Genomic DNA, 56,531 nt, shown 5'->3' with positions numbered 1-56,531 from the left:
GAATCCCACCGCAGGTGGTTTTCGCCCAGAAGCTGTTGCACGTGCTTGGGGGCCGAACCGCCGGCACCGGTTTCAAACAATCCGCCGCCCTGCATCAGCTTGACGATCGAGAGCATCTTGGCCGAGGTCGCCAGTTCCAGGATCGGGAACAGGTCGGTGAGGTAGTCGCGCAGCACGTTGCCGGTGATGGCAATCGTGTTCTCGCCCTTGGTGATGGTCTCAAGGCTGGCGCGGGTTGCGTCACGCGGGGTCATGATTTCGAACTTGTCGGCCACGCCTTTGGCTTCGAGGATCGGCTTGACCATGGCGATAAGCTCGGCGTCATGGGCGCGGGCCGCATCGAGCCAGAAGATCGAGCGATAACCGGTCGCCTTTTGACGGGCAATCGCCAGATTCACCCAGTCCTCGATCGGGGCCTTGCGCGCCGAGGCAGAGCGCCAGATGTCGCCCGCTTCGACGCTGTGCTGATGCAGCACTGTGCCGTCACCAAGCACCATTTTCACAGTGCCATTCGCCGGGATTTCAAAGGTGGTCGGGTGGCTGCCGTATTCCTCGGCCTTTTGCGCCATCAGGCCGATGTTCTGCACTGTGCCGGCGGTCGCCGGGTTGAGCTTGCCATTGGCTTTGAAGAACTTGATCGCCTCGTCGTAAACCGGTGCGTAGCTGTTGTCGGGGATGACACAGACCGCGTCATGTTCCTTGTTGTCCGGGCCCCAGCCCTTGCCACCGGCGCGGATCAGCGCGGGCATCGAGGCATCGACGATCACGTCGGAGGGGACATGCAGGTTGGTGATGCCACGGTCGCTGTCGACCATATACATCGGCGGGCGCGCGGCCATGGTCTCGTCAATCGCGGCCATGATGTCGGCGTTGTTCTTTACCCGCTCAAGCAGATCGCCAAGGCCCGAATTGGTCGAGACACCAAGGGCGTCCATCTCGGCGCCGAATTTCTCGAACACCGGCGCAAGGAACTGTTTGACCGCATGGCCAAAGATGATCGGGTCAGAGACCTTCATCATCGTCGCCTTGAGGTGCATCGAAAACAACACGCCCTCGGCCTTGGTTTTTTCGATTTCCTCGGCAAGGAAGGCGTCAAGCGCCGCAGCGCTCATGTAGGTCGCATCGACCACGGTGCCGGCGGGATAGCTCAGCCCGTCCTTCAGAACGGTTTCGCCATCGGCGGTTTCCAGCACGATCTTGGCCTTGGCGGCATCGGCAAGGGTGGCGGATTTCTCGTTCGAGAAAAAGTCGCCGCCGTCCATCGCCGCGACGCGGGTTTTGCTGTCGGCGCTCCACTCGCCCATGCGGTGCGGGTTTTTCTGGGCAAAGCTCTTGACGGCAGCGGCGGCGCGACGATCAGAGTTTCCTTCGCGCAGCACCGGGTTCACGGCCGAGCCCTTGATCGTGTCATAACGCGCGCGCACGTCTTTTTCAGCGTCGGTTTCGGGCTCCGAAGGATAATCGGGGATGTCATAGCCCTGCGCCTGAAGCTCGCTCACGGCGGCCAAAAGCTGCGGCACCGAGGCCGAGATATTCGGCAGCTTGATCACATTCGCCTCGGGCGTCTTGACCAGCTCACCCAGCTCGGCAAGGTCGTCTGAAACGCGCTGATCGGCGCTCAGCTTGTCGGGGAAGGTCGACAGGATGCGACCGGCAAGCGAGATGTCCTTGGTGCCAACGGTGATATCGGCGGCGGCGGCAAAGCGCTGGATGATTGGCAAAAGAGAAGCACTCGCAAGCTCGGGGGCTTCGTCAACCTTGGTGTAAATGATATCGGGAACAGTTTTATTGACCATCGGGCATACCTCTCGATCAGGTTAAGAAATGTGCCGTGGGTCTGGCGCAGGGGCGGAGCAGACACGCGTGGCACGGAATCGTTTGCTTGGGCGGGTCATAGCGCAAATCGGTGGCGCATGAAAGACGGTATGCGACAGTATACAAAAATAAATTACATCAAACTGCCAGAGCCACCTGCTGTTTGAGCCGCGACATCAGGGCATAGCCCAAAAGCACCGCGATCAGAACGCCGATATGCGAGGGCAGCGGCGTGCCCTGAAACAGCTGTCCGATGGGAATGGCGAGGCTGACGCTGCCGATGGTGGCCAGGGCGCCGACCACGCTTGCGGCGGTGCCCGCAATCGCGCCCATCGGGGCAAGCGCAAGCGCGTTGAGATTGCCAAGCGTCAGGCCGGCCTGAAAGAAAACGCTGGTCTGCCAGATCACGAAAACGGCGAATTGCGCCTGCGGCGGCAGGCCGGTCATCCAGAGCGCAATCGCCAGAACCGACAGGATGATCTGCGCGCCAAGGGCAAAGCCGATCATCCGCTCCATCCCCAGGCGCATGATCAGGCGGGCATTGAGAAAGCTGCCGCTTCCGGCGACAAGCGCCATCACGAAGAACCAGCGCGGAAAGCTCTCGGCGCGGTCAAAGGTCAGCTCGAAAATCGGCTGAACCATGCTGAGCGAGGTGAACAGCGTGGTCATGCAGAGCGTCTGCACCAAAATGGCAAGCCGGGTCACCGGATTGGCCAGCACCTCTTTTATCGCCGCCGCAATCGGGCGCGCTTGAAACGGGCGGCGGCGCTCTGGCGGCAAAGGCTCGTTCAGGCGCAGCGCCATCCACAGCGTCAGAATGCCGGCAAAAACCACGAATGCGCCAAAAACCCCGCGCCAGCCTGCAAGCGCAATGATACCCGCCCCAAGCAGCGGCGCCATTGCCGGGGTCATGGCAAAGATCGTCATCACGAAGGACATCAGCCGCGCCATTTCGCGGCCCGAGTATGTATCGCGGATGATCGCCACCGAGATGATGCGAAACGCAGCCGCCCCGAGGCCCTGCAAGACCCGCGCCGCCAGAAGAGTGCTCAGGCTTGGCGCGATTATCCCCAAGAGCGCGCCTGCGACATAGATCACTGCGCCGATCAGGATGATGCGTTTGCGCCCGAATGAATCTGACAGCGGCCCGGCGATGAAGGTCCCGACGCCAAGCCCCATCAGAAAGCTGGTGATGATAAGCTGTGCGCGGTTGGGGGCCTCGGGCGTCAGCGCCTCGGCGATATGGGGCAGGCCGGGCAGCATGGCGTCGATGGAAAACGCCACCGTCGCCACCATCATCGCCATCATGGCGATGAATTCGGCCTGTGACATCGGGCGCGAGGCGGGAAGTTGGGCGGGCATTGGCTGTCCTTTGGCGTCTCTTGCGCGGCGGCTTGGCACGCATGGCAAAGGCGCAACAGTTGGCCGCCGGGCCGTGCGATGCCCGGTTTGCGGGGCGTTATCGCGGAGGCGTATCCTGATTGGCCGAGGCGGGCTCTTCCTCGGGATTTTCGGGCTGCTGGCTTGGCTTGTGATGGTGCCCGAGACGCGCAATCAGCCATTCGGTGTGCTCTTCGCGCTTTTTTACCGCGAAAGAGCCGAATTGCTGAATGATGACGGCGAAAATTCCCAGGCCGATCATGATAAAGACCGTCGTGCCGATCTTGCCGAGGGCGGTGGCGGGCACAAGGTTGCCATAGCCGACGGTGGAAAGGGTCACGACCGTAAAGAAGTAGCTGTCAAGCCAGCTCCAGCCCTCGACCGCATGAAAAAACGCCGTGCCGCCCGTGATGATCAGCGCAAGCATCGCCAGAAGGGTGAGGGCTTTGGCGCGTTGCATCGCAGCTTATCCTTCGGCCTTCGTGCCAAGTTCGTCGATCACCTTGATCCACAGATCGGCGGGCTGACAGCCGGGCACGGCATGCTGGCCGGCAACGATGAAGGTCGGAACACCGGTGATCCCCATGGCGCGGAACTGTTTGTCGCGATTGGCGATATCCTCGCGGTCTGCCTCGCTCTGCAACAGCCGCAGGATCATCGCTCCATCCATCGACAGGCTATCGGCCAAATCGGCCAGAACCTCGTGGTCGCCGATATCGCGGCCCTCTTCAAAATAGGCCCGGAAGAGCGCCATCGCCATGTCGTTCTGCACGTCCTCGATGCCCGCCCAATGGATCAGGCGATGCGCGTCAAGCGTGTTGGGGGTGCGTTTGATGCCGGCAAAATCAATCTTGAGACCGACCGCCTCGGCGCGCTCGACCACAGGGGCATAGGCGCGGATCGCGCCCTCTTTGCCGCCGAATTTATGCTCAAGATACTCGCGCCGGTCCATGCCCGCGGCGGGCATCTCGGGGTTGAGTTGGAAGGGGTGCCAGGCGATTTCGAAACCATGACCGGGGCGCTCTGCAAGGGCCTGATCAAGAAGGGTTTTCCCGATGTAGCACCAGGGACAGATCGGATCGGAGATGATATCAAGCTTGACCATTCATAGCCTCGTATATGGGCCGCAATGCGCGACGCAGGAGTTTGCCATTGGCCCCGGTCGGCAGGGCGGGCACGTGAAAATATCCACGCGGGCGTTTATAGGCGGCCAGTTCTGCCATGGCGAACTGATCCAGTGTTTCGGGCGGCAAGGGTTCGGGGCCAGTATAGAAGGCCATGATCAGGCGTGCATCCTGTTTTACCTCGATGTCGGTCACGGCGCATTGGGTGACGCCGGGGTGCTGGTTCAGCGCCGCCTCGACCTCAAGCGGCGAGACGCGAAACCCGCCGGCGTTCATCATGTCATCGGCGCGCCCGAGATAGGTGATCTGGCCTTCGCTGTCCATCGCGCCCTGATCGCCGGTCACGAACCAATCGCCGCGAAATTTCTCTGCCGTCGCCTCGGGGGCGTTGAGATAGCCAAGCATGAGGCCCGGATCGTCGCGATGCACGGCGATGGTGCCCTCATGGCCAAGCGGTACCGGGCCATCCGCCCCGAGGATCGCGACACGGCGGCCGTTTTGAGGGCGCCCAAGGCTGTCGTCGGTGACCGGATGCGAGGGGCTTGAGGAAATGAAGGTCGAGCATTCGGACATGCCATAGGCTTCGTAAATCTCGGTACCGGTGGCCTTGGTCCAATGCGTGCGGATCGTGTGCGAGAGTTTTTCACCGGCCGACAATCCATGGCGCAGATCGGGCAGGTCAAACCTCTGGTCTGGCTTTAAGAGTTTTCGGTAAACCCCCGGTGCAGCTGCGAAAATCGTCGCCTTATGCTGCGCAAGCAGGCCCGGCAATTGCTCTGGCCTGATCTCTGGTGCGGGGATAAGCGCGGTGGCGCCAATGGTCCAGGGATCCATCAGCCCGGTGCCAAGCGTATAGGTCCAGTTGAACGCGCCCGCATGGCAAAGGCGGTCGGTGTCGCGCAAGCCGTACCAGCCCTCAAACATCATCTGACGCGCCCAGATCGCGCGATGCGCATGACACACCGCGCGCGGCACGCCCGAGGTTCCCGAGGTGTAGATGATATAGGCCAGGCGATCCGGGGCGCCCATGTCATAGGGGGCCGCAGGCAGATCGCGCATTGCCTCAAGGGTGGGCTGGTCGATGACCGTGACGTGGGTATCAGGGCAGGCAACCCCATGCGCGCGCAGGATGGCGGCGGGGGTCAGCGTGGTGATCATCCGCGCCACCTCGGGCGAGGTGAGCTGCGCCGAGGTGGGCACCGGCACAAGGCCCACGGCAATCGCCCCAAGATAGGCGATCGGAAATTCCACCGTGTTATCAAGGCGCATCAACACCCGGTCGCCGGGCTTCAACCCGGTGCGGAGCAAACCCGTGCCGGTCCCGAGAACCGCCGATTTCAGGCGTGCGTAGCTCCATGAATCTGTGCTCTGATCCCCCAGAACCGCAAGTGCGACCTTCTCGGCACAAGCATCGGCCCGCCCCAGAACATGGGCGGCCAGATTGAACGGGCGGGGGCATGGGGCCTGCGGGCCCTGATCGAAAAGCGATGTCATGCGGGTGGCTTAGGCCGGGCGCGGCTTAGTTGCAAGTGGGGCGAGGCGTGGCTATAGAAATGCCCTATGAGTGACAAAGCCCTCCATGCGCTGATCAGTGTCAGCCGCGACGACGGTCAGAGCCCGGTGGCCGAGCCCCTGGATCTGGGTGGGCGCGTGCGCGAATTGCGCAAGGCGCGGGGCTGGACGCTTGAACAGGCGGCAAAACAGGCGGGGCTTGCCCGTTCGACCCTTTCCAAGATCGAAAACGGCCAGATGTCGCCGACCTATGAGGCGCTCAAGAAGCTGGCCCTCGGGCTTGAGATTTCGGTGCCGCAGCTCTTTACCCAACCACAGCGCGATCAGATCAACGGGCGCATGGCGGTGACACGCTCGGGCGAGGGCGCACAAAAGGCCACGGTGACCTATGAGCACGAGTTGCTTGCCGAGGTGCTCAGCCGCAAGCGGATGCTGCCGTACCGCGCCCAGATCAGGGCCCGCAGCATTGAGGAATTTGACGGCTGGGTGCGCCATGACGGCGAAGAGTTTCTCTATGTGCTGACCGGGATGATCCGGCTTTACACCGAGTTTTATGAACCCATCGAGATGCGCCGCGGCGACAGCGCCTATTACGACGCGACCATGGGCCATAACGTGGTGTCGGTCAGTACCGAAGATGCCACGATCCTTTGGGTCACCTCGCTGTCCTGACCCGCATTCAGGCCTGCTGCCAGACCTGCTTAAAAGACCATATTACGATGTGCAAATGACAAAGGGCAGGTTGCAACCTGCCCTTTGTCATTCGCGCGCGGTGGATGGCTTAGCCCTGAAGGTTGGTTTCAAGCCAATGTTCAAGCCAGTGGATATTGTAATTCCCGGTCTGAATGTCTTCTTCCTGCAATAACGCATGGAACAGCGGCACGGTGGTATCCACGCCATCCACGATCAGCTCGCCAAGTGCGCGCGCCAGACGGGTCAGCGCACTTGGGCGATCTTTGCCATGTACGATCAGCTTGGCAATCAGGCTGTCGTAATAGGGCGGGATCTTGTAGCCGTCGTAAAGTGCTGAATCCATCCGAACGCCAAGTCCGCCGGGGGCATGGAATTGCGTTATCGTGCCGGGACGGGGCGCAAAATCAGGAAGCTTTTCGGCGTTGATCCGCACCTCGATCGCGTGTCCATTGATTTGCAGATCGTCCTGGGTGAACGACATCGGCATACCTTCGGCGACGCGAATCTGTTCCTGGACAAGATCGACACCAAAGATCGCTTCGGTGACCGGATGCTCGACCTGAAGGCGCGTGTTCATCTCGATGAAAAAGAAATCGCCCTGTTCATAGAGAAACTCGATCGTGCCGGCACCGCGATAATTGATTCGCGCCACCGCATCGGCACAGGTCTTGCCGATGCGCGCGCGTTCTTCTTCGCTAATACAGGGGCCGGGGGCCTCTTCCAGAACCTTCTGGTGGCGCCGTTGCAGCGAACAATCCCGCTCGCCAAGATGCACGGCCTGGCCTTTGCCATCGCCAAACACCTGAATTTCGATATGACGCGGCGTGGTCAGGTATTTCTCGATATAGACCTCGTCGTTGCCAAAGGCCGCCTTGCTTTCAGAGCGCGCGGTCAGGAAGGCGCTTTCCATCTCAGAGGCATCGCGCGCCACCTTCATGCCGCGCCCGCCGCCGCCTGCGGTGGCCTTGATGATCACCGGATAGCCGATCTCTTCACCAAGCACCTGCGCCTCTTTCAGGGTTGCAACCCCACCGTCAGAGCCGGGCACGCAGGGCACGCCAAGCGCCTTCATCGTGTCCTTTGCGGTGATCTTGTCGCCCATGATGCGGATATGTTCGGCCGAGGGGCCGATGAAGGTCAGGTCATGATCCTCGACAATCTGAACGAAATTCGCGTTCTCGGACAAAAAGCCATAGCCGGGATGGATCGCCTGCGCGCCGGTCACCTCGCAGGCGGCGATGATCGCCGGGATCGACAGATAGCTTTCGCTGCTGGACGGCGGGCCGATGCAAACCGATTCGTCGGCCATGCGCACATGCATCGCGTCGGCATCGGCCGTGGAATGCACGGCGACGGTTTTAATGCCCATTTCGCGGGCGGCGCGGATGACGCGCAGGGCGATCTCGCCCCGGTTGGCCACAAGGATCTTGTCGAACATTGCCTGTGCCTTATTCGATGATCATGAGAGGCGCGCCATATTCGACCGCGGCACCATCTTCGATCAGGATACGTTTCACGGTGCCTGCGCGCGGCGCGGGAATGTGGTTCATTGTCTTCATCGCCTCGATGATCAGCAATGTATCGCCCTCCGACACCTGGGTGCCGACGCTGACAAAGGCCGGAACGCCGGGCTCTGCCTGGGTGTAAACGGTGCCAACCATGGGCGAGGTCACCGCGCCGGGGTGGCTGGCGGGATCTTCGGCCGGGGTACTGGCGGGCGCGGCGGCCGGGGCGGCGGCAGCGACGGGGGCGGCGGCCATGGGGGCGGCGGCCACTTGCGTGGTGACGATCTCGCCACGGCGGCTGACGCGTACGTTTAGGGTGTCGTCCTCGCCGTATTCACGCTTGACCGATAGCTCGGTCAGGTCGTTTTCATTCAGAAGTTCCGCCAAGGCCTTGATAAAGGCCACGTCCGATTCATGTGTTTTGTTTGACATCAGGTTCCTCGACCAAAAGCGATGGTGCCCAAAGCGGACCCATGGCATTCGTTTTCGCCGCTTATAGGCTAAGCTGAAGCCCGAGAAAAGCGGCCATTTGACCCTATATTTGGGCGGTTTGTGATCAGATTACGAGGGGTTTCCCGAAAATCGGCGCAAATGCGCCCGCTTCAGAGCGGCATGCCCGAAAGTTTTGCAACGAGTTCGGCAAGTTTGCGAGCCTGAAACTTTTCCAGAAGGCGGGCGCGGTAAACCTCGATCGTGCGATAGGACAGGCCAAGCTCAAGCCCGATTTCCTTGGAGGTGAGCCCCCGACAGGTCAGGATCGCCACTTCGCGCTCGCGCTGCGTGAGGGGCACGAGCGGGCGTTCCTCTGAGAGATCCGAGAATGACCAGACGCCGCGCTGAAACGGGGTGTCCGGGGTCACCGACTGACCGCGAACCCGGCACCAGAACAGCGTGCCATCGGCACGCTTCATCACCCGTTCATCGGCATACCGCTCGGTTTTGCGCATGATCGCAAGGCTGCGTTCCCCGATCCGGCGATAATCCTCGATCGAGGGGTAAAACCGCGCCAGCGGAACACCGGGATAGGTCTCTGGGGTGTCGCCGAAGATCGCGGCAAATTGCTGATTGCACTGCCGGATGATGCGATGCTCCAGCACCGCGAGCCCCACGGGGGCGTGATCGAAGGCAAGCTCTTTGATCTGCATGCCGCCTTTATGCCCCGCGCGTGGCAGCACTCCAAGGGAAATGCGTAGATATACGGAATTGATACCGGGCGCGCGGGATGCTTTGGTGGGCGCGCATGAAAGGGAGCTGTGCAGATGAATATCGGGGTCTGGCTGGAGCGCGCGGCGGCAAACGGACCGGGGCGGTCGGCGATCTATCTTGGGTGCGAGCAGGTTTTCGACTATGCCGGCTTTGACGCCGAAGCGCGCGCCGTGGCCGGCGGGCTTGTCGCGCGGGGCGTAAAGCCCGGTGACCGCGTGGCGATTTTCATGGTGAACAGCCCGGCCTATCTTCTGGCGCTTTATGGTGCGTGGTATGCTGGTGCCGCCGTCGTGCCGATCAATGCCAAGCTTCACAGCGCCGAGGCGGCCTGGATCATCCGGGATGCAGGCGCAGGGATCGTTCTGGCGACGGGTGAATTGGCACGAGACCTTGGCGATACTGGTGTGGTTGTCATTGATATTGCAGAGAGCGATGCATTGACCGGCGCGCCGGTCGCCGCCATCACCGCCCGCGCGCCCGATGATCTGGCCTGGCTGTTTTACACCTCCGGCACCACCGGGCGGCCAAAGGGCGTGATCATCACCCACCGGATGCTTGTGGCGATGTCGCTGGCCTATCTTGCCGATGTGGATTCGGTCAGCCCGGGGGATGCCACGCTTTACGCCGCCCCGATGAGCCACGGCGCGGGGCTTTACGCGATGGTGCATGTGCTGCGCGGGGCGCGCCATATCTGTCCGGTGTCGGGCGGGTTTGACGCGACCGAGATTCTTGAACTCGCGCGCCATCATGGCCGGGTGCATATGTTCGCCGCGCCGACGATGGTGAAACGCCTGACGGCGCATGCGCGCGCCAACGGCGCGACCGGAGACGGGCTGCGCAGCGTGATTTACGCAGGCGGGCCGATGTACCTTGCCGATATTATCGCAGCGGTCGATCACTTTGGCGATATCTTCATTCAGATCTACGGGCAGGGAGAATGCCCAATGGCGATCACGGCCCTGCCACGCGGTGAGGTCAGTGACCGAGACCACCCCCGCTGGCGCGCGCGCCTTGGCTCGGTCGGGCGGGCGCAATCGGTGGTCGAACTGCGGATCGGTGATGGCACGGGTCAAGAGGTTGCGCGCGGGAAGACGGGCGAGATCATGGTGCGTGGCGACCCCGTCATGCCCGGCTATTGGCAAAACCCCGAGGCCAGCGACAAGGCCTTTACCGAGGGGTGGCTTTTGACCGGTGACATGGGGGTGATGGACGAGGATGGCTATGTCACGCTTCAGGATCGCTCAAAGGATATGATCATTTCGGGCGGCAGCAACATTTATCCCCGCGAGGTGGAAGAGGCGCTCTTGAGTCATCCCGCTCTGTCCGAGGTTTCGGTTGTCGGCTGCCCCGATGCGGAGTGGGGCGAGGTGGTCATGGCCTTTGTCGTGACTGCGCCGGGCGCGGTGCTCGATGAGGCCGCTCTTGACGCGCATTGCCTGGCGCGGATTGCCCGGTTCAAACGGCCCAAACGCTATGTCTTGGTCCCTGAACTGCCCAAGAACAATTACGGCAAGGTTTTGAAAACAGAGCTGCGCGCGCGTCTGAACGATTAAGATTTTTCAACGAAAAATCTTGGCCATTTTCTTTGCAAAGAAAATGGGGCGTCTTGCGTCTCAGGGCCAAACGCCTTAGATGCGCCCCACGCGGTCGCAGCCTACCCGCTCAAAACAAGGGTTTAATATGGATACCATCGTCATCTGCTCGGGCGGGCTCGATTCCGTGTCGCTTGCGCATAAAGTTGCTGCTGAACATACTCTCAAGGGGCTTTTGTCCTTTGATTATGGCCAGCGTCATTCCAAGGAACTTGGCTTTGCCGCCGCCTGCGCGACGCGATTGGGCGTGGCCCATAGCATCGTCGACATCCGCGCAATCGGCGCGGCGCTTGGCGGCTCGGCCCTGACCGATGATATCGCCGTGCCCGACGGGCATTACGCCGAAGAGACGATGAAGGCCACGATTGTGCCCAACCGCAATGCGATCATGCTGAGCATCGGGTTTGGCATGGCGGCGGCGCAAAAGGTCGACGCGGTGGCAACGGCGGTGCATGGCGGGGATCATTTCATCTATCCCGATTGCCGCCCCGGCTTTATCGACGCGTTTCAGGCGATGCAGGATCGCGCGCTCGAGGGATATGCTGATATCCGCCTTTATACGCCCTATGTGACCGGATCAAAGGCCGATATCGTCACCGATGGCGCGGCGCATGGCACGCCGTTCGGCGAGACGTGGTCATGCTACAAGGGCGGTGCAAACCATTGCGGGCGCTGCGGCACCTGCGTCGAGCGGCGCGAGGCGTTTCATCTGGCCGGGGTGATCGACCCGACGCTTTATGACGATCCGGATTTCTGGTTGACGGCTCTGGCCGAGAGGGGCGCGTGATGTATCGGATCAGCAAGGAATTCCACTTTTCGGCCTCGCATCAACTCAAGGGCCTGCCCGAAGATCACCAATGTGCACGCCTGCACGGGCACAATTATATCGTCGTCATCGAGTTGGCGTCGACCGAGTTGAACGCGCATGGGTTTGTGCGCGACTACCTCGATCTGGCACCGCTCAAGCGCTATATCGACGACACGCTTGATCATCGGCACCTGAACGATATCCTTGGCGACGATGGCGTCACGGCAGAGCGGATGGCCAAGCACTTCTATGACTGGGCGCATGCCCGCTGGCCTGAGGTTTCGGCCGCAAAGGTGAGTGAGACGCCAAAGACCTGGGCGGAATTTCGTCCGTGAGCAGCGATAACACCATCCGCGTTTCCGAGATTTTCGGCCCCACCATTCAAGGCGAGGGTGCGCTGATCGGTGTGCCTACAGTTTTCGTGCGCACTGGCGGCTGTGATTATCGGTGCAGCTGGTGTGACAGCCTGCACGCGGTCGAATCCGAGTATCGCGACACCTGGAAACCGATGACGCCCGAGGCGGTGATGGCCGAGATCGAGGCGCTGTCCGGTGGCGCGCCGTTGATGGTCTCGCTTTCGGGCGGGAACCCGGCGATTCAGCCGCTTGGCGCGCTGATCAAGCTGGGGCAGGGCAAGGGGTATCGTTTTGCTCTTGAAACCCAAGGCTCGGTTGCGCGACGCTGGTTCAGCGATCTGGATATGCTTGTGCTCAGCCCGAAACCGCCCTCAAGCGGGATGGTTGTGGATTGGGATATCTTTGCGGATTGCGTCGCGGCCGCAAAGGGCGCGCCGAGCGTTCTCAAGATCGTGGTGTTCGATGAGATTGATTACCAATGGGCGTGCGACGTCGCGGGTCGTTATCCCGATCTGGCAGTCTATCTGCAACCGGGCAACCACACGCCACCGCCGCCAGATGACGATGCGGCCATGGTTGATCAGATAGGCATTGATGCGCGGATGCGTTGGCTGGTGGATCGGGTGATCGAGGACCGGTGGTTCACGGCAAAGGTGCTGCCGCAGCTGCACGTGATGCTTTGGGGCAATAAACGCGGCGTTTGACAGGAGAGGTCGGCATGAGCGACGAAACAATCTACAGCAGTCTCAAACAGTTGGGTGGCGCAACCGTTGTGCCGCAAAGCCCGGAAGAGGCCATCCTTGAACGGGTGAAGAACCCGCAAGGCGATGTGGCCTATAACGTGCGCTTCACCGCGCCCGAGTTCACCTCGCTTTGCCCCATGACCGGGCAGCCGGATTTCGCCCATCTGATGATTGATTACGTGCCGGGCGAGTGGCTGGTGGAAAGCAAATCGCTGAAGCTGTTTCTCAGCAGTTTTCGCAATCACGGTGCCTTTCATGAGGATTGCACCGTCAGCATCGCGCGCCGCCTGGTGGATTTCCTTGATCCGCAATGGCTTCGGATCGGCGGCTATTGGTATCCGCGCGGCGGCATCCCGATTGATGTGTTCTATCAGACCGGCCCGATGCCCGTAGGCGTCTGGGTTCCCGATCAGGGCGTGCCGCCTTATCGCGGGCGCGGCTAAGGCGGCATCAGGCCGTTTCTTCTTGCCTTAAATATCCCCGCCGGAGGCATCCGGCACCTGCCGAAACGCAAGGGCGGGCGCCGGAAAACTCGTCCGGCCCTTGCGTGCCAGCCTCGTAGGCAAGGCGGCAAGCCGCAGCACAACTTAGCAAGGCCGCGTCCGGTAGGTGCCGTCGCCAACCGCATAGGCGCATTGATTGGTGGCGGTGTTGCGGGCCACCAGCGTGCCTGCTGCGGCCCCGGCCAGAGCGGAGACGATTGTCCAGCTTGGGTTCGCGTCAAAGGCCGTGGCCAGCAAAAGCCCACCTGCCGCGCCAATCAAACCGCCGGTCACCTCGCGCTTGCTTGGGGGCGTGTCACAGGCCGACAGCGCCAGGGTCGCGGCACAGGCCAGGGTCAGGATGTAATGCTGCATGATCGTTCTCCGAATGAAAGCGCGGCAAAGGTCTCAGTGCCGCCTGGCCTGATCATGGCACAGGCGCGCAACATACCAGTTGGTACTGATCAAAGCGAACGACCAGTCACGCCGCCTGCTTAGACGATCACAACTGGCGGCTTGCGGCGTGCGCCCGACAGGGCGTTTCCGGCAATCGCCGCCAGCAAGACCGCGCCGCCGATCAGCGTGTTGATGCTCGCGGTCTCCCCCAGAACCAGCCAGACCCAGACCGGACCCAGAACCACTTCGGCCAGCGACAAGAGGGTCAGCTCGGCTGCGGGTACCGTCTTTGATCCGATGGTATAGAGGACAAGGCCAGCCCCGACCTGAAACACCCCCATGCCGAGCGCTATGCTGGTATCGGGCAGGGAGATCACCAACGGCAGCCCGAGCCAGAGACAGATGCCCCCCATGATCGCAATCGCGAACAGCCCCGAGATGAACACCGAGGGCATCATCTCGGTGTTCTTGCCCCAGCGAAGTGTGATGGTGAACACCGCGAAGCCAAGCGCCGAGCCAAGGGCTGCCAGATTGCCGCGCAGCGCCGCCCCCGAGGATTTGTCCCAGACCATGATGGCGATGCCGCCACTTGCCACGGCGATGGCGACCCATGTTTGCGGGCGCACCATCTCGCGCAGGATCACCCGGCCAAGCACCGCCGCCAAGAGCGGGGCACTGGCAAAAAGCATCATGGCATTGGCGACAGAGGTGCTTTGTACCGCGTAAATCCCGCCGGTATAGGCCGCCACAAGCGACAGCCCGCCAATCACGCCGCCCCAGCCGGAGGCGCGCGCAAGCGCCAGGGGGTCGCGCCCGGTGCGCAGGCGGATGACCACGTAGAGCAGCGCGCTCATGCTGAGCGAGCGATAAAGCAGGATCTGCCAGACAAGGGCGTCATCGATAAGGCGGATGCCAAGACCCACGGTGGACCACAACACGCCCGCGAAAAACACCAGCAGATAGCCGCGTAAATCGCGCTCTGGTGCAGGGGCTTGGGGGGCTGTCACCAGAGTCATCGGACGTCCTTGTTCTGTGTCAGGACGCGATGCGAGCCAGCTTTGGTTTCCTGGCTCGGGGATCGGTCCTTTGCAGGACAGGCTGGCGGTTTCGATAACGACAGTCTTGTCTGTTTGCGACCGCCCCAGCGAAAAAACCCGCAGGGCCAGGGCCTTGCGGGGGAACGCGCCTAACGGGGTGGCCGTGGTCTATTCGGCGTTGCGCAGGCCCGGCTCTGCATCCATGACCGATGCGGCAAGAGGGGGGGCTTCGGCCATGCGGCGTGCCCGGTCTTCGGGTGTGGAGCCGCGAAGCGGACCGTTATCAAGCGCGGTTGCGCGGGTTGTGGTGTCGGGTGGGTGAACGGAAAAAACCGCACCCGGCGTTATGGCATTCGAGGCCGAAAGCGGCTCGCTCGTGCGCGGCGCTGCCGTTATGGCCTGTATCGGTTCCGTCCTGCCTGGCGGTGTTGGGGCCAATGGTAGGATTGGCGATGAAATTGCGGTGAACATGAGTTACCTCGTCAAAGTTCGCCCCCGCATTGAATATTAAGCCGTTCTTCAGGAAACCAGAAAGGATTTTGATCTATCTGGTTAATGAAATCATAAGAGACCCCCCGCCCGGAGCGAACCGGACGAAGGCAAAAACGCGCGCAGGTTTGAAACGGGCTTAGCCCCGGTTCATCCGGTTTTCGATAAGATCGTCAACAACGGCGGGTTCGGCCAGTGTCGAGGTATCGCCCAGGGCGCCAAAATCATCCTCGGCGATCTTGCGCAGAATGCGGCGCATGATCTTGCCCGAACGGGTTTTCGGCAGGCCCGGCGCCCATTGGATCAGGTCGGGCTTGGCAATCGGGCCAATCTCGGCGCGGACCCATTTTTCAAGCTCTTTGCGAAGCTCCTCGGTCGGCTCGACGCCGTTCATCAGGGTGACATAGGCATAGATGCCCTGACCCTTGATGTCATGCGGATACCCAACCACGGCGGCCTCGGCGACCTGTGCGTGGGCCACAAGCGCGCTTTCGACTTCGGCGGTTCCCATCCGGTGGCCGGAAACGTTGATCACGTCATCAACCCGGCCAGTGATCCAGTAATAGCCATCGGCGTCGCGCCGACAGCCGTCACCGGTGAAGTAATAGCCTTTGTAATCCGAGAAATAGGTCTTCTCGAAGCGCTCGTGATCGCCGTAGACCGTGCGCATCTGGCCCGGCCAGCTGTCCTTGATGCAAAGCACGCCTTCGGCCTCGGTGTCGTGGATTTCAACGCCCGATGTCGGGTCAAGAATGACCGGCTGCACCCCGAAGAAGGGCAGGGTGCAAGAGCCGGGCTTGGTCGCGGTGGCGCCGGGCAGGGGGGTCATCAGGTGACCGCCGGTTTCGGTCTGCCACCAGGTGTCGACGATCGGGCATTTGCCCTTGCCGACAACGTCATTGTACCAGTTCCAGGCCTCGGGGTTGATCGGCTCGCCGACCGTGCCGAGCACCCTGAGATCCGACAGGTCGCAGCTTTCCACAAAGGAATTGCCCTGGCCCATCAGCGCCCGCAGGGCGGTGGGGGCGGTGTAGAACTGGTTGACCTTGTGTTTCTCGCAGACCTGCCAGAAGCGGCTGGCGTCGGGGTAGGTGGGCACGCCTTCGAACATGATCGTGGTCGCGCCATTGGCCAGCGGGCCATAGACGATATAGCTGTGGCCGGTGACCCAGCCGACATCGGCGGTACACCAGAACACATCGCCCTGGTGGTAATCAAACACCAGCTCCTGCGTCATCGAGGCATAGACAAGGTAGCCGCCCGAGGTGTGCACGACGCCCTTGGGCTGGCCGGTCGAGCCGGAGGTGTAGAGAATGAACAGCGGATCTTCGGCGTTCATTTCCTCGGGCGCGCAGTCGGTCGAGGCGGCGGCCATAAGCGCGGTGCAATCGTAATCGCGCTCGGTCCATGTGGTCTGACCGCCGGTGCGTTTGACCACAAGGTTCTTGACCCGGTCATCGCAATGCAAAAGCGCGGCATCGGCGTTGGATTTGAGCGCCGTCTTGCGCCCGCCGCGCGGGGCCTCGTCGGCGGTGATCACGACCTTGGCGTTCGACCCGTTGATGCGCGCGCCAAGAGCGTCGGGGCTAAAGCCTGCGAACACGATGGAATGGATGGCGCCGATGCGCGCACAGGCCAGCATGGCATAGGCCGCCTCGGGGATCATCGGCAGGTAAAGCACAACCCGGTCGCCGCGCGTGACGCCCAAATCCTTGAGGACATTGGCCATCCGGCAGGTGTTGTCGTGCAGTTCGCGGTAGGTGATGTGGAGCGCCTCTTCATCGGGGCTGTCAGGCTCCCAGATGATGGCGGTTTGATTGGCGCGGGTGGCAAGGTGGCGGTCGATGCAATTGGCCGCGACGTTCAGCGTGCCGTCAGAATACCAGTTGATCGACACCTTGCCGAGCTCAAAGCTGACATCCTTGACCTTCGTGAAGGGCTTGATCCAGTCGATGCGCGTGCCATGCTCGCCCCAGAACGCCGCAGGGTCGTTGATCGAGGCTGCATACATTTCGGTGTATTTCGCAGCGTCGATATGGGCGTTGGCCGCGAATTCGGCAGAGGGGGGATAGGTGGTATCGGACATGTCGGACCTTTTCGTTGAGGGCGATCATAAACGGATGCCCGCCCCCAACGATAAAGCGATATGGGGCGCGGGCGATCCGGGTCAGATCGCGAGATATTCAGAGCGCAGTTCTTCGTTTTCAAGAACCTCGGCAGCCGTGCCGTCAAAGACAATGCTGCCCGTGTCGAGAATGACAGCCCTGTCGGCAAGTTCAAGGGCGCGCACCGCGTTTTGTTCGACGATCACGGTGGTGATCCCCTGCTCCTTGATGATGCGCAGGGTCTTCTCGATCTCGTCGACGATGACCGGCGCAAGCCCTTCATAGGGTTCATCCAGCAACAGGACCTTGAGGTCACGCGCAAGCGCTCGGGCCACGGCGAGCATCTGTTGTTCGCCGCCCGAGAGGGTCACGCCCTCTTGCTTGCGACGTTCCGCGAGGCGCGGGAAGAGATCGTAAAGCCGCTCAAGCGACCAGCCGACCGGCGGGGCGATCTGCGCCAGTTGCAGGTTTTCCTCAACCGTCAGGCCGGGGATGATGCAGCGATCTTCGGGCACAAGGCCGATACCGACCGAAGCGGCCTGATGGCTCGACATGGTGTGAAGCGGCTGGTGATCGAGCCAGATTTCGCCCTTTGTCACCTGCGGGCTGTCCATCCGCGCGATCGAGCGCAGGGTGGTGGTTTTGCCGGCCCCGTTGCGGCCCAACAGCGCCAGAATTTCACCCTCGTGGACGTTGAAGGTGATGTTCTGGACGATATAGCTCTCGCCGTAATAGCTTTCCATGTTCCATACGGACAGGAAGGCGGGGGCGGTTTCGGCGTGGTTATGGCCCTTGGAAAAGTCGGGTTTGACGTTCATGGTCCCTGTCTCCTTCAGGCGTGTTCGCCAAGATACGCTTCGCGCACCTTGGGATGGCCCTTGATGTTTTCGGGCGTGTCTTCGACCAGCGGCGTGCCCTGCGCCAGAACGGTGATCCGCTCGGCCAGGCTGAATACCACATGCATATCGTGTTCGATGATCGCGATGGTGATGTCGCGCTCTTCCTTGATCTGTTTCAACAGGTCGATGGTGTTGTTGGTGTCGGCCCGTGCCATGCCGGCGGTCGGCTCGTCGAGCAACAACAGCTTGGGGCTCTGCGCCAGACACATGCCGATTTCCAGACGCCGCTTGTTGCCGCGCGACATCGAGGCCGAGTGATCATGGCGCGCATCGGCCATGTTCAGGCTTTCCAGCATATGCTCGGCCTGCTCGACGATTCCTTTTTCGTTGTCCGCGTTTTCAAAGGCATGCATCCGGAACACGCCGTCACGTTTGGCGAAAATCGGGATCATCATGTTTTCGAGCACGGTCAGATCACCAAAGATTTCCGGTGTCTGGAACACGCGGGAAATGCCCATCTGATTGATCTCGTAGGGTTTGCGCCCCAGAACCGACTGGCCATTGAACATGACGCTGCCGGTGTCGGGAATAAGCTTGCCGATGAGAACGTTCAGCAGGGTGGATTTGCCCGCGCCGTTCGGTCCGATGATCGCATGTACGGAGTTTTCCGCGACGCTCAGGTTCACATCCCCAAGCGCCTGGAGCCCGCCGAAGCGTTTGTTGACGTTTTTGACTTCAAGAATACCCATAACTCCGTCTCCTTATTCGGCGGGGGTGGATTGGGTCGATTTGTTGGCGTCGTCCCCGGATTTCTTGCGCCGGAACAGGCCTGCGATACGCTGCCCCCCCTCGACAAGACCACCGGGCAGAAAGATCACCACCAGCATGAACATGATGCCAAGCGTCAGGTGCCAGCCTTTGCCCACGAAGGGATAGACCAGCGTGATCACCAGATCCTCAAGCCCGTCGGGCATGAAACCAAACCAGGTGTGCAACACGCTTTCGTTGATCTTCGAGAAGATATTTTCGAAGTACTTGATGAAACCCGCGCCCAGAACCGGGCCGATCAATGTGCCGGCACCGCCAAGGATGGTCATCAGAACCACCTCGCCAGAGGCCGTCCACTGCATGCGCTCGGCGCCTGCAAGCGGGTCCATCGAGGCCAGAAGGCCACCGGCAAGACCGGCATACATGCCCGAGATCACGAAGGCCGCCAAAGTATAGGGGCGTGCGTTCAGGCCGGTATAGGTCATCCGGGTGTTGTTGGATTTGATCGCCCGAAGCATCATCCCGAACGGCGAGCGGAAGATGCGGATCGCCAGATAAAAGCTGATCAGCATCAGGATTGCGCAGAGGTAATAGCCGTTGTTGAACTGGAACGACCAGGGGCCAACGACCATTTCATAGGTGTCGCGCATGTCCAGACCGAAGAGGTTGGTCACCGGAATGCCACCGCTTTCGGTGCGGCTTACGCCAAGGATGCGCGGATCGTCGAGCGTCAGCTGCAAGCCGGTTTCGCCATTGGTGATCGGCGTCAGAACCGAATAGGCGAGGTTAAAGCTCATCTGGGCAAAGGCCAGCGTCAGGATCGAGAAGTAGATTCCCGAGCGACGCAGGCTGACATAGCCGATCACGACGGAAAACAGGCCCGCCACGATCACGCTCAGCACGATGGCCGGAAGCACGTTCATGCTCAGCAGCTTGAACATCCAGACCGCCGAATAGCTGCCGACACCCAGAAAGGCGGCATGACCGAACGAGAGATAGCCGGTCAGGCCGAAAAGGATGTTGAAGCCGATGGCGAAGATGCCGAAGATCACGAAACGCTGCATCAGGTCGGGATAACCCGCATTGAACTGTGCCAGTGAACTATCGGTCGGGAACGGGTTCAGGATGAAAGGTGCGCAGAGCGCAAGAAACGTGACGACCAACAGGAGAGACAGGTCTTTTTTGTTCAGTCCAAGCATGGATTAGTCCTCCATCACGCCCTTGCGACCCATCAGGCCACGCGGACGTGTGAGCAGAATGATAATAGCCACCAGGTAGATGATGATCTGGTCGATACCGGGAAGGATCGACTTGATCTCGTTCATCGAGGCAAAGCTTTCGAGAATGCCGAGCAGGAAGCCGGCCAGCACAGCGCCCGGAAGCGAGCCCATGCCACCGACAACCACGACCACGAAGCTCAGCACCAGAAAATCCATTCCCATGTGATAATTGGGCGAATTGATCGGCGCATACATGACCCCGGCGAGGCCGGCCACCGCCGCGGCGATGCCGAACATGATGGTAAAGCGCTTGTCGATATTGATGCCCAGAAGGCCCACGGTTTCGCGATCCGCCATGCCTGCACGCACAACCATCCCGAAGGTGGTGAACTGCAAAAAGGCAAAGACGGCACCGACGATGATGGCGGCAAAGGCGAAATACACAAGGCGCCAGTACGGGTAGATGATCGCGTTGGCGTCAAAGCCAAGCATCACCCCGAAATCAAAGCTGCCCTTGAACACATCCGGCGCGCCGGTGGGGATCGGGTTGGCGCCGTAGAAATATTTGATGATTTCCTGAAGCACGATGGCCAGACCAAAGGTCACAAGGATCTGGTCGGCATGCGGGCGCTTGTAGAAATGCTTGATCAGGCCACGTTCCATGATGAAACCGATTCCGATCATGATCGGGATCGAGAACAGGATCGCAAGTGGCACGGCCCAGTCGATAATCGACGCGCCCACCTCTGGTCCGAACCATGTCTCGACATAGGTCGTCTTGACCTTCATCGGGTTGCCAAGGAAGTCGGTCCTGGTCGGGTCGATTGTCTCGAAGCTGATGTTCAGGATGCGCTGGAGGGTGACCGCGCAGAAAGCACCGATCATGAAAAGCGCGCCATGCGCGAAGTTCACAACCCCGAGCGTGCCGAAGATCAGTGTCAGGCCAAGCGCGATAAGCGCATAAGCCGAGCCCTTGTCGAGCCCGTTTAGAATTTGGAGAATGATTGCGTCCATTGTTCCCACCCATGGGTTAGAGGCGATGGTGGTCTGTCCGAGTCTTTGCGGTCAGAACCGGCCGCGCGCGGTGTGCGCGCGACCGGAATGATCTGACAGATTACGCGCCGGGGTTACAGTTGCCCAGTGCGCCGCCTGCGAACATCGGGTGATCGGCAGGGTAGGTCACCTGTGCCGCCGGTGTCACTTCGACAACTTCGAGAAGGTCGAATTCGCTGGTCGGGTTTTCTTTCCCGCGCACAACCAGAACGTCTTTGAAGCACTGGTGATCGTCTGCGCGATAAAGCGTCTTGCCGTTGCCCAGACCGTCGAACTCAAAGCCTTCAAGGGCTTCGACAACGGCGCAGGGGTTGAAGCTACCGGCGCGCATGACGGCATCTGCATAAAGCAGGGTCTGGCAATAGACGGTATGCGCGGCCTGGCTCGGCGGGAAGCCGTATTTTTCACCGAAGGATTTGACGAACGCTTTCGAGGCGTCATCCTGCAGCGACCAGTGCCAGTTGGTCGAACCGTGAATACCTTTCACGTTTTCGCCGGCACCACGGGCCATCAGGCGCGAGTAGAGCGGAACAACGATTTCGAAGTTCTTGCCGTTGACTTGCTTTTCACGCAGGCCGAACTGAACCGCGTTGGTCAGCGAGTTCACCATGTTTCCGCCGTAGTGGTTCAGAACCAGAACGTCGGCGCCCGAGTTCAGAACCGGAGCGATATAGGACGAGAAGTCTGTCGCGGCGAGCGGTGTGCGCACTTTGTTGACAGTTTCCCAACCCATGGCCTCGGTTGCGGCCGCGATCGATTCTTCCTGCGTCCAGCCCCAGGTGTAGTCGGCGGTCAGGTGATAGGCCTTGCGGTCCGAACCGTAAAGCTTCTGAAGAACCGGCGCCAGAGCAGCGGCGGACATATAGGCGTTGAAGAAGTGACGGAAACCGTTGGCTTTTTTGTCTTTGCCGGTGGTGTCGTTCGAGTGGGTCAGACCCGCCATGAAGATCACGCCTGCCTCTTGGCACAGGCCCTGAACAGCCACGGCCACGCCCGAGGACGAACCGCCGGTGATCATGATCGCGCCGTCTTTTTCGATCATCGACTTGGCCGATGCGCGGGCTGCGTCCGATTTTGTCTGGGTGTCGCCGGTGACGAATTCGACCTTCTTGCCCAGGATGCCGCCGCCTTGCAGGACTTTGGAGCTGAAGGTGTTCATCATGCCGCCGTCGCCGCCACCGTTCAGGTGCTCGACAGCAAGCTGATAGGCGCGCAGTTCGTCGGCGCCCTCGTCGGCATAGGGGCCGGACTGGGGAACGTTGAAGCCGAGGGTCACGGTGCCGCCGGTCGGTTCGTTGGTGAAAGCCGAGGCGCTGGACGCCGTAAAGATCGTCGGCAGGGCAAGGCCGGCACCAGCAATGGCGCTGGTTTTCATCAGGCCCCGACGAGTCAGGTTCGAGTTGGACATAGATTCCTCCCATTGATAATTCTCGGGAAGGGCCTCCTCTTGCGCCTCCCCAAATTGCACAGCTGTGCTGCTTTAGTATGAGGCGTTGTAAGAAAATTACGCAACAACTGCTTTTGGCAGAATAATTAATTTGTAAATTAATAGACATTATCGACGGGGATGTTGTAAATAAAATTTCAAGTGCGGCATGAAGTCGTTTTAAACGCAGGGAAATTTTGATGCCGGAACGGCTGATGATCGGGACCCGGATCAGGGAGCGGCGGGTACTCGGTGGTATACGTCAATCTGATCTCGCGCGTCAGGCGGGCATATCGCCGTCTTACCTTAATCTGATTGAACACAACAGGCGCAGAATCGGTGGCAAAACCCTGCTCAAGCTGGCCGAAGTTCTCAATGTCGAGCCTGCGCTTTTGTCCGAAGGCGCCGAGGCGACCTTGATTGCGGGCCTGCGCGAAGCGGCGGGCGAGCAGGATGATATCGGCGCCGAAGTCAGCCGGATCGAAGAATTCGCGGGGCGGTTTCCGGGCTGGGCAAAGCTGCTGGCCGACCTCTATCGGCGCAACGAGTCGCTTGAGCGGACTATCGAGACCCTGACCGACCGGCTGGCGCATGACCCCTATCTTGCGGATTCCCTGCACGAGGTGATTTCGGCGGTGACGGCGATCCGGTCGACCTCGTCCATTCTGGTCGAGACCGAAGCGCTGGAGCCTGAATGGCAAAACCGCTTTCACCGCAATATCAACGAAGACAGCAGCCGCCTGACCGAGGGCGCACAATCGCTGGTGCGCTATCTTGAGGGTGCTCCGAATACCGATGCCGAACTTAAATCGCCACAGGATGAAATGCACGCCTTTCTGGCGGCGCGCGGGTTTCACCTGCCGGAGCTTGAGCGCGACATGGCCGGGCCACGCGATGTTACGCGCCTGATAGAAGGTGAGGGGGCGGAGCTGTCGAGCCCGGCGCAAAGCCTCGCGCGCGATGTCATGCTGCGGTATCTGGCCGATGCCCGCAGCCTGCCGCTTGAGCCGCTGCTTGGCTGGATCAAAAGCGTCGGCCTGCATCCCGATCGCCTGGCAGAGGCAAGCGGTGTTGATCTGGCCACGCTGTTCCGGCGGCTGGCGGCTTTGCCCGAAGACGCGGTCGGCCCGGTCGGGCTGGTGATCTGTGACGCCTCGGGCTCGCTCGTGTTTCGCAAGCCGCTCGAAGGCTTTGCCATGCCGCGGATTGCCGGGGCCTGTACGCTCTGGCCACTGTTTCAGGTGCTGGCACAGCCCCAGAGCCCGCTTCGGATGCGGCTTAAACAGGTTGGGCGCGGCACCGATACCGTCGAGGCGCTTGCCGTATCGGCCCCGGTGACCGCCCCGAGTTTTGATCGCCCCGCCCTGATGCAGGCGCATATGCTTTTGCTGCCCGACCGGCCCGAGGCAGCCACAGCGCCCCTGCGCGAGGTGGGGGTGAATTGTCGGATATGTTCGCTGGCCAGTTGCGCGGCGAGACGGGAACCGTCAATCATTTCAGACGGTTTTTGACAGGCTGGGTAAGTTTGGGGATAGTTGCGTGACGGTTCTGCCGTTATGACATCGGAGGGGAGGCCGGTTGCATGGGAAAAAAGGTTCTGCTGATCGAGGATGAGCCGAATATTATCGAGGCGGTCAGCTTTATCCTGTCGCGCGACGGTTGGGAGGTGAAAACCCATTCCAATGGCCATGACGCGATGGAGGTGGTGCGCCTGCGCGCGCCCGACCTGATCATCCTGGATGCGATGCTGCCGGGCAAGAGCGGCTTTGACATCCTGACGGAAATTCGCGGCGACGCGGCGCTTGGCAATACACCGGTCCTGATGCTGACCGCGCGGGGCCAGAGCAAGGATCGCGAGATGGCCGAACGCGCCGGTGTCAGCCAATATATGACCAAGCCGTTTTCCAATGCCGATGTTCTGGCGGCGGTGCGCGCGCTTGTAACCCCATGAGCCCCGAGCGCGGCCCGGTCTTTCTGGCGCGGCGCACCTATCGGCGCCGCCGTCTGGCCGACGCGGCTCGGCTTTTGCCGATTGTCGGCACGGTTTTGATCTGTATCCCGCTGTTGTGGCAGGGCGAGGGCGCATCGGGCAGCACCCGCACCACCATGGCGATGTTCTATATCTTTGGCCTCTGGATGATCCTGGCGACGATTGCCGGGATCATCTCGCGCCATCTGCGCGCCGCTGAGAACAAGGAACCGCCGCGCGGGGCAGGGAGCTAGGCCATGGCGATCCTGAACGTGCTTGCCCTGGTCTGTCTGGTTTACGTGGCGTTTCTCTTCGCCGTTGCCTTTGGTGCGGATCGTGCGGCGCGCCACGGGCGCGGCAAGTGGTTGCGCTCGCCCTATGTCTATACGCTGTCGCTGTCGATCTATTGCACCGCCTGGACATTTTACGGCGCGGTTGGCTTTGCCGCGCGCTCGGGCCTTGAATATGTGACGATCTATCTCGGGCCGACGCTTGTGATGATCGGCTGGTGGTGGACCCTGCGCAAGATGGTGCGGGTCGGGCGCAGCCAGCGGATCACCTCGATCGCCGACCTGATTTCGTCGCGCTATGGCAAGTCGAACCTTTTGGCGGTGTTCGTGACCATTCTCGCGGTGATCGGCGTCACGCCCTATATCGCGCTGCAATTGCAGTCGGTGACCCTGTCGTTCGCGGCCTTTTCCGAAACCGAACAGGCCGGTGCGGCCCTGCCGGACATGCAATCGACCGCGCTTTGGGTGGCCATGGGCCTTACGCTTTTCACGATCCTCTTCGGCACGCGCAACCTTGATGCCAACGAACGCCATCACGGCGTGGTCATGGCCATCGCGGTCGAGGCGGTGGTCAAGCTTTGCGCGCTTTTGGCGGTGGGTATTTTCGTGGTCTGGGGGCTGTCGGGCGGGGTGTCAGAGACACTTGCGCGCATCGACGCCTCAGAGATTGCCCGCTTCGAGGTGCCCGGAAGCCGCTGGATCGGGTTGACCATGCTGTCGGCGGCGGCGTTCCTGTGTCTGCCGCGGATGTTTCAGGTGATGGTGGTCGAGAACGAGGACGAGGACCACCTGCGCACTGCGGCCTGGGCGTTTCCGGCCTATCTCATGCTGATGAGCCTGTTCGTGGTGCCGATTGCGGCGGTCGGACTGGATATCATGCCAATCGGCGCCAACCCGGATTTGTTCGTGCTGACGCTGCCGCTCATGGCGGGGCAGGACGGGCTTGCGATCCTGTCGTTTCTGGGCGGGTTTTCCTCGGCGACCTCGATGGTCATCGTGGCGGCGATTGCCTTGTCGACGATGGTGTCAAACCACATGGTGATGCCGATCTGGCTTCATTTTACCGGTGGTTCGGCGATGATTTCGGGCGATGTGCGCCAGGTCGCGCTTTTGGCGCGCCGCCTGAGCATCGCGGGCGTGGTGTTCCTGGGATACCTCTATTTCCGGGTGACCGGCGGCGGCGCGGCGCTTGCGGCCATCGGATTGATTTCTTTCGCGGGCGTCGCCCAGTTTCTGCCGGCCCTCATGGGCGGCTTGTTCTGGCGCGGGGCAACGCGCACCGGGGCCTTGGCCGGGCTTGGGGTTGGCTTTGTGCTCTGGCAATACTGCCTGTTCCTGCCAAGTTTCGGTCCCTCGATGATCATGCCGCAGACGGTTCTGGATCACGGGCTTTTCGGGCTGAGCTGGCTTCGCCCACAGGCGCTTTTCGGGGCGCAGGACATGGACCCGCTGGTGCATGCGATCATGTGGTCGATGCTGCTGAACACCGGGGCCTTTGTCCTTGGCTCATTGCTGAGTTTCCCACAGCCGATCGAGCGCTTGCAGGGCGCGCAATTCGTTAATGTGTTTGATCATTCCTCGACCACTGGCGGCTGGTCCGGGGGCATGGCGCAGAGCGAAGACCTTTTGATCATGTCGCAACGGATCATGGGCGCGACTGAGGCGCAGGCGCTGTTTGCCACGGCCGCGCGCCGTCAGGGCCTGGCCGGTTATCTGCCCGAACCTTCGCCCGATTTCCTGCAAGAGCTCGAACGCGAGCTCTCTGGCTCGGTCGGGGCGGCCACGGCGCATGCGATGATTTCCCAGATCGTCGGCGGTGCGGCGGTTTCGGTCGAGGATCTGATGGCGGTGGCCGATGAAACCGCGCAGATCATGGAATATTCCAGCCAGCTCGAGGCGCAATCCCAGGAACTGGCCCGCACGGCGCGCCAATTGCGTCAGGCGAACGAGAAACTAACCCAGATTTCGGTACAAAAGGATGGCTTCCTGAGCCAGATCAGCCATGAATTGCGCACGCCGATGACCTCGATCCGGGCGTTTTCCGAGATTTTGCGCGATACCTCTGATCTGACGGCGGAAGAGAAAAGCAAGTATTCCTCGATCATCCATGACGAGGCGGTGCGCCTGACCCGGCTTTTGGACGATCTGCTTGATCTGAGCGTCCTGGAAAACGGCCAGGTGGTGCTGAATACGCAAACCGGATTGCTGAGCGACCTTCTGGATCGCGCCGAACGCGCCGCGGGCGTGCAGGTCGGCACGCTCAAGGTCGAACGGGATCGCGCGGCCGAGGCTTTTGAGCTGACCACCGATCTTGACCGGCTGGCGCAGGTCTTCATCAACCTGATCGCCAATGCGCGCAAATATTGCGATGGCGATCCGCCGGTTCTCAGCATCCGCACCCATGAGGTTGAGGGGCGTCTGGTGATTGATTTCACCGACAACGGGTCGGGGATTCCGTCGGAAAAGCAGGCGGTGATTTTCGAGAAATTCTCGCGCATTGGCGAGACCAAGGCCGGGGGCGCGGGGCTTGGGCTGGCGATCTGTCGCGAGATCATGACCCGGCTTGACGGCTCTGTCAGTTATCTGCCGGGTCAGAAGGGCGCGGCCTTTCGGGTCAGTCTTCCGCTGCCGCGCCGCATGGCCGCGCAATAAACTGCCAAACCTAAAGGAATTGGTAACCAAGCCCGCAGTAGTGTGACCGGGACAGCATAAGAGGTGGGCAGCGGCGGGCGGTATGGGATCGCAGGATCAACACTCAGTAATTCATCGCAAGGCACAGGCTGCCCGCGGTGGGTTTGATTCGCGGCTCATGTCGCCCGCCAGGGCGCTGCGGCTGTCGCTGGCGCGTACCGCCGACACGATGTTTGATCTCGCGCTGACGGTTGTCACGGTCGAGCAATTGCGCGTGCCGCTGAGCGATCTTGCCAAGGCGCTTGGCGAAGAGGGGCTTTTGTTGCTGCTTGAGGGCGAAAATGGCCCGCGCGGCGCGCTGTCGCTTGATCCACAGTTTCTGGCAGGGCTGATCGAGGTGCAGACCACAGGCGCCGTGCGTCAGGGCGCGGCACAGCCGAGGCCTGCAACGCGCACCGATGCGGCGATGGTGGCGCCGCTGATCAATGCCCTGCTGTCGGGGTTTGACGGACAGATGGCCGGCGGGGTTGAGGGCTATCAACCCCGCAAGTTCGAGTATGGCGACATGGTCGAGGATACGCGCAGCCTGTCGCTGGCGATGACGGCGCCGGACTACGACCTGTTTCGCATCACGGCAGATCTGGGGCCGGGGGCGAAAACCGGCTGCTTGAGCGTATTGTTGCCGGTGGCGCCGCCGAAAGCCGCAAAGCCGAGCGGCAAGAAGACCACCGCGACGGGCGCGCAACCGAGCATCCGGGATGTGGCGATCAACGCGCCGGTGGTGCTTGACGTGGCGCTTGCGCGCGTCAGCCTGCAACTCAAGGATATCTGGGCGTTCAAGCCGGGCATGCTTGTGCCGGTCTCGCCCGAATGCCTTGGCACGGCGCAGGTTCTTGGCACCACCGGGCATCTGGTGGCCGAGGCGCGGCTTGGCCAGATGAACGGCTGGCGGGCGGTGCGGCTTGTATCATCGGCGGCGGCGCCGTTGCCGGATCTTGCGCCGACAGAGCGCGCAGACGCGCCAGAGGTCACCCCACCGGCCAAACCCGCGCCGGCAATGACGGTGCGCAAGGTGGCGGATATCCCCGAGGCGGTGGAGCAACCCATTGCCAGCGACTTTGATTCCTACGGCGAGATGGGCGAAGAGGGCGATCTGATTCCATATGAAAGCTAGGGGCGTGCGCAGGCATGGCCATGGCCGCCATCAGCGCCGCATCCGATTGCTCGGATTGACCTGTATCAAAGTCCCATCTGCAGCACTGCCCTAATCTCTGGGCAGCATGGAGGATCGTCATGATCAACACACAGAAATATCGCGATGCGCTGATGGCTCGTCTTGGCGAACTCGACAAGCGTCTGCACGCCATCGAGAGCGAGCTTGATTCGCCAAAGTCCAAGGATTGGGATGAAATGGCGGCCGAGCGCGAGGATGACGAGGTGCTGGAGCATCTCGGCCAGAGCGGACAGGACGAAATTGCGCGGATTCGTGCCGCCCTTGGGCGGATACGGGACGGCAATTACGGCACCTGTACGGCCTGTGGCGAGCAGATTGCGCCCGAACGGCTTGATATTTTGCCCGAAACGCCGCTGTGCCGGACCTGTGCCGCGCAGCACGACTGATGCGCTGTCTTGTCCACGTCATGAGCGGATTTTATTTCTGTTCCGACTGAAAAATGCACGTTAAGGTAGATTACACCATCTGGGAGGATGACCATGACCAACACAACGCCCGAAATGGACCGCCTGAGTGCTCAGATTTCACAGGCCGACAGTCAAACCCGCTATCGCTATGAGCCACAGGTGCGCCGTGTCATCGAGCGCCTGAATGCCGAGGGCGAGGCCGTTCCTGCGGCAACAAAGCGTCTGCATGAGGAATTGCTTCGCGAGGCGATTGAGGCGCAATTCGACAACATGCCGGTCTGATCTTTCGGTTAACGCCGCCCTGCGCTTGCGTGTGCGTCAATTCCCCGTAGTAATTGATGCAGCAAACAGGTGTTTTGGGCGGGTATGATGTGACCGGACAAATTCAGAGTGAGCGCCGTGATGGGATGGCCGTCCTGCGGATGAACCGGCCCGTTGCCAATGCGCTTGCGCCGCAGTTGCGCGCCGATCTGTCAGCCGCCCTCTGCGAGGCCGCGCAGGAAGACGCCGTACGCGGCGTTGTGATCTGCGGGGCCGGGACGGGGTTTTCATCGGGTGTGGATCTTACGGAATATGACGGCCCGCTGGCCAGCCCCTGGGTCAGTGCGCTTTGCCGCGAGATCGAAGACTTTCCCAAACCTGTGGTCGCGGCCTTGCACGGCTCTGTTCTTGGGGCGGGGGTCGGGCTGGCGCTTGCGGCGCATGCCCGCGTGGCGCAGGCCACGACGCGGCTGGCGCTGCCGGAAATAAGCCTTGGCATGATCCCCGGCGCCGGGGTCACACAGCGCGCGCCGCGCCTTGTGGGCGCGCAGGTCGCGCTTGAACTGATGCTCTCGGGCAAGCCGGTTGCGGCCTCTGATCCGCGCCTTCGGTTGTTTTTTGACCAGATCACCCCGGATGATCCGCTGGCGACGGCGGTCACCCTGGCGCGCAAACTGGCCGATAGGGGCAGTTGGGTGCGCACCCGTGACCGCGAGCGCGGGCTAACCGATCCCGCCGCCTATCAGCGCGCGCTTGGCCTTGTGGCCGAACGCCTCGCCGGACAGGGCGGGGCCGGTGCCGATATCGTGCGCGCAGTCGAGGCGGCACAGCTGTTGCCGTTCGAGCAGGGGCTGGAGTTTGAACAGGCGTTGTTCGAGGATCGCCTGACGAGTGCCGAGGCGCGCGCGCAACGCCACATCTTTGCGGCAGAGCGGCGCGCGGCGATCATGCCGGAGCTGGCGCAGGGCACGGCACAGCCGCTCAACCGGATCGCGCTTGTGGGCGGCGACGCCGCAACCCTGGCCGATCTCGGGATGCTGTTTGTTGATGCAGGCAAAGATGTCCGGGTCACCGACGGTGATCTGGCATTGCGCCTCAAGCGGATTTTGGATGATGCGGTCGACAATGGTCGACTTGATGCCGCAGGGCGTGACGCCCGGATTGCTCGCCTCACCGAGGGCGCAACAGACGGCTGGGCGGACCTTGTGCTTGACGCACGCGGCAGGCGTGTGGCGGGTGCCCATCTGCCGACACCGCGCAAGGGCGGTGTGGGCGCGCGCGTTGACATCGGCGCGGGATTGGCCGGTGTGGGCCTCGGTTTGCGGATCTATCGCCCGGCCCATAGCCAGCGGCTTGTTGAAATCGCCGTCGAGACAGGAGCCGCGCCTGCCGCTGTTGCAAGCCTTGCGCGCATGTGTGCCGATATGGGCCGGGTCGCCGTGCGCGCCGCCCAACCGGCCGCCGGTGCGGGGCTGGGGCATGGCATGACGGCGGCGCTTTATCTTGCGGCGCTTGATCTGATGCGCGGCGGGTTGACGCCGCTGCGGGTGGATCAGGCCGCTCAGCGCCTTGGCTTGCGCGCGGGGCCGTTCCTGATGATGGATAGCGAGGGGCTGGCGCAGGTCGAGCAGCGATTGAAAGCGGCGGCAGGTGACATCGGGCTTGGCAATGGCTGGGCCGGGCCACTGGAAGAGCGGCTTGCCAAGGGCGCCAAGGGGCGCTTTGTCGGGCGTGGATTTTACGACTATCCCCCTGAAGGACCACGCCCTGCCAAGGGCCTGGCCGAGGCCGGTCGCGCCGTCAGCGAGGTGCTTGGCGACGTCGCGCCGCGTCACGCGCTTCATGCGGCGCTGATCAACGCTGCGGCCCGGATGCTGGCGGCACAAGCCGTTCAGCGGGCGTCGGATATCGATGTGCTCATGGTGCGCGGATACAACTATGATCGCGCGCGCGGCGGCCCGCTTATGCAAGCGGATCAGCGCAGCCTCATGGCGGTTCTGAAAGACATGAAAGCGCTTGCCGCGCGCTCCGCGCCGATCTGGGCGCCAGAGCCGATGATCCTTGATCTGGTCAAGAACGGTCAGGGGTTCTTTGGTCGTGCGGGCGCGGCCTAGCTTAGCAGGATTCCGATCACCACCATCATCAGCCCGATCACCGACAGGAACAGCGCCGCCGTGTTGATCGGCACCACCTTTTGCATGGTCGCGCGCATGGCTTCGTCGCTCAGCCCTGCCTTGCGCGCCTTCCAGACGGTCACAATGCACCAGATCAGCCCCACCAGGCCCGCCAGTGAAACCGCAGCTCCAAGCCAGATCAGAATTTCCATCGCGTGCTCCTTTATGGTGCGATCTTGATGCGCTGCGCCTAGTCGAAGTTGCGCCGTTGCGCAAGTCGGACAACCATGCAGAAGCATCTTGCAGAGCCGCGCGCGCGGCTATAGTCAGAAGGCCCAATTGACCGGAGACAGCCCATGAACGACATGAATTCCGACTCGACCTACCGCGTAACCGCAGACGAGTTGCGCCAGTTCATCGAGCGCTTCGAGCGGCTGGATGCCGAGAAAAAGGACATCGCCGAGCAGCAGAAAGAAGTGATGGCCGAGGCGAAATCGCGCGGCTATGACACCAAGGTTCTGCGCAAGGTGATTTCGTTGCGCAAGCGCGACAAGGACGATATTGCCGAAGAAGAAGCGGTGCTTGAGATGTACAAAGAAGCTTTGGGCATGTCGTGATCACCGCTTAGGAGTCGCGCCGTTCTTCCAGCTTGGCGCGATCCCAAAGTGCATCCATTTCCGCCAGATCAGACTGCGCCGGGGTTTTGCCCTGCTCGGACAAGAGCGCCTCTATCCGGCCAAAGCGGCGGGTGAATTTGGCATTTGCGCCACGCAGGGCGGTCTCGGGGCAGAGGTTCATATGCCTCGCAAGGTTGGCCATCACGAAGAGCAGGTCACCGAATTCTTCCTCGATCTTTTCCTGTGGCAGATCGGCCGCCGCCTCTTGCAGCTCGCCGACCTCTTCGGTGATCTTGTCGAGGACCTGACCAACCTCTGGCCAGTCAAACCCGACCCGCGCGGCGCGTTTCTGAAGCTTGACGGCGCGCAAAAGCGCAGGCAGGCCCTGGGCCACGCCGTCAAGCGTACCGGTCTGGGCCTGGGCCGCGCGCTCGACTGCCTTGATCGCCTCCCAGTCGCGGGTTTGCTGCTCGGCGGATTTATCGCGCGATTCGTCGCTAAACACATGCGGGTGACGCGCGACCATCTTGTCGGAAATCGCGTTGGCCACGTCATGGACATCAAACAATCCACTATCCTCGGCGATTTGCGCGTGAAAGATCACCTGCAACAGCAAATCCCCCAACTCGCCGCGCAATTCGCCCCATTCCTCGCGCTCGATCGCATCGGCGACCTCATAGGCCTCTTCGATGGTGTAGGGCGCGATACTGGCAAAATCCTGTTCGATATCCCAGGGACAGCCCGATGCGGGATCACGCAGCGCGCGCATGATGGCGATCAGCCGGGGCAACCCGCCGTTTGGATCGTGAATGAGGGTGTCATCGGCCATTGCGGTGCTCTCGTCTTTGGGGTTGAGTGGACCCTGACGCGTGAGCAAAAGGATGTCCAGAGATGGCCGTGATCAACCGCATCGCCGGCTTTGCCGACGACATGACCGCCTGGCGGCGCCATCTGCATGAAACCCCGGAGTTGGGTTTTGACTGTCACGAGACCGCGGGCTTTGTGGTCGAGCGGCTGCGCGCGTTTGGCATCACCCAGATCGAAGAGGGCATCGCCACGAGCGGAGTGGTGGCGGTGATCGAGGGCACGGGCGACGGCCCATGCATCGGCTTGCGCGCCGATATGGATGCCCTGCCGATCAACGAGACAACCGGCGCCGATTGGGCCTCGAAGCGGGCGGGCAAGATGCATGCCTGTGGCCATGACGGGCACACCACGATGTTGCTTGGGGCAGCCAGATACCTTGCCGAGACCCGCAATTTCGCGGGGCGTGTGGTGCTTATCTTTCAGCCCGCGGAAGAGGGGCCCGGCGGCGGGCAGGTGATGGTCGACGAGGGCATCATGGATCGCTACGCCATTGATCAGGTTTATGCTTTGCATACCCTGCCGGGGGTGGCGGCTGGCACGTTTGAAACCACGCCGGGGCCGATCATGGCGGCGGTGGATACGCTGCATATCGAGGTGATCGGAGAGGGCGGCCATGGCGCCATGCCGCATGAAACCCGCGATCCGGTGGTCGCCGCCGTCGGCATCGTGCAGGCGATCCAGACCATCGTAAGCCGCAACCGCAATCCGCTGGATGATCTGGTGATCTCGGTCACCCAGATACACACCGGCAGCGCAGATAACGTGATCCCCGAAACCGCCTATATCAACGCCACGATCCGCACCTTTACCGCCGAGGTGCAGCAGATGGTGCATCGTCGCCTGCGCGAGGTGGCCGAAGGGCAGGCGGCCTCTTACGGGGTGCGCGCCGAGGTCCGGATCGAGCTTGGCTATCCGGCAACCTATAATGACGCTGAGAAGACCCGCTTTGCCGCCCAAGTGGCGCGCGAGGTGGTGGGCGAGGCGTCGGTGATCGAGGATCGCCCGCGCGAAATGGGCGCCGAGGATTTTTCCTATATGCTGGAGGCGCGTCCCGGCTCCTATCTGTTTCTGGGTCAGGGAGAGGGCCCCGGCCTGCATCATCCCGGATTTGATTTCAATGATGCGGTCGCCCCGGTGGGCGCTTCGTTTTTCGCGCGCCTTGTAGAGCGTGCACAGCCGCTGGCAAAGACCGAATAAAAGGATGGTATGATGGCATTGGAAGATGCAAAAAAACAGGTGGATCAGGCGTTTACGCGGCAAAGCTTGCGTGGTTTGAGTTTTGAGAACACCTTTGGCGGGGCTACGTCTTTTGCCCGTCGCCGTTATACCAAGGACCTGAGCGGCGTCGATGTGGCGATCACCGGGGTGCCCTTTGATCAGGGCGTCACAAATCGCCCCGGCACGCGGCTTGGCCCGCGTGCGATCCGCGAGGCGAGTGCCCTGCAGGTGTTCGATCCGCCCTATGGCTGGGGCGGGTATGATCCGTTGAGCGCGCTCAATGTCGTGGATTACGGCGATCTGGCGTTTGATTATGCCAATGTGCCCGCCTTTCCCGGCGCCTTGACCGCTCATATCCGGGGCATTCTTGACGCCGGTGCGGCCAGCATTGCGATTGGTGGCGATCACTATATTTCTTTCCCTATTTTAAAGGCTTACGCTGAGAAGTTCGGGCCGTTGGCCCTGGTGCAGTTCGATGCCCATTCCGACACCTGGGTCGATGACGATATGGACCGCGTCGATCACGGCACGATGTTCTACAAGGCGGTCAAGCTCGGGCTGATTGACCCCAAACGCTCGGTTCAGGTGGGCATTCGGACCGAGAACCCCGATACCTTGGGCATAACCACGATTGACGCGCGCGAGGTCCATTCAGCGGGCCCCGAGAGGACATCAAGCAAAATCAAGGGAATAGTCGGCGAAGCTAATGTTTATATGACCTTCGATATCGACTGTCTTGACCCCGCCTTTGCGCCGGGTACGGGCACGCCGGTCTGGGGCGGGCTAAGTACGGCGCAGGCGGCGATCATCCTGCGCGATCTTGCGGGGATCAACCTCGTTGGTGGCGATGTGGTCGAGGTGTCACCGGCCTATGATACCACTGGTGCGACGGCGATTGCGGGCGCTCATGTGGCGATGGAGATGCTTTGCCTCTGGGGCTGGACCCGCCAGACATGAAAAAGGCGGCCACCTCTTATGAGGAGCCGCCTTGCAAACCTGTCATGGCCTGCGCGTAAAAGATCAGGCGTTGGCTTCGCGAATCTTGTCCGCCGCTGCCTTGTCATAGCTGACGCCGGATTTCTCGAACAACTGGTCGAGTTCGCCCGAAAGGGTCATTTCGGTGATGATGTCACAACCGCCGACGAATTCGCCTTTGACGTATAGCTGCGGCACGGTGGGCCAGTCGGAATAATCCTTGACGCCCTGACGGATTGCCTCGTCTGCGAGAACGTTCACATCGGCAAAATCGACGCCCATGAAGTTTAGAACACCGGCCACGCGCGATGAGAACCCGCATTGCGGCATGTCCTTGGTGCCTTTCATGTAAAGCACCACGTCATTGGCTTTTACGGTCTCTTCGATCTGGGTTTTTGCATCGGTCATTTGGAAAGGTCCTTGTCATCGGGCCGCTTCGGATAAAGCGGGAGAAAAGTGGTGCGCGCCTATTCCGGCGCCTTGGTGGTCAGGGCAAGCGCGTGAATCGCGCCGTTCGGCCCGTCCATCTTGCCCTTGAGGGCGGCATACACCGCGCGCTGTTGCTGAACGCGGTTCATTCCCCGAAAGCTTTCGTCAATCACTTCGGCTGAGAAATGCACCCCGTCATCGCCTTGTACGGTGATCTTGGCATCGGGAAGGGTCTGGCGGATCAGGGCTTCTAGGTCAGAGGCAAGTAGGGCCATGCGGGGGTCTCCTTTGGGCGGTTGCCACAGATGTAGAGCGCGCCATACCCAAGTGCAAGATGCGCGGGTGGCCTCATCGACCTGACAGGGCTTCTTCTGGCCAGAAATATCCCGGGGGAAAGGCGCGGGGCCTTGGGGGCAGCCCCCTCTGTCCTCCGGTCAGATTTCCTGCCCCTTTTTCAAAAGCTCGTCGATCAACTGGCGCTGCAAGGCGCCGCTGTCGCCGCCGCCAAACTGAAGCGCACCGCCGGAATAAAGCGTGCCATAGCTTTCGGCGAGGTTCACGACCTGCCCGAGGCCGGAAATGAATTCTTCTTTTTCAAGCGCCCGGAGAGGATGTATAAAAGCCGACCAGAGCACGTCCTTGGCGATGGCATAGCGCGCATCAAGGGCAGAGTCGAAATTGGCCTGAAGAACGCGGGTGATATCCTCCTGGCTCATCTCCTCGAGTTTGCGCACAGGTGAGATGGCACGCATCCGGTCGGCGGCCTCGTCGGTGATGATCATGACCTGTACATCGGCGATCGTCATCTGCCAGAAGCGCCCGTTTGTCTGGGCCTCGGGGTCAAGCGCGCGGATGATTTCATCAAGCCGGGCAAGCGTCATCGGCGCCTTGGCGGGAAGGTCGGCTTCGGGTTGCGGGGCGGTGTCTTGCGCGGCGGCAAGGGGCGCCGCAAGCGCGAGGGTTGCGGCCAGAAGAAATCGGATCATCGACAGTCCTTTCATGGGCACTGGCGAAGATTGTGCCATAGCGGGCGCGGGGCCGCTATGGCACTCAGCAAAACGTGATCAGGCGAAGGTCTCGCCGAATGCACCGCGATAGATCGCCGAAAGCTCGGCCAGCGGCGCGTCGCTCGCGCCAAATTTCACCGAGTCGCCGCCAAATTTGCCCACGGAGTGCACCGGCACATGGGCCTGTCCGGCGGCAATCATAAGCGCCTCGGCCTGATCGAAGTTACAGGCGATAAGGTAGCGCCCCTGATCCTCGCCAAAGAGCGTCGCCGTGTCGCCGCTGTCGAGATGAACGCCGACGCCCGCCGCCTCGGCCAGCTCGAAGGCGGCAAGGGCCAGGCCGCCATCCGAAAGGTCGGTGCAGGCCTTGATCAGCGTGTGATTGGCGCGGATGAAATCGCCGTGGCGTTTCTCGGCGGCAAGATCGACCGGGGGGGCGTCGCCCTCGACCCGGTTGAAGACCTCGGCCAGCAGGGCCGATTGGCCAAGGTGGCCGACCGTTTCGCCCAAGACAAGCGCCACATGGCCCTCGCGGACCTCGCCGGTGATCGCCAGATCGGCATTTGCAATAAGCCCCACCGCGCCAATCGTCGGTGTCGGCAGGATCGCGGCGCCGTCAGTCTCGTTGTAAAGCGAGACATTGCCCGACACGATCGGCATATCCAGCGCGCTACAGGCCTCGCCGATGCCTTTGAGGGCGCCGACGAACTGGCCCATGATCTCGGGTTTTTCGGGATTGCCGAAATTGAGGTTGTCGGTCGAGGCCAGCGGTGTGGCGCCAAGCGCGCTGAGGTTGCGATAGGCCTCGGCCACCGCCTGTTTGCCGCCCTCATAGGGGTTGGCGGCGACATAGCGCGGGGTCACGTCGCTGGTGAAGGCCAGGAGCTTGTCGGTGCCATGCACGCGGATCAACCCGCCGCCAAGGCCCGGCGCGCGGGCGGTATCGGCCATGACCATCGTGTCATATTGCTCGTACACCCATTCGCGCGAACAGTAGTTGACCGAGCCGATCAGCGCGCGCAGCCCGTCGATGGCGTCAATCTGGGGCACCGCGTCATCGTCAAGCGGCGTGGCGGGGGCGGTGGCGACCCAGGGGCGGTCATATTCCGGCGCGCTGCCGGCAAGCGTGGCCAGCGGAAGATCGGCCTTGACCTCATTACCCTGCATGATCAGGAAACGGTCTTCGGGGATGGTTTCGCCGACGATGGCGAAATCGAGGTCCCATTTGTCGAAGACGGCGCGCGCCTCTGCCTCAAGCTCGGGGCGCAGCACCATCAGCATGCGTTCCTGGCTTTCAGAGAGCATCATTTCATAGGCGGTCATGTTCTCTTCGCGCTGTGGCACGTGATCGAGTTGCAGCTTGACGCCAAGCCCGCCCTTGTCGCCCATTTCCACGGCCGAACAGGTCAGACCCGCCGCGCCCATATCCTGAATCGAGATCACCGCGCCGGTGGCCATCAGCTCAAGCGTGGCCTCCATCAGGCGCTTTTCGGTGAAGGGGTCACCCACCTGAACGGTGGGGCGCTTTTCCTCGATGCTTTCGTCGAATTCGGCGCTTGCCATGGTGGCGCCGCCAACCCCGTCGCGCCCGGTTTTGGCCCCGAGATAGACGACCGGCATTCCGACACCAGAGGCCGCCGAGTAGAAAATCTTGTCTGCATCCGCCAGACCGGCGGCAAAGGCATTCACAAGGCAATTGCCGTTATAGGCCGCGTCAAAGCGCACCTCGCCACCCGCGCAAGGCACGCCGAAACAGTTGCCATAACCGCCGACGCCTGCCACCACGCCATGCACAAGCTGGCGGGTCTTGTGATGCGCGACCTCGCCAAAGCTAAGTGAGTTCATCGAGGCGATGGGGCGCGCGCCCATGGTAAAGACATCGCGCAGGATGCCGCCCACGCCGGTCGCCGCGCCCTGGTATGGCTCGATATAGCTGGGGTGGTTGTGCGATTCCATTTTGAAGATCACCGCCTGACCGTCGCCGATATCAACGACGCCGGCGTTTTCGCCGGGGCCGCAGATCACTTGCGGGCCGGTGGTCGGCAGGGTGCGCAGCCATTTCTTGGAGGATTTATAGGAGCAATGTTCGTTCCACATCGCCGAAAAGATACCGAGTTCTGTGAACGACGGCTCGCGGCCGATAATCTCGAGAATGCGAGCGTATTCATCTGGTTTAAGACCATGGGCCTCGATCAGATCGGGCGTGATTGCCGGTTCCTGCATGTGACTGGAATCCCCTGAATGCTGTGGTTGCGCGTTTCTTTAAAGCAAGCACGAGGCCGGGGAAAGGGGGCGAAATGCCCTGATCCGCGGGCCGATGCGCCTGTGGCCGCCGTGGGAGCCTCCGGCGGGGATATTTGGAGCAAGAAGAAATCAGGGCCGGTGACATGCCGCCTTGACCTTAGGGGAATAATGCCGTTGCCTGCGGGAAAATGTCAGAGGAGCGATGCAGCATGGACCGTCTGGAAAATCCGTGGAGGGGCAGGGGCCTGCCCGAGGCCGTTTTGGCCGGGGCGCCGATGCCAAGTACCGATGCGGCGGCGGTTATCGGGCTTTTGGGGCGGTGCCCGGCCGCGGCCGAGACGCCGCTTGTCAAGCTGAGCGGGTTTGGGCCCGAGGTTTGGGCCAAGGACGAGCGCACCCGGATGGGGCTTGGCAGTTTCAAGGCGCTTGGGGCGGCCTATGTGATTGCCCACGGCGCCGCCGAAACCGGTGCTGATGACCTGACGCAGGCGTTGAGCGGGCAGGTTTATGTAACCGCAAGTGCCGGCAATCACGGGCTTTCCGTCGCCGCAGGGGCGAGGTTGTTCGGGGCGCAAGCGGTGATCTACCTCGCCGAGACCGTGCCGGAGGGCTTTGCCGAGCGTCTGCGCGCCAAGGGGGCCGAGGTGGTGCGCGAGGGCACGAATTATGAGGCCAGCATGGAGGGCGCCATGCGCGCCGCGACCGATAATGGCTGGACGCTTTTGTCGGACAGTTCATGGCCCGAGTATTTTGAAATCCCGCACCGTTTGATGGAAGGATACCTTGCCATGGCCGAAGAGGCCGCGCGTCAGATGCCCGCACCGCCGACGCATATTTTCCTTCAGGCCGGGGTTGGCGGGCTCGCCGGGGCGAGCGCGGCGTGGTTTCGCCATGTCTGGGACGACGGGCCCGAGATCATCGTCGTCGAGCCCGACCGCGCCCCCGCGCTTCAGGCCAGCATTCGCGCCGGGCAGCCGGTCGAGACCACCGGGGCGGTGTCGAACATGGGGCGGCTTGACTGCAAGGTGCCCTCGTTGATTGCACTTGCCGGGCTGGCGCGCGACGCCGATCTGTTCGTGACCATCACCGATGACGAGGCCGACGCGATTTTGCCGGAACTGGCCGCGCAGGGGGCGGCGAGCACGCAATCGGGCGCCGCCGGGATTGCGGCGATGAAGGCGATGGATTTGCCCGCCGATGCGCGGGTGTTGTGCATCATCAGCGAAGAGGCCGAGGGGTGAAGCGCGGCTTTGCGCGGGGCGAATACGCCGCGCGGCTGGCGCGCGCACAGGCGGCGATGGACCGGGCGGGCCTTGGCGCGATCCTTTTGACGACAGAGCCGGAAATCCGCTATTTCACCGGCTATCTCACGCGGTTCTGGGAAAGCCCGAGCCGCCCGTGGTTTCTTGTGGTGCCGCTCTCGGGCGCGCCGGTGGCGGTGATCCCGTCGATTGGCGCGGCCCTTATGGCGCAGACCTGGATCAGCGATATCCGCACCTGGCCCGCACCGCACCCCGAGGATGACGGTGTGTCGCTTTTGACAGAGACCCTGCGCGAGATCGGCGGCCCGGTGGGCGTGCCCTCGGGGCCGGAAAGCCATGTCCGCATGCCGCTGGCGGATTTCGACCGCGTCAAACGCGACAGCGGGCTTGAGTGGCGCGGCGATGCGGGGATCGTGGCGGCGCTCCGGGCGGTGAAATCAGAGGCCGAGATCGACAAGGTCGCGCATATTTGCGGGCTTGCGGGGCGTGCCTTTGACCGCGTGCATGAGATTGCCGCGCCCGGCGTGCCGCTCTCGCAGGTGTTTCGCGACTTTCAACGCCTGTTGCTGGAAGAGGGCGCCGATTGGGTGCCTTATCTTGCAGGCGGGGCTGGGCCGGAAGGCTATAGCGATGTGATCTCGCCGGCCTCGGAGCTGCCGCTGGCGGCGGGCGATGTTCTGATGTTGGATACCGGGGCGGTTTGGGACGGGTATTTTTGCGATTACGACCGCAATTTCGCGATTGGCCATGCCACCGAGGCGCAGAACCGCGCGCATCACCGGCTTATCGAGGCGACAGAGGCGGGGTTTGACGCGGCGCGTGCCGGGGCGCGGGCCAGCGATGTCTGGCGCGCCATGGCCGATATCGTCGGCGGCGGCGAACAGGCCGGGCGTCTGGGGCATGGGCTTGGCATGCAGCTGACCGAGGGGCTGTCGCTTACGGCGGGGGATCAGACGGTGCTTGAACCCGGCATGGTGATCACGCTTGAGCCGGGGGTTGATCTCGCGCCGGGGCGGATCATGGTGCATGAAGAGAATATCGTGATCACCGATGGCGCGCCGCGCAGGCTCTCGCCCTTTGCCGGGCGCGACATTGCGGTGATCTGACCTCGGCCCCCGGATGCCCGCGCAAGTGGCAACACGCCCCCACTTGCCCAAATTCTGTGCAGGCAAAAAAAAGGCCGAGCACTAAGCTCGGCCGAAGTCCAACAGGGAGGTATGATAGTGACCGGCCTTGCGGCTGTCACCGTCATGAAAGGCAATTAAGGGCGCGCTATCGCCCGATCAAGGGAAATAATGCCGCAGGTGCAGCATGCCCGCCATGCGGTCTGTGCATAGCTGGTGCAAGCTCTGCCAATTTAACTAGCTAAGAGCCTGTTCTTTCAACAGCTTACGGTAGGTGAATATCTCTTCCTGAACAAAGTCGCGAAAGGCGGCAATGCGTTTGGATTGGCGCAATTCTTCTGGATAGGCGAGGAAAACCGGCACTTCGACCGATTGCACCTCTGGCAGGACACGCACCAGATCGGGAAAATCGCGCGTCAGGTAATCGGGCAGAACGCCGATTCCGAGATTGTGCAGAACCCCCTGAAGCACGCCGAAATAGTTGTTCACCGTCAGGATCGACTGAATGTCATTGGTCATCAGTTCGTTCACAAGCATCGCCCCGGCGCCGACCTGCGCCGAGCGCGGGTTCTGACAGATCAGGCGGTGGGCATGCAGATCCTCGATCACCTCGGGGATGCCGTGGGTTTCAAGGTAACCGGGGGTCGCATAAAGGCACATGTGCACGCTCATCAGGCGCTTGCGGATCAGGTCGGCCTGGCTTGGCTCTTTCATGCGGATGGCGACATCGGCCTCGCGCATCGGCAGGTCAAGCACGCGCTCTTCCAGCATCAGGTCGATCTTGAGGTCAGGGTATTTCTCGTAAAGCTTGGCAAGACGCGGCGCGAGCCATAGCGTGCCGAACCCGGTCGTGGTGGTGACGCGCAATTCGCCGAACACCTCTTCCTCGCTGTCGCGGATGCGGGCGGTGGCGGCGTCAAGCCGTTTGAGCATGGCGCGCGTGGCGTCAAACAGCAATTCGCCCTGTTCAGTGAGAATCAGCCCGCGTGCATGGCGGTGAAACAGGGTCGCATTGAGCGACTCTTCCAGCGCGCGAATCTGGCGGCTGACGGCGGATTGCGACAGGTGAAGCTGATCGCCGGCATGCGTCAGGCTTCCGACGTCGGCCACCGCATGAAAGATTCTAAGCTTGTCCCAATCCATTACACTAACTTTCTGAGGATACGCGCGCCCGTTACGCAATAGCAGAGAACTGGTTCCAGATTATAGAGCGTCAATGATTTTTTTGTGAAATTCCCCTTGGTAGGTCATAAATTATGACCTAATATCGCTGTATATTATGGCATAGTCCTCAAACCTCAGGGAGGCACGACATGAGCAAGCAACAGGTATCGCTGAACGACCGGTTCGATCTTGAAAAATCACCGATTCTGCTGAACGGCACACAGGCGCTTGTGCGGCTGATGTTGATGCAATCGGCGCGCGACCGGGCGGCAGGGTTGAACACGGCGGGCTATGTTACGGGCTATCGCGGCTCGCCGCTTGGGGCGGTGGATATGCAGATGAACCGCGCCGCCAAGTATCTTGCGGCGGCTCAGGTGCGGTTCGAGGAAGGCCTGAACGAGGATCTCGCCGCGACCGCCCTTTGGGGCAGCCAGCAGGCAGAGCTGCGCGGTGAGGGCAAATATGACGGCGTTTTTGGTCTTTGGTACGGCAAGGGCCCCGGTGTGGACCGCTCTGGCGATGTGATGCGCCATGCCAATATGGCGGGCACGTCGAAACATGGCGGCGTGTTGATGGCCATGGGCGATGATCACACCGGCGAATCCTCGACCGTGTTGCATCAGAGCGAATGGGCGATGGTCGATGCCTATATGCCCGTGGTCAGCCCGGCCGGCGTGCAGGAAATCATGGATTACGGCATCTATGGCTACGCCTTGTCGCGGTTTTCGGGGCTTTGGGTGGGGCTCAAGACCATGAAGGACACGGTCGAGGCCACTTCGGTGGTTGATGGTCGCCCCGACCGGATGCAGCTTGTCATGCCCGACTTCGAGATGCCCGAGGGCGGGTTGAACATCCGCCTTGGCGACACGCCGCACGATCAGGAAACGCGGATGATCGATCACAAACGCTTTGCCGCCGAGGCGTTCAGCCATGCCAACAAGATGGACAAGCGCATCTGGGGCAAGCCCGGCGCAAAGATCGGTTTCGTGGCGGCAGGCAAGAACTGGCTTGATCTGGTGCATGCGCTTGATCTTTTGGGCGTAGATGCGGCCGAGGCCGAGCGGCTTGGCCTTACGACCTATAAGATCGGCCAGACCTTCCCGCTTGATATGCGCGGCTTTCACGATTGGGCCGAGGGGCTTGATCTGATCGTGGTGGTTGAAGAAAAGCGCAAGCTGATCGAGGTGCAGATCAAGGAGGCGATATTCAACGACCGCCACGGACGGCGGGTTTATGGCTGGCACAAGGGCGGCGGTGCCGGCTCGATGCACGGGCCAGAGCTTTTCCCGACGCGCGGCGCGCTTGATCCGATCCTGATCGCCGAAAAGCTGGGCGAAATCCTGATCGAGGAGGGGCGCGGTACTGATCGTATCAAGGCGGGGCTGGCCTCGCTGGCCGAGGCGCGGCGCAACGACAACGTCGAGGAAATCGCGACCCGCCTGCCGTATTTCTGTGCGGGCTGTCCGCATAACAGCAGCACCAAATTGCCCGAAGGCGCGCGCGCCTATGCCGGCATTGGCTGTCACTACATGGTGCAATGGATGGACCGCGAGACCACCGGATTCACCCATATGGGGGGCGAGGGCGCCAACTGGATCGGCGAAGCGCCGTTTTCCACGCGCGGGCATGTGTTTCAGAACCTTGGCGACGGCACCTATAACCATTCCGGCGTGCAGGCGATCCGCGCCGCCCTCGCGGCGGGCACGACGATGACCTACAAGATCCTCTACAATGACGCCGTGGCGATGACCGGCGGGCAGGCCAATGACGGCGGGCTTGATGCGCCGCGCATTGCCGCCGAATTGCGCGCCATGGGGGTGAAACACCTTGCCATTGTCTATGATGAAAAGGAAGACATCGACCTTAAGTCCTTTCCGCAAGCTGTTGAATGCTTTGAGAGATATGAATTGATGGAGGTGCAGAAACGGTTCGAGAAAGTCAAAGGCGTCTCGGCAATCATCTATGTCCAGACCTGCGCCGCCGAAAAGCGCCGCCGCCGCAAGCGGGGCCTGTTTCCGGACCCGGACAAGCGTGTGTTCATCAACACCGATGTCTGCGAGGGCTGTGGCGATTGCGGGGTGCAATCGAACTGTGTGTCGATCGTTCCGGTCGAAACCGAACTTGGCCGCAAGCGCGCGATTGACCAATCGAGCTGTAACAAAGATTTCAGTTGTATCAAGGGCTTCTGCCCCTCTTTTGTCACGCTAGAGGGCGCGGTGATCCGCAAGGATCAGACCGCTGATCTGGTGTTGCCCGACATGCCCATGCCCGAACTGCCCGCAATTAACGGCACCCATAACGTAGTGATCACCGGGGTTGGCGGCACCGGGGTCGTGACGATCGGCGCGGTGCTTGCACAGGCGGCGCAGATTGATGGCAAGGGTGCCGGCATGATGGAAATGGCCGGCCTCGCGCAAAAGGGCGGCGCCGTGCATATTCATTGCCGCCTTGCGGAAAATCCAAGCGATATCAATGCGATCCGGGTCGCAACTGGTGAATGTGACGCCTTGATCGGGGGTGATCTCGTGGTCAGCGCGGGGGCGAAAACCCTTGGCCTGACGCGCGCCGGGCGCACCGGCGCGGTGGTCAATCGTCACGAGATTATCACCGGCGATTTCACCCGTAACACCGAATTTCATCTGCCTACGGACCGGCTTGAACTGGCGCTTGAGGCAAGGCTTCGCGACGATGTGCAGCTTTTCGATGCCTCTGATCTGGCCAAGACGGTGATGGGCGATTCGATCTATTCCAATATGATGATCTTTGGCGCCGCCTGGCAGCGCGGGCTTTTGCCGATCAGCCATGAGGCGATCACACAGGCAATCACCCTCAACGGCGCGGCAGTGGAAAAGAACCTGCGCGCCTTTGAAATTGGCCGTTGGGCGGCGCTCTACCGCGGCGATGTCGCCACGGTGCTGACGCCGAATGTGGTGCAAAAACCCAAAAACCTGGCCGAAAAGATCGCCTATCGTGCCGATCACCTGCGCGCTTATCAGGGCAAGCGCCTTGCCAAGCGCTATGAAAAGCGGCTTGCGGGGATCGAGGACGAAGCGCTGAAAGAGGCCGTCGCCAAGGGCTATCACAAGCTTTTGGCCTATAAGGATGAATACGAGGTTGCGCGCCTGCACCTTGAAACGGCGGATAAGGCGCGCGCGGAATTTGGCAATGACTTCAAGATGCAGTTCCACCTTGCCCCGCCGATCCTGTCCAAAATGGGGGCTGATGGTCGCCCGGTGAAACGCGAATTCGGGCCGGGCATCTTGCGTGTTTTCCGCATCCTGGCCCGCCTCCGGCGCCTGCGCGGTACGCCGTTTGATCCGTTCGGGCGCACCAAGGAACGCCGCATGGAGCGCGCGCTGATCAGGCAATACGAGGCGGATATGAATGAGGTTCTGCCCAAGCTAAGCGAGGCAACCCGCGAGGCGATCATCGCACTGGCCGAACTGCCGCTGTCGATCCGCGGTTTTGGTCCGGTGAAAGAGGCCAATGAGGCCAAGGCCGCCAAGCGCCGTGAAGAGCTTCTTGCGGTGATCCGCGCCGGGGGCACGCCATTGGCGCAGGCGGCGGAGTGAATGTCGGCAAGCCATTGTACGGGTATGCGGGCGCTGCAAAATCCCTCATGGCGTTTTTACCGAGCAAGACGTATGAGTTATCGCCAAACCCGCTGAGTCTTTTGCTCTTCGGGTTCGGCTTTGATCAACAAACGCGGGCGGCGGCAAATGGCGGTAGGGATTTTCGATAGCGGGCTTGGCGGGTTGACGGTTCTGGACGCGGTGCACGAGCGGCTTCCGGATTTGCCCTTGGTGTATCTCGGCGATAACGCCCATGCGCCTTACGGGGTGCGCGACGCCGATGATGTTTATGACCTGACCACCAAAGCGGTGGATCGGCTGTTTCAGGCGGGCTGTGATCTTGTGATCCTCGCGTGCAATACTGCTTCGGCGGCGGCCTTGCGCCGGATGCAGGAATCCTGGGTGCCCGCCGACAAACGGGTTCTGGGCGTCTTTGTGCCCCTGATCGAGGCGCTGACCGAACGGCAATGGGGCGACAATTCCCCGCCCCGCGAAGTGGCCGTGAAACATGTGGCGCTTTTTGCCACCCCCGCCACCGTCAGCAGCCGCGCGTTCCAGCGCGAACTGGCGTTTCGCGCGATCGGCGTCGATGTCGAGGCGCAGGCCTGTGGCGGCGTTGTCGATGCGATCGAGGATGGCGACATGATCCTGGCCGAGGCCCTTGTGCGCAGCCATGTGGATGCCCTGCGGCGCAAGATGCCGGAACCCGAGGCGGCGATTTTGGGCTGTACCCATTATCCGCTGATGCAGGATGCGTTTCAGGACGCGCTCGGCGCCAATGTGGCGGTCTATAGCCAGGCCAACCTCGTGGCCGAAAGCCTTGCCGATTACTTGATCCGTCACCCCAAAATGGTGGGACCGGGCGAGGCGTCAAAGTTTCTGACCACGGGTGACCCGAAACGGGTTTCGTCGCGGGCCACGCAATTCCTGCGACGACAGATCACGTTTGAGGCCGCCTGAGCGAGGCCGCCTGTCAGGGCGGACGAGCATTTGGCCGCATTGCGGGCCTGCCCGAAACGATCTACTTCTTCACTCGAGATTTGAAAGCGAGGTCACCCATGACCCATAAGATAGCCATCCTCGGCGCCAGCGGCTACACCGGAGCAGAGCTTGTCCGGTTGATTGCCACCCATCCGAGTATGGAAATCGCAGCCCTTGGCGCGAATTCCAAGGCGGGCCAATCCATGGCCGAGGTCTTTCCGCATCTGCGCCACCTTGACCTGCCGGATATGGTGACCATCGAACAGATTGATTTTTCGGCCATTGACCTGTGTTTCTGCGCGCTGCCGCATAAGACCAGCCAAGAGGTCATCAATGCCCTGCCGCACGACCTCAAGATCGTCGATCTGAGCGCCGATTTCCGGCTGCGCGATCCCGCAGAATATGAAAAATGGTACGGCAACCCGCATGCGGCGGTCGAGCTTCAGAAAGAGGCGGTCTATGGGCTGACCGAATTTTACCGCGACGAGATCGCAGGCGCGCGTCTTGTGGCGGGCACCGGGTGTAACGCGGCGACGGGTCAGTACATCCTGCGGCCGCTGATTTCGGCCGGGGTGATTGATCTGGATGAAATCGTTCTCGATCTCAAATGTGCGGTGTCCGGCGCGGGGCGCGCGCTCAAGGAAAACCTGCTGCATGCAGAGCTGTCCGAGGGCTACCACGCCTATGCAGTGGGCGGCACGCATCGCCATCTGGGCGAGTTTGATCAGGAGTTTTCGGCGATCGCCGGGCGCCCCGTTCATATCCAGTTCACGCCGCATCTTATCCCCGCCAATCGGGGGATTCTTGCCACCGGCTATGTGCGGGGCGAGGCGCAGGTGATCTATGACACGCTCGCAGCCGCCTATCAGGGCGAGCCGTTCATCACCGTCCTGCCGATGGGCGAGGCACCCAGCACCCGCCACATCCGGGGCAGCAACTTTTGCCATATCGGGGTGGTTGCGGATCGCATTCCGGGACGGGTGATCGTGATTGCCGCGCTCGACAATCTGACCAAGGGATCAAGCGGCCAGGCCTTGCAAAATGCGAATCTGATGTTAGCTGAACAAGAGACGGCGGGGCTTATGCTGGCCCCTGTCTTTCCGTGAACTGAGGGTAGAGCCATGAAATCTCTCAAGAAAAAGCGCCGCATTCAGGTTGTTGCCATTGCAGCCGTTGCCCTTGTGGCGGCGACGGCATTGATTGGCTATGGCATGCGCGACGGCATCAACTTTTTCCGCGCGCCAACGCAGGTTCTGGCCGAGCCGCCCGGCCCCAATGAGGTGTTTCGCATTGGCGGGCTTGTCGAAGAAGGCAGCCTCAAGCGTGGCGAAGGCGAGGTGATCAGCTTTAACGTGACCGATGGCAACGGCATCGTTCCGGTGACCTATCGCGGCGTACTGCCTGATCTTTTTGAGGAAAACCAAGGCATGGTCGGCACCGGAAGCTATCGCGACGGGGTGTTTCAGGCCTCTGAAATCCTCGCCAAGCACGACGAGAGCTATATGCCCAAAGAGGTGGTCGACGCCCTCAAGGCGCAGGGCGTCTATAAAGACCCGAACGGTAGCTAAGAGCGCTGTTAACCACGCATGGCCCAGCCTTCTGCATGAGATGTGCAAAAGGTGGGGCCCATGCAGACAGTCACAGAAATCGCCAATGAAATCGTCGCCCGCGAGGGCGGCTATGTCAACGATCCCGATGATCCGGGGGGCGCGACCAAGTTTGGCGTGACCATCCACACGATGCGTCGCCTCGGGTTGGACCTGAGCCATGACGGGGTAGTGGATCCGGGCGACGTGCGCGCGCTGACCCGCGAGGATGCGGTCAGGATTTTCATTGATCACTACTATCGCCAACCCGGCATCGCGCGCCTTCCGGGCGCGCTTCAGGCCAGCGTTTTTGACATGTATGTCAACGCGGGCGCCAATGCGGTGAAGATCCTGCAACGGCTTTTGCGCGAGATGGGGCAGGCGGTGGATATCGACGGGGTGATCGGGCCGCAGACCGTCACCGCGGCCGAGACCGCAACCCGCGCCGCGCCGGATCATATTGCCGATGCTTACGGGATCGCGCGGCGCAATTACTATTTCCGCCTTGCCGATGGCCGCCCCGCAAGCCGCAAGTTCGCGCGCACGCGGGCAGGCGGCAAGGGCGGCTGGATCCGGCGCGCGGAAGAGTTCATCGCGCCCCGGTTTCATCTGAGCATGGCCGAATTCAACGCACGGGTGGCAGCATGGTGATTGATATTCTCAGGGCGCTGTTTGGCGGCGGCACGAACGTGGTGCGCGAAACCGCAGAGGTGTTTCGCGTTAACGCCGAGGCCGCCGATCAACGCAGCACCGAAACACAGCGCGCCGCGCTTGAGCAGATGGCGGGCGAATTCAAGCTTCAGGATCGCGGCGGGTTTGACCGCTTTATCGACGGGCTCAACCGGATTCCGCGCCCGGCGATGGCGCTTGGCACGCTTGGCCTTTTCGTGGCGGCGATGGTCGATCCGATCTGGTTTGGCGAGCGTATGGCGGGGCTGTCGCTTGTGCCTGAACCGCTCTGGTGGCTTCTGGGGGCGATCGTCAGCTTTTATTTTGGCGCCCGTTATCAAACCAAGGGGCAGGAATTTCAGCGTTCCATCGCCACCACCATCGCGCGTGCGCCGCAGGTCGCCGAGTCGATCAACGCCTTGCGTCACCTGCGCGCCGAGAGCCCCGGCATGGCCGAAACCCAGCCCGACGCGTCGCTGGCCCTCGCGGCATTGAGCCCGGCCGACAATCCCGCGCTTGAGGATTGGCGCCGCAGCCATGCCTGAGGCGCCCCCCGCGACAATGTGAACACTGCGCGCGCGCGATTACGATTGGCCCGCGCGCAGGCCTGCCCTATACTTGGGGTATGATTACAGAACTCGGACATTTCGCCCTTATCCTCGCCTTTCTGGTGGCCTGCTTTCAGGCCACCATTCCGCTTGTCGGGGCGTATAAACGATGGCCCGGCTGGATGGCCGTTGCCGAACCTGCCGCAACGATCCAGCTTTTGCTGACAGCGATCGCATTTGGCGCGCTGATGTGGGCCTTTGTGACCTCTGATTTCTCGCTGCGGCTTGTGGTGCTCAACAGCCATACGGCCAAGCCGATGCTCTACAAGATCACCGGGGTCTGGGGCAATCACGAGGGTTCGATGCTGCTTTGGGTGCTGATCGTGGCGCTGTTCGGGGCGTCCGTCGCATGGTTCGGAAGCAACCTTCCCCCAAGTCTCAAGGCGCGTGTCCTGTCGGTGCAGGCGATGATCGGCGTGGCGTTTTTCGCCTTTATCCTGCTGACATCAAACCCGTTTTTGCGCATGGCTGTGCCGCCTTTTGACGGCAATGACCTTAATCCGTTGTTGCAAGACCCCGGCTTGGCCTTTCATCCGCCGTTCCTTTATCTCGGCTATGTCGGCCTTTCGATGACCTTTTCCTTTGCCGTTGCCGCCCTGATCGAAGGGCGCGTCGATGCGGCCTGGGGGCGGTGGGTGCGTCCCTATACGCTGGCCGCCTGGGTGTTTTTGACCATCGGGATCGGCCTCGGAAGCTGGTGGGCTTATTACGAGCTGGGCTGGGGCGGGTTCTGGTTCTGGGACCCGGTTGAAAACGCAAGCTTCATGCCCTGGCTGATCGCCGCGGCCCTGCTGCATTCCGCCATCGTGGTGGAAAAGCGCGAAAGCCTGAAAAGCTGGACCATCCTGCTCGCGATCATCGCCTTCGGCTTCTCGATGGTTGGCGCCTTCATCACACGTTCTGGCGTTTTGACATCGGTGCATGCTTTTGCCACCGACCCCGAGCGCGGCGTGTTCCTTTTGGCGATCCTCGCGGTCTTCATGGCCGGAGCGCTGACGCTTTTCGCGGCGCGCGCCAATGTGATGCAGGCAAAGGGGGTGTTCAGCCTTGTGAGCCGCGAAGCAATGCTCCTGCTCAACAACATCCTGCTGGCGGTCGCGGCATTTGTGGTATTTGTCGGCACGATCTGGCCGCTGGTCGCTGAAATGGCGTTTGACCGCAAGCTGTCGGTGGGCGAGCCGTTCTTCAACATGGCCTTCACGCCCTTCATGGTGCTTTTGGGGCTGGTCCTTCCGGTTGGCGCGATGATGTCATGGAAGCGCGCCACCCTTGGCCGCGTCCTGCGGCAGTTGCGCGGGGTGTTTGCGCTCGCCGTCGCCATCGGCGCCTTGGCGTGGACCATGCAGAGCGGCAAATCGGCGCTTGGTCCGATCGGTCTGTTCTTTGCCGCATGGCTTATCGGCGGCTCGGCGGTTGATATCTGGTCACGCACCGGGCGTGGCGCCCTGGGCGAGCGGTTGCGCCGCATGACCCGCCTGCCGCGCGCCGATTGGGGCAAGGCGGTGGCCCATGCGGGCCTTGGCGTGACCATGGCCGGGATTGCCGCGATGATGGCCTGGCAGGTCGAGGATATTCGCGTGCTCAAGGTTGGCGAAGACCTTGAAATCGCGGGTTTCGGTCTTCGCCTTGATAAGGTGGAGCGGCTGAACGGCCCCAACTACATTGCCACCAAGGCCACCTTCACCCTAAGCGAAGATGGCCGTGAAATCGCCAGCATGTACCCGGAAAAACGCAACTATCCCGTGGCCCAGATGCCGACCACCGAGGCGGCGCTGAACAACGGCTTTTTGCGCGACATCTACGTGGTGATCGGTGACCCGCAGCAAGGCGGGGGCTGGGCGGTGCGCAGCTATTACAAACCGCTGGCGAACTGGATCTGGGGAGGCGCTTTGCTGATGGCCTTTGGCGGCATGCTATCGCTTACGGATCGCAGATATCGTGTGGCGGCGGGTGCGCGACCGGCCCCTGTGACCGGAGTGCCGGCGGAATGAAGCGGCTGATCCTTGTGCTCTGCCTGATGGCGTCGCCGCTTTGGGCGGTGCAACCCGACGAGATGCTGGATGACCCGGCGCTTGAGGCGCGGGCGCGCGATATTTCGTCCGGCCTGCGCTGTCTGGTGTGTCGCAACGAGAGTATTGACGATTCCCACGCCGAGCTTGCCCGCGATCTGCGCCTTCTGGTGCGCGAACGCCTTGTGGCCGGGGACAGCAACGAGGAAACGGTTGATTTCATTGTTGATCGCTATGGCGAATATGTCCTGCTCAAGCCGCGCACCGGCGGGGCGAATATCCTGCTCTGGTTGGCCGGGCCGTTGATGCTTGGGGCCGGATTGATCCTGGGCGGCATCTATTTGCGCCGCCGCTCAACCACGCCGGAAACCGATGTGGCACAGCTGAGCGAGGCCGAGGAAACCCGGCTGCGTGAAATCCTTAAAGAGTGACGCGCGGTTTTACTTGGCGGCGCGCCGGTGCTGCGCTTTTATGCGCCTGACCATTTATGCCGGAGGCAGGACCCGTGGAAGACTATCAGACCATCACCCTCGAGATCGACGCAGAGGTCGCAACCCTGCGCCTGAACCGGCCCGACAAGATGAACGCGCTCAACACGCTGATGCGCGCCGAGATCACCGATGCCGTCACCTACGGCGGGCGCCACGCGCGCGTCGTGGTGCTGACCGGCAATGGCAAGGCGTTCTGCTCGGGGCAGGACCTGAGCGATGGCGGCAATGCCACGGCGCTTGATCTTGAGCGGGTGCTGCGCGACGAATACGTGCCGATGCTGCGCGCGATCACCGACTGCCCGGTGCCGACCATCAGCGCGGTCAACGGGCCGGCGGCGGGGGCAGGGGCCAACCTTGCGCTTACCGCCGATGTGGTGATCGCCTCTGAGCGTGCCTATTTCCTCCAGGCCTTTACCCGCATCGGCCTTATCCCGGATGCGGGCGGCACCTATTTCCTGCCGCGTCAGATGGGCACCGCCAAGGCCATGGGCGCCGCGCTTTTCGCCGAACCGATCAGCGCCCGTCAGGCCAGCGATTGGGGCATGATCTGGGAGGCGGTCGCCGATGACGCCTTTGACGCGCATTGGCAGGCCCGCGCCGCGCATCTGGCGCAGGGCCCGACCCAGACTTATGGCCATGTCAAAGCCGCCATTCGCGCCAGCTGGGACAATTCCATGGATGACCAGCTTGATCTTGAGGCGAAATTGCAGGGCGCCTGCGGGCAATCGCGCGACTTCAAAGAGGGTGTGATGGCCTTTCTGGAAAAACGCCCGGCGCAATTCGAGGGGCGCTAGGCGCAAATTCATTCAGGCCATTGAGGCCAAAACCGAAATGCGCCCCGCGATATCCGCAGGGCGCATCGGCTTTTTAGGGCGTGACCTAGGCGGTCGCCGCTGTCGGGCGCGCGATCAGGGTGATGTCGCCACCTGTTGCGTTTTCACCACCGAGTGAAATCTCGTCATCACCGAAAACAATATCGATTGGTGCAGGTGTTGAATTTTGGTCGGCGTTTTCAATCTCGGCAATAATAAAAGCGCCAGACGTGACGCTGGCAAGCAACATAGTTCAATACATATTTTCGGAAACGGACGCGAAATTTTTCGCCACAACCTAAGACGCAGATGTGATGTCGGTCGGCGTCATGACCTGATTTTCATAGCGATTGTGCCACGTTAGGCACCAAGCCTAAGGCGGATTATCAACAAAAAAAGGCCCGAGCCTGAGGCTCGGACCGATCTGTCACTTGACCAAACCAGCGTTAGCGATTTTCGATATCCACATAGTCGCGCAAGGTCGCGCCTTTATAAAGCTGACGCGGGCGACCGATCTTGAGTTGTGGGTCGCCGATCATTTCCTTCCACTGCGAAATCCAGCCAACCGTGCGCGACAGCGCGAAGATCGGGGTGAACATCGAGGTCGGAAAGCCCATCGCCTCCAGGATGATGCCGGAATAGAAATCGACATTCGGGAAAAGCTTCTTCTCGGCGAAATACGGATCGGCGAGGGCGGCTTTCTCAAGCTCCTTGGCGACCTGCAGGATCGGGTTGTCTTCCACACCGAGCAGATCGAGAACCTCATCAGCCGATTGCTTCATGACCTTGGCGCGCGGGTCAAAGTTCTTATAGACCCGGTGACCAAAGCCCATAAGGCGGAAGGGATCGTCCTTGTCCTTGGCGCGGGCGATGTATTCCGGGATGCGGTCCGGCGTGCCGATTTCCTGAAGCATCTCAAGGCAGGCCTGGTTGGCGCCGCCATGGGCGGGGCCCCAGAGACAGGCGATGCCCGCCGCGATACAGGCAAACGGGTTCGCCCCCGAGCTTGACGCAAGCCGCACGGTCGAGGTCGAAGCGTTCTGTTCGTGATCCGCATGCAGCGTAAAGATCCGATCCATGGCGCGCGCCAGGATCGGGTTCACTTCGTAATTCTCGGCCGGCACGGCAAAGCACATGCGCAGGAAATTCGAGGCATAATCCAGATCGTTGCGCGGATACTCAAAAGGCTGGCCAATGGTATATTTGTAGGCCATCGCCGCAATCGTCGGCATCTTTGCAATCATCCGGATCGAGGCAACTTCGCGCTGCCAGGGATCGTTTATATCGGTGCTGTCATGATAAAAGGCGGACATCGCACCGACCACGCCCACCATGATCGCCATTGGATGAGCATCGCGGCGGAAGCCACGGAAAAGATACATCATTTGCTCGTGGATCATGGTGTGGCCGGTGACCCGGCCTTCAAAGTCCTCAAGCTGTGCAGGGCTTGGCAATTCACCGTAAAGCAGCACATAGCACACTTCGAGGTAATGCGATTTCTCGGCCAGCTGATCAATCGGATAGCCACGGTGCAAAAGCTCGCCCTTGTCGCCGTCGATAAAGGTGATCGTGCTGTCGCAGGACGCGGTCGAGGTAAAGCCGGGGTCATAGGTGAAAACGCCCGCCTGTGCATAGAGCTTGCGGATGTCAATCACATCGGGGCCCGCAGTTGGCGAGAAAATAGGAAGTTCATAGGTTTTTCCGTCAACCTCAAGCTTCGCCGACCTTTTTTCTTCTGCCATCAGGATTCTCCCTCTCAAGGTCCGCGTAGCCTGCGGCCCGGGGACTGGATAAACGTAAAAGCCTTGCCAGAGGGTTAAGACCCGCCAGAGGCTGCGTCGGTCAGACGGGCGATACTTTCGTCGCGCCCGAGAACCAGCATCATGTCGAACACACTCGGTGTCGCACTTCGCCCCGCAAGGGCCGCCCGAAGGGGGCCGGCCAGCTTGCCGAACTTCATTCCATGGTCTTCGGCAAATTGGTTGGCCAAAGCTTCCAGATCGTCACGCGTCCATTTAGCATTTTGCAACTGCGGCGTCAATTCTCCCAGTATACCACGGGATACAGAATCGAGCTGCGCTGCGGCTTTCTCGTCTGGTTGAACGGGGCGGTCAATCAGGATAAAATGCGCTTTATCAAGCAGTTCCGGAAAGGTCTTCGCGCGTTCTTTCAGGCAGTACATGCCGTCGGAAAAGAGTGCCAGTTTTGCCGGGCTCAGGGCTGGTTGGCCGGTTACAGCCAGAAATTCGGTCAATTCATGCAGCACTGCAGCATCGGCGCTGGCCGCAATGTGCTGACCACAGAGATTCTCGAGTTTCTTGAAGTCCAACCGCGCTGGAGCCTTGCCGATTCCCTCCAGTTCGAACCAGGCCTTGGCCTGGTCATCGCTAAAGAACTCGTCATCGCCATGCCCCCAGCCAAGCCGCGCCAGATAGTTCCGAATCCCCGCCGCCGGATAACCCATCTTCTGATATTCCTCGATCCCAAGCGCGCCGTGGCGTTTGCTTAGTTTTTTGCCATCGGGCCCGTGGATCAGCGGAATATGCGCATAGACCGGAAGCGGCCAGCCCATGGCAGTATAGATCATCATCTGGCGCGCGGCATTGTTGAGGTGATCATCGCCACGTATCACATGGGTCACGCCCATGTCATGGTCATCCACGGCCACCGCCAGCATATAGACCGGATTTCCGTCGCCACGCAAAAGCACCATGTCATCAAGCTGATCATTGCGAATGGTCACATCGCCCTGAACCTTGTCGTGGATCACTGTGCTGCCCTCGCGCGGGGCCTTGATACGGATCACATAGGGCGCGCCTTCGGGGAGCATGTCGGGCGTCGCGTCGCGCCAGGGGCTGTGAAACAGGGTGGATTTGCCTTCGGCGCGGGCAGTGTCGCGAAAGGTCTGGATTTCATCCTGCGTCGAGAAACACTTATAGGCTTTTCCGGCCGCCAGCATCTCAAGCGCCACCTCGCGGTGGCGATCTGCGCGCTCGAACTGGCTTATGACATCGCCATCGTGGTCAAGGCCAAGCCAGGCAAGCCCGTCAAGAATGGCCTGCGTCGCCTCGGGGGTTGAGCGTGCGCGATCGGTATCCTCGATCCGAAGCAGGAACTTGCCGCCATGACCGCGCGCAAACAGCCAGTTGAAAAGCGCCGTGCGCGCACCACCGATATGAAGATAGCCGGTGGGCGAGGGGGCAAAACGGGTCACGACCTGTTGGGACATGGGCAAGATTAACCTTTCGGTAACGATGAGGGGGCTAGCGTTGGGGTCTGTCTATCGGCCCGCCAAGGGGGTGACAAGTGTCCGGCGTCTGGGAAGTGATTGAACGCAACTGGTTGATCCAGCGCGGCGCCCTGTTTGGCTGGGTGCCGGTGGCGCTCGCCTGTGGCATCGGGGGGTATTTCGCCCTGCGCACGGAACCGTCATTGGCATGG

Annotated in this window: 55 protein-coding genes (2 of these 55 cut by a window edge); 29 read left to right on the top strand and 26 right to left on the bottom strand. The window is 61.5% G+C overall.

Annotated features, from left to right (window positions below; all coding sequences use genetic code 11):
- The 5 genes from BUB78_RS02195 to BUB78_RS02175 form a co-directional block, all read right to left on the bottom strand.
- Positions 1-1,796, bottom strand: the 5' portion of a protein-coding gene (locus BUB78_RS02195) for an NADP-dependent isocitrate dehydrogenase (RefSeq protein ID WP_073194485.1). The gene continues 409 nt to the left of window position 1, outside the view; the window shows 1,796 of its 2,205 coding nt (coding positions 1-1,796); the start codon lies at positions 1,794-1,796; its stop codon lies off the left edge, out of view.
- A gap of 157 nt (positions 1,797-1,953) precedes the next feature.
- Complete coding sequence (locus BUB78_RS02190; RefSeq protein WP_073194482.1) at positions 1,954-3,177, bottom strand: multidrug effflux MFS transporter; 1,224 nt, start codon at positions 3,175-3,177, stop codon at positions 1,954-1,956.
- A gap of 97 nt (positions 3,178-3,274) precedes the next feature.
- The gene (locus BUB78_RS02185; RefSeq protein WP_073194478.1) at positions 3,275-3,655 is read right to left on the bottom strand and encodes a potassium channel family protein; all 381 of its coding nucleotides are present in this window, start codon (positions 3,653-3,655) and stop codon (positions 3,275-3,277) included.
- 6 nt (positions 3,656-3,661) lie between these two features.
- Positions 3,662-4,300, bottom strand: coding sequence for a DsbA family oxidoreductase (locus tag BUB78_RS02180; RefSeq protein ID WP_073194475.1), 639 nt, complete (start codon positions 4,298-4,300; stop codon positions 3,662-3,664).
- Entirely contained in the window at positions 4,287-5,813 is a 1,527-nt protein-coding gene (locus tag BUB78_RS02175; RefSeq protein ID WP_073194472.1) for a class I adenylate-forming enzyme family protein, read from the bottom strand. The genes BUB78_RS02180 and BUB78_RS02175 overlap by 14 nt, the downstream gene beginning before the upstream one ends.
- A gap of 66 nt (positions 5,814-5,879) precedes the next feature.
- Between BUB78_RS02175 and BUB78_RS02170 the strand changes: the two genes are divergently transcribed.
- Complete coding sequence (locus BUB78_RS02170) at positions 5,880-6,503, top strand: helix-turn-helix domain-containing protein (RefSeq protein ID WP_073194468.1); 624 nt, start codon at positions 5,880-5,882, stop codon at positions 6,501-6,503.
- A 109-nt stretch (positions 6,504-6,612) separates the two neighbouring features.
- On the opposite strand, the gene accC is transcribed toward BUB78_RS02170, so the two are convergent.
- The 3 genes from accC to BUB78_RS02155 form a co-directional block, all read right to left on the bottom strand.
- Complete coding sequence (accC, locus tag BUB78_RS02165) at positions 6,613-7,962, bottom strand: acetyl-CoA carboxylase biotin carboxylase subunit (protein WP_073194465.1); 1,350 nt, start codon at positions 7,960-7,962, stop codon at positions 6,613-6,615.
- A 10-nt stretch (positions 7,963-7,972) separates the two neighbouring features.
- Positions 7,973-8,461, bottom strand: a complete 489-nt coding sequence (accB, locus tag BUB78_RS02160) for an acetyl-CoA carboxylase biotin carboxyl carrier protein (RefSeq protein ID WP_073194462.1) — start codon at positions 8,459-8,461, stop codon at positions 7,973-7,975.
- 170 nt (positions 8,462-8,631) lie between these two features.
- Positions 8,632-9,174 carry a LuxR C-terminal-related transcriptional regulator gene (locus BUB78_RS02155; RefSeq protein ID WP_170865001.1) on the bottom strand — a complete coding sequence of 181 codons (543 nt, stop codon included), beginning with the start codon at positions 9,172-9,174 and terminating at the stop codon, positions 8,632-8,634.
- A gap of 114 nt (positions 9,175-9,288) precedes the next feature.
- Between BUB78_RS02155 and BUB78_RS02150 the strand changes: the two genes are divergently transcribed.
- From BUB78_RS02150 to queF, 5 genes are all read left to right on the top strand, one after another.
- The gene (locus BUB78_RS02150) at positions 9,289-10,788 is read left to right on the top strand and encodes a class I adenylate-forming enzyme family protein (RefSeq protein WP_073194459.1); all 1,500 of its coding nucleotides are present in this window, start codon (positions 9,289-9,291) and stop codon (positions 10,786-10,788) included.
- 127 nt (positions 10,789-10,915) lie between these two features.
- The gene (queC, locus tag BUB78_RS02145; protein WP_073194456.1) at positions 10,916-11,614 is read left to right on the top strand and encodes a 7-cyano-7-deazaguanine synthase QueC; all 699 of its coding nucleotides are present in this window, start codon (positions 10,916-10,918) and stop codon (positions 11,612-11,614) included.
- Positions 11,614-11,970, top strand: coding sequence for a 6-carboxytetrahydropterin synthase QueD (gene queD, locus BUB78_RS02140; RefSeq protein WP_073194452.1), 357 nt, complete (start codon positions 11,614-11,616; stop codon positions 11,968-11,970). Before queC ends, queD begins: the two co-directional genes overlap by 1 nt.
- A complete protein-coding gene (queE, locus tag BUB78_RS02135; RefSeq protein WP_139279222.1) occupies positions 11,967-12,695 on the top strand; it encodes a 7-carboxy-7-deazaguanine synthase QueE in 729 nt (242 codons plus the stop codon). The genes queD and queE overlap by 4 nt, the downstream gene beginning before the upstream one ends.
- A 14-nt stretch (positions 12,696-12,709) precedes the next feature.
- Positions 12,710-13,177, top strand: coding sequence for a preQ(1) synthase (queF, locus tag BUB78_RS02130; RefSeq protein ID WP_073194446.1), 468 nt, complete (start codon positions 12,710-12,712; stop codon positions 13,175-13,177).
- Positions 13,178-13,321: 144 nt separating this feature from the next.
- On the opposite strand, the gene BUB78_RS02125 is transcribed toward queF, so the two are convergent.
- From BUB78_RS02125 to BUB78_RS02085, 8 genes are all read right to left on the bottom strand, one after another.
- Positions 13,322-13,591, bottom strand: coding sequence for a glycine zipper 2TM domain-containing protein (locus BUB78_RS02125; RefSeq protein ID WP_073194442.1), 270 nt, complete (start codon positions 13,589-13,591; stop codon positions 13,322-13,324).
- A gap of 119 nt (positions 13,592-13,710) precedes the next feature.
- Complete coding sequence (locus BUB78_RS02120) at positions 13,711-14,628, bottom strand: DMT family transporter (RefSeq protein WP_073194438.1); 918 nt, start codon at positions 14,626-14,628, stop codon at positions 13,711-13,713.
- A gap of 649 nt (positions 14,629-15,277) precedes the next feature.
- On the bottom strand, positions 15,278-17,224 hold the full coding sequence (gene acs / locus BUB78_RS02110) for an acetate--CoA ligase (protein ID WP_073194431.1): 1,947 nt from the start codon (positions 17,222-17,224) through the stop codon (positions 15,278-15,280).
- A gap of 81 nt (positions 17,225-17,305) precedes the next feature.
- Positions 17,306-18,061, bottom strand: coding sequence for an ABC transporter ATP-binding protein (locus tag BUB78_RS02105; RefSeq protein ID WP_073194428.1), 756 nt, complete (start codon positions 18,059-18,061; stop codon positions 17,306-17,308).
- A 14-nt stretch (positions 18,062-18,075) separates the two neighbouring features.
- Positions 18,076-18,831 (bottom strand): ABC transporter ATP-binding protein, encoded by a 756-nt coding sequence (locus BUB78_RS02100; protein ID WP_073194425.1) that lies wholly within the window; start codon positions 18,829-18,831, stop codon positions 18,076-18,078.
- 12 nt (positions 18,832-18,843) lie between these two features.
- A complete protein-coding gene (locus tag BUB78_RS02095) occupies positions 18,844-20,049 on the bottom strand; it encodes a branched-chain amino acid ABC transporter permease (protein WP_073194422.1) in 1,206 nt (401 codons plus the stop codon).
- A gap of 3 nt (positions 20,050-20,052) precedes the next feature.
- Complete coding sequence (locus BUB78_RS02090; protein ID WP_073194419.1) at positions 20,053-21,084, bottom strand: branched-chain amino acid ABC transporter permease; 1,032 nt, start codon at positions 21,082-21,084, stop codon at positions 20,053-20,055.
- Positions 21,085-21,184: 100 nt separating this feature from the next.
- Positions 21,185-22,531 carry a substrate-binding protein gene (locus BUB78_RS02085; RefSeq protein ID WP_073194658.1) on the bottom strand — a complete coding sequence of 449 codons (1,347 nt, stop codon included), beginning with the start codon at positions 22,529-22,531 and terminating at the stop codon, positions 21,185-21,187.
- Between the two features lie 218 nt (positions 22,532-22,749).
- Here BUB78_RS02085 and BUB78_RS02080 point away from each other — a divergent pair, with 218 nt between their 5' ends.
- The 8 genes from BUB78_RS02080 to BUB78_RS02045 all read left to right on the top strand — a co-directional run bounded on the left by BUB78_RS02080 (position 22,750) and on the right by BUB78_RS02045 (position 31,455).
- Positions 22,750-24,060, top strand: a complete 1,311-nt coding sequence (locus BUB78_RS02080) for a helix-turn-helix domain-containing protein (protein ID WP_073194416.1) — start codon at positions 22,750-22,752, stop codon at positions 24,058-24,060.
- 71 nt (positions 24,061-24,131) lie between these two features.
- A complete protein-coding gene (locus tag BUB78_RS02075) occupies positions 24,132-24,500 on the top strand; it encodes a response regulator transcription factor (RefSeq protein WP_073194414.1) in 369 nt (122 codons plus the stop codon).
- Positions 24,497-24,772 carry a hypothetical protein gene (locus BUB78_RS02070; RefSeq protein WP_073194412.1) on the top strand — a complete coding sequence of 92 codons (276 nt, stop codon included), beginning with the start codon at positions 24,497-24,499 and terminating at the stop codon, positions 24,770-24,772. Before BUB78_RS02075 ends, BUB78_RS02070 begins: the two co-directional genes overlap by 4 nt.
- 3 nt (positions 24,773-24,775) lie before the next feature.
- Entirely contained in the window at positions 24,776-27,460 is a 2,685-nt protein-coding gene (locus tag BUB78_RS02065; protein WP_073194409.1) for an ATP-binding protein, read from the top strand.
- Between the two features lie 157 nt (positions 27,461-27,617).
- Complete coding sequence (locus tag BUB78_RS02060; protein WP_073194406.1) at positions 27,618-28,613, top strand: FliM/FliN family flagellar motor switch protein; 996 nt, start codon at positions 27,618-27,620, stop codon at positions 28,611-28,613.
- 119 nt (positions 28,614-28,732) lie between these two features.
- Positions 28,733-29,059 (top strand): TraR/DksA family transcriptional regulator, encoded by a 327-nt coding sequence (locus BUB78_RS02055; RefSeq protein ID WP_073194404.1) that lies wholly within the window; start codon positions 28,733-28,735, stop codon positions 29,057-29,059.
- 93 nt (positions 29,060-29,152) lie between these two features.
- Positions 29,153-29,362, top strand: a complete 210-nt coding sequence (locus BUB78_RS02050; RefSeq protein WP_084732731.1) for a hypothetical protein — start codon at positions 29,153-29,155, stop codon at positions 29,360-29,362.
- 56 nt (positions 29,363-29,418) lie between these two features.
- Positions 29,419-31,455, top strand: a complete 2,037-nt coding sequence (locus BUB78_RS02045) for an enoyl-CoA hydratase-related protein (protein ID WP_073194398.1) — start codon at positions 29,419-29,421, stop codon at positions 31,453-31,455.
- Here BUB78_RS02045 and BUB78_RS02040 read toward each other — a convergent pair.
- Entirely contained in the window at positions 31,452-31,667 is a 216-nt protein-coding gene (locus BUB78_RS02040; RefSeq protein ID WP_073194397.1) for a hypothetical protein, read from the bottom strand. The genes BUB78_RS02045 and BUB78_RS02040 overlap by 4 nt on opposite strands.
- A gap of 144 nt (positions 31,668-31,811) precedes the next feature.
- Between BUB78_RS02040 and BUB78_RS02035 the strand changes: the two genes are divergently transcribed.
- Positions 31,812-32,072 carry a DUF2312 domain-containing protein gene (locus BUB78_RS02035; protein ID WP_073194394.1) on the top strand — a complete coding sequence of 87 codons (261 nt, stop codon included), beginning with the start codon at positions 31,812-31,814 and terminating at the stop codon, positions 32,070-32,072.
- A 7-nt stretch (positions 32,073-32,079) separates the two neighbouring features.
- Here the strand turns inward: BUB78_RS02035 and mazG are convergent, their stop codons facing one another.
- A complete protein-coding gene (gene mazG, locus BUB78_RS02030) occupies positions 32,080-32,901 on the bottom strand; it encodes a nucleoside triphosphate pyrophosphohydrolase (RefSeq protein WP_073194655.1) in 822 nt (273 codons plus the stop codon).
- A 62-nt stretch (positions 32,902-32,963) separates the two neighbouring features.
- Here mazG and BUB78_RS02025 point away from each other — a divergent pair, with 62 nt between their 5' ends.
- Both BUB78_RS02025 and speB read left to right on the top strand, forming a co-directional pair.
- Positions 32,964-34,136, top strand: coding sequence for a M20 aminoacylase family protein (locus BUB78_RS02025; protein ID WP_073194391.1), 1,173 nt, complete (start codon positions 32,964-32,966; stop codon positions 34,134-34,136).
- A 12-nt stretch (positions 34,137-34,148) separates the two neighbouring features.
- On the top strand, positions 34,149-35,114 hold the full coding sequence (gene speB, locus BUB78_RS02020; protein ID WP_073194652.1) for an agmatinase: 966 nt from the start codon (positions 34,149-34,151) through the stop codon (positions 35,112-35,114).
- A 63-nt stretch (positions 35,115-35,177) separates the two neighbouring features.
- On the opposite strand, the gene grxD is transcribed toward speB, so the two are convergent.
- The 4 genes from grxD to purL form a co-directional block, all read right to left on the bottom strand.
- Positions 35,178-35,540, bottom strand: coding sequence for a Grx4 family monothiol glutaredoxin (gene grxD / locus BUB78_RS02015; RefSeq protein WP_073194388.1), 363 nt, complete (start codon positions 35,538-35,540; stop codon positions 35,178-35,180).
- Positions 35,541-35,599: 59 nt separating this feature from the next.
- Positions 35,600-35,836, bottom strand: a complete 237-nt coding sequence (locus tag BUB78_RS02010) for a BolA/IbaG family iron-sulfur metabolism protein (protein WP_073194385.1) — start codon at positions 35,834-35,836, stop codon at positions 35,600-35,602.
- Positions 35,837-35,995: 159 nt separating this feature from the next.
- Positions 35,996-36,547, bottom strand: a complete 552-nt coding sequence (locus BUB78_RS02005) for a type III secretion system chaperone family protein (RefSeq protein WP_073194649.1) — start codon at positions 36,545-36,547, stop codon at positions 35,996-35,998.
- A 78-nt stretch (positions 36,548-36,625) separates the two neighbouring features.
- The gene (purL, locus tag BUB78_RS02000; RefSeq protein ID WP_073194382.1) at positions 36,626-38,791 is read right to left on the bottom strand and encodes a phosphoribosylformylglycinamidine synthase subunit PurL; all 2,166 of its coding nucleotides are present in this window, start codon (positions 38,789-38,791) and stop codon (positions 36,626-36,628) included.
- Positions 38,792-39,021: 230 nt separating this feature from the next.
- Between purL and BUB78_RS01995 the strand changes: the two genes are divergently transcribed.
- Together BUB78_RS01995 and BUB78_RS01990 are read left to right on the top strand one after the other, a co-directional pair.
- Positions 39,022-40,053: a pyridoxal-phosphate dependent enzyme gene (locus BUB78_RS01995; RefSeq protein ID WP_073194380.1), complete on the top strand. Its 1,032-nt coding sequence runs from the start codon at positions 39,022-39,024 to the stop codon at positions 40,051-40,053.
- Positions 40,050-41,180 (top strand): M24 family metallopeptidase, encoded by a 1,131-nt coding sequence (locus tag BUB78_RS01990; protein ID WP_073194377.1) that lies wholly within the window; start codon positions 40,050-40,052, stop codon positions 41,178-41,180. The genes BUB78_RS01995 and BUB78_RS01990 overlap by 4 nt, the downstream gene beginning before the upstream one ends.
- Positions 41,181-41,435: 255 nt before the next feature.
- Here the strand turns inward: BUB78_RS01990 and BUB78_RS01985 are convergent, their stop codons facing one another.
- Positions 41,436-42,341, bottom strand: coding sequence for a LysR family transcriptional regulator (locus BUB78_RS01985; protein WP_073194374.1), 906 nt, complete (start codon positions 42,339-42,341; stop codon positions 41,436-41,438).
- 170 nt (positions 42,342-42,511) lie between these two features.
- On the opposite strand from BUB78_RS01985, the gene BUB78_RS01980 reads away from it, so the two are divergent.
- The 9 genes from BUB78_RS01980 (at position 42,512) to BUB78_RS01940 (ending at position 53,072) form a co-directional block, all read left to right on the top strand.
- Complete coding sequence (locus BUB78_RS01980) at positions 42,512-45,934, top strand: indolepyruvate ferredoxin oxidoreductase family protein (protein ID WP_073194371.1); 3,423 nt, start codon at positions 42,512-42,514, stop codon at positions 45,932-45,934.
- A 147-nt stretch (positions 45,935-46,081) separates the two neighbouring features.
- Positions 46,082-46,894: a glutamate racemase gene (locus BUB78_RS01975; RefSeq protein WP_073194647.1), complete on the top strand. Its 813-nt coding sequence runs from the start codon at positions 46,082-46,084 to the stop codon at positions 46,892-46,894.
- Between the two features lie 98 nt (positions 46,895-46,992).
- The gene (gene argC / locus BUB78_RS01970) at positions 46,993-48,021 is read left to right on the top strand and encodes an N-acetyl-gamma-glutamyl-phosphate reductase (RefSeq protein WP_073194370.1); all 1,029 of its coding nucleotides are present in this window, start codon (positions 46,993-46,995) and stop codon (positions 48,019-48,021) included.
- A 15-nt stretch (positions 48,022-48,036) separates the two neighbouring features.
- Positions 48,037-48,483, top strand: coding sequence for a cytochrome c maturation protein CcmE (gene ccmE / locus BUB78_RS01965; protein WP_073194366.1), 447 nt, complete (start codon positions 48,037-48,039; stop codon positions 48,481-48,483).
- A gap of 60 nt (positions 48,484-48,543) precedes the next feature.
- Entirely contained in the window at positions 48,544-49,152 is a 609-nt protein-coding gene (locus BUB78_RS01960; protein ID WP_073194363.1) for a holin-associated N-acetylmuramidase, read from the top strand.
- Positions 49,146-49,715 (top strand): holin family protein, encoded by a 570-nt coding sequence (locus BUB78_RS01955; RefSeq protein ID WP_073194360.1) that lies wholly within the window; start codon positions 49,146-49,148, stop codon positions 49,713-49,715. Before BUB78_RS01960 ends, BUB78_RS01955 begins: the two co-directional genes overlap by 7 nt.
- A gap of 80 nt (positions 49,716-49,795) precedes the next feature.
- Entirely contained in the window at positions 49,796-51,769 is a 1,974-nt protein-coding gene (locus tag BUB78_RS01950; RefSeq protein ID WP_073194358.1) for a heme lyase CcmF/NrfE family subunit, read from the top strand.
- Positions 51,766-52,218: a cytochrome c-type biogenesis protein gene (locus tag BUB78_RS01945; protein WP_073194355.1), complete on the top strand. Its 453-nt coding sequence runs from the start codon at positions 51,766-51,768 to the stop codon at positions 52,216-52,218. The genes BUB78_RS01950 and BUB78_RS01945 overlap by 4 nt, the downstream gene beginning before the upstream one ends.
- Before the next feature lie 74 nt (positions 52,219-52,292).
- Positions 52,293-53,072: an enoyl-CoA hydratase-related protein gene (locus BUB78_RS01940; protein ID WP_245813327.1), complete on the top strand. Its 780-nt coding sequence runs from the start codon at positions 52,293-52,295 to the stop codon at positions 53,070-53,072.
- Between the two features lie 85 nt (positions 53,073-53,157).
- Here BUB78_RS01940 and BUB78_RS01935 read toward each other — a convergent pair whose 3' ends face one another.
- The 3 genes from BUB78_RS01935 to gltX form a co-directional block, all read right to left on the bottom strand.
- On the bottom strand, positions 53,158-53,340 hold the full coding sequence (locus BUB78_RS01935) for a hypothetical protein (RefSeq protein WP_073194350.1): 183 nt from the start codon (positions 53,338-53,340) through the stop codon (positions 53,158-53,160).
- 196 nt (positions 53,341-53,536) lie between these two features.
- Positions 53,537-54,832 (bottom strand): citrate synthase, encoded by a 1,296-nt coding sequence (gene gltA / locus BUB78_RS01930; RefSeq protein WP_073194347.1) that lies wholly within the window; start codon positions 54,830-54,832, stop codon positions 53,537-53,539.
- 74 nt (positions 54,833-54,906) lie between these two features.
- On the bottom strand, positions 54,907-56,319 hold the full coding sequence (gene gltX, locus BUB78_RS01925) for a glutamate--tRNA ligase (RefSeq protein ID WP_073194344.1): 1,413 nt from the start codon (positions 56,317-56,319) through the stop codon (positions 54,907-54,909).
- Positions 56,320-56,396: 77 nt separating this feature from the next.
- Here gltX and BUB78_RS01920 point away from each other — a divergent pair, with 77 nt between their 5' ends.
- Positions 56,397-56,531, top strand: partial view of a ComEC/Rec2 family competence protein gene (locus tag BUB78_RS01920; protein WP_073194341.1) — the beginning only. The gene runs 1,899 nt beyond the window's last position; only the first 135 of its 2,034 coding nucleotides appear in the window; the start codon lies at positions 56,397-56,399; the stop codon falls past the right edge of the window.

The organism is Roseovarius marisflavi, from assembly GCF_900142625.1.
In the GTDB taxonomy this organism is placed as follows: domain Bacteria; phylum Pseudomonadota; class Alphaproteobacteria; order Rhodobacterales; family Rhodobacteraceae; genus Roseovarius; species Roseovarius marisflavi.
Note: the sequence above shows the minus strand (reverse complement) of the source record. Positions and strands in the feature narration are given on the sequence as shown.

Coding starts and splice junctions, on each gene's coding strand:
- BUB78_RS02080 (WP_073194416.1), top strand. CDS start 22,750: ATGCCGGAACGGCTGATGATCGGGACCCGGATCAGGGAGCGGCGGGTA.
- BUB78_RS02180 (WP_073194475.1), bottom strand. CDS start 4,300: ATGGTCAAGCTTGATATCATCTCCGATCCGATCTGTCCCTGGTGCTAC.
- BUB78_RS02060 (WP_073194406.1), top strand. CDS start 27,618: ATGTCGCCCGCCAGGGCGCTGCGGCTGTCGCTGGCGCGTACCGCCGAC.
- BUB78_RS02175 (WP_073194472.1), bottom strand. CDS start 5,813: ATGACATCGCTTTTCGATCAGGGCCCGCAGGCCCCATGCCCCCGCCCG.
- BUB78_RS02045 (WP_073194398.1), top strand. CDS start 29,419: ATGCAGCAAACAGGTGTTTTGGGCGGGTATGATGTGACCGGACAAATT.
- queD (WP_073194452.1), top strand. CDS start 11,614: ATGTATCGGATCAGCAAGGAATTCCACTTTTCGGCCTCGCATCAACTC.
- BUB78_RS02065 (WP_073194409.1), top strand. CDS start 24,776: ATGGCGATCCTGAACGTGCTTGCCCTGGTCTGTCTGGTTTACGTGGCG.
- queC (WP_073194456.1), top strand. CDS start 10,916: ATGGATACCATCGTCATCTGCTCGGGCGGGCTCGATTCCGTGTCGCTT.
- BUB78_RS02105 (WP_073194428.1), bottom strand. CDS start 18,061: ATGAACGTCAAACCCGACTTTTCCAAGGGCCATAACCACGCCGAAACC.
- BUB78_RS02035 (WP_073194394.1), top strand. CDS start 31,812: ATGAACGACATGAATTCCGACTCGACCTACCGCGTAACCGCAGACGAG.
- mazG (WP_073194655.1), bottom strand. CDS start 32,901: ATGGCCGATGACACCCTCATTCACGATCCAAACGGCGGGTTGCCCCGG.
- BUB78_RS02040 (WP_073194397.1), bottom strand. CDS start 31,667: ATGGAAATTCTGATCTGGCTTGGAGCTGCGGTTTCACTGGCGGGCCTG.
- grxD (WP_073194388.1), bottom strand. CDS start 35,540: ATGACCGATGCAAAAACCCAGATCGAAGAGACCGTAAAAGCCAATGAC.
- BUB78_RS01985 (WP_073194374.1), bottom strand. CDS start 42,341: ATGGATTGGGACAAGCTTAGAATCTTTCATGCGGTGGCCGACGTCGGA.
- acs (WP_073194431.1), bottom strand. CDS start 17,224: ATGTCCGATACCACCTATCCCCCCTCTGCCGAATTCGCGGCCAACGCC.
- argC (WP_073194370.1), top strand. CDS start 46,993: ATGACCCATAAGATAGCCATCCTCGGCGCCAGCGGCTACACCGGAGCA.
- BUB78_RS02090 (WP_073194419.1), bottom strand. CDS start 21,084: ATGGACGCAATCATTCTCCAAATTCTAAACGGGCTCGACAAGGGCTCG.
- BUB78_RS02070 (WP_073194412.1), top strand. CDS start 24,497: ATGAGCCCCGAGCGCGGCCCGGTCTTTCTGGCGCGGCGCACCTATCGG.
- BUB78_RS02005 (WP_073194649.1), bottom strand. CDS start 36,547: ATGATCCGATTTCTTCTGGCCGCAACCCTCGCGCTTGCGGCGCCCCTT.
- speB (WP_073194652.1), top strand. CDS start 34,149: ATGGCATTGGAAGATGCAAAAAAACAGGTGGATCAGGCGTTTACGCGG.
- accC (WP_073194465.1), bottom strand. CDS start 7,962: ATGTTCGACAAGATCCTTGTGGCCAACCGGGGCGAGATCGCCCTGCGC.
- BUB78_RS02025 (WP_073194391.1), top strand. CDS start 32,964: ATGGCCGTGATCAACCGCATCGCCGGCTTTGCCGACGACATGACCGCC.
- BUB78_RS02150 (WP_073194459.1), top strand. CDS start 9,289: ATGAATATCGGGGTCTGGCTGGAGCGCGCGGCGGCAAACGGACCGGGG.
- BUB78_RS01935 (WP_073194350.1), bottom strand. CDS start 53,340: ATGTTGCTTGCCAGCGTCACGTCTGGCGCTTTTATTATTGCCGAGATT.
- BUB78_RS01960 (WP_073194363.1), top strand. CDS start 48,544: ATGCAGACAGTCACAGAAATCGCCAATGAAATCGTCGCCCGCGAGGGC.
- BUB78_RS02085 (WP_073194658.1), bottom strand. CDS start 22,531: ATGTCCAACTCGAACCTGACTCGTCGGGGCCTGATGAAAACCAGCGCC.
- gltA (WP_073194347.1), bottom strand. CDS start 54,832: ATGGCAGAAGAAAAAAGGTCGGCGAAGCTTGAGGTTGACGGAAAAACC.
- ccmE (WP_073194366.1), top strand. CDS start 48,037: ATGAAATCTCTCAAGAAAAAGCGCCGCATTCAGGTTGTTGCCATTGCA.
- gltX (WP_073194344.1), bottom strand. CDS start 56,319: ATGTCCCAACAGGTCGTGACCCGTTTTGCCCCCTCGCCCACCGGCTAT.
- BUB78_RS02155 (WP_170865001.1), bottom strand. CDS start 9,174: ATGCAGATCAAAGAGCTTGCCTTCGATCACGCCCCCGTGGGGCTCGCG.
- BUB78_RS02185 (WP_073194478.1), bottom strand. CDS start 3,655: ATGCAACGCGCCAAAGCCCTCACCCTTCTGGCGATGCTTGCGCTGATC.
- BUB78_RS02075 (WP_073194414.1), top strand. CDS start 24,132: ATGGGAAAAAAGGTTCTGCTGATCGAGGATGAGCCGAATATTATCGAG.
- BUB78_RS02120 (WP_073194438.1), bottom strand. CDS start 14,628: ATGACTCTGGTGACAGCCCCCCAAGCCCCTGCACCAGAGCGCGATTTA.
- BUB78_RS02190 (WP_073194482.1), bottom strand. CDS start 3,177: ATGCCCGCCCAACTTCCCGCCTCGCGCCCGATGTCACAGGCCGAATTC.
- BUB78_RS01995 (WP_073194380.1), top strand. CDS start 39,022: ATGGACCGTCTGGAAAATCCGTGGAGGGGCAGGGGCCTGCCCGAGGCC.
- purL (WP_073194382.1), bottom strand. CDS start 38,791: ATGCAGGAACCGGCAATCACGCCCGATCTGATCGAGGCCCATGGTCTT.
- BUB78_RS01945 (WP_073194355.1), top strand. CDS start 51,766: ATGAAGCGGCTGATCCTTGTGCTCTGCCTGATGGCGTCGCCGCTTTGG.
- BUB78_RS02055 (WP_073194404.1), top strand. CDS start 28,733: ATGATCAACACACAGAAATATCGCGATGCGCTGATGGCTCGTCTTGGC.
- BUB78_RS02170 (WP_073194468.1), top strand. CDS start 5,880: ATGAGTGACAAAGCCCTCCATGCGCTGATCAGTGTCAGCCGCGACGAC.
- BUB78_RS02100 (WP_073194425.1), bottom strand. CDS start 18,831: ATGGGTATTCTTGAAGTCAAAAACGTCAACAAACGCTTCGGCGGGCTC.
- BUB78_RS02095 (WP_073194422.1), bottom strand. CDS start 20,049: ATGCTTGGACTGAACAAAAAAGACCTGTCTCTCCTGTTGGTCGTCACG.
- BUB78_RS02010 (WP_073194385.1), bottom strand. CDS start 35,836: ATGGCCCTACTTGCCTCTGACCTAGAAGCCCTGATCCGCCAGACCCTT.
- BUB78_RS01950 (WP_073194358.1), top strand. CDS start 49,796: ATGATTACAGAACTCGGACATTTCGCCCTTATCCTCGCCTTTCTGGTG.
- BUB78_RS01955 (WP_073194360.1), top strand. CDS start 49,146: ATGGTGATTGATATTCTCAGGGCGCTGTTTGGCGGCGGCACGAACGTG.
- BUB78_RS02125 (WP_073194442.1), bottom strand. CDS start 13,591: ATGCAGCATTACATCCTGACCCTGGCCTGTGCCGCGACCCTGGCGCTG.
- BUB78_RS01980 (WP_073194371.1), top strand. CDS start 42,512: ATGAGCAAGCAACAGGTATCGCTGAACGACCGGTTCGATCTTGAAAAA.
- BUB78_RS02050 (WP_084732731.1), top strand. CDS start 29,153: ATGACCAACACAACGCCCGAAATGGACCGCCTGAGTGCTCAGATTTCA.
- queF (WP_073194446.1), top strand. CDS start 12,710: ATGAGCGACGAAACAATCTACAGCAGTCTCAAACAGTTGGGTGGCGCA.
- accB (WP_073194462.1), bottom strand. CDS start 8,461: ATGTCAAACAAAACACATGAATCGGACGTGGCCTTTATCAAGGCCTTG.
- BUB78_RS01975 (WP_073194647.1), top strand. CDS start 46,082: ATGGCGGTAGGGATTTTCGATAGCGGGCTTGGCGGGTTGACGGTTCTG.